This is a genomic window from Marinobacter sp. C1S70 (assembly GCF_000475355.1).
Lineage (GTDB): Bacteria > Pseudomonadota > Gammaproteobacteria > Pseudomonadales > Oleiphilaceae > Marinobacter > Marinobacter nauticus.
This window is the reverse complement of sequence record NZ_AXBW01000015.1, coordinates 57,427-115,097: the sequence shown is the minus strand read 5'-3', so window position 1 is coordinate 115,097 and position 57,671 is coordinate 57,427. Positions and strand designations below refer to the sequence as shown.

The 57,671-nt window shown below is 57.7% G+C and carries 49 protein-coding genes (2 of these 49 only partly in view); 25 read left to right on the top strand and 24 right to left on the bottom strand.

Annotated elements, in window-relative coordinates; all coding sequences use genetic code 11:
- Positions 1-355 carry the start of a di-heme oxidoredictase family protein gene (locus Q669_RS05045; RefSeq protein ID WP_022991450.1) on the bottom strand. Its footprint begins 1,055 nt before the window's first position, so only the first 355 of its 1,410 coding nucleotides appear in the window; it begins with the start codon at positions 353-355; its stop codon lies off the left edge, out of view.
- Between the two features lie 139 nt (positions 356-494).
- The gene (locus tag Q669_RS05040) at positions 495-1,790 is read right to left on the bottom strand and encodes an imelysin family protein (RefSeq protein ID WP_011786277.1); all 1,296 of its coding nucleotides are present in this window, start codon (positions 1,788-1,790) and stop codon (positions 495-497) included.
- Positions 1,791-1,959: 169 nt separating this feature from the next.
- Between Q669_RS05040 and Q669_RS05035 the strand changes: the two genes are divergently transcribed.
- From Q669_RS05035 to Q669_RS05025, 3 genes are read left to right on the top strand one after another with little or no spacing between them, the layout of a single operon-like run.
- Positions 1,960-2,802, top strand: a complete 843-nt coding sequence (locus Q669_RS05035) for a 23S rRNA (adenine(2030)-N(6))-methyltransferase RlmJ (RefSeq protein ID WP_011786276.1) — start codon at positions 1,960-1,962, stop codon at positions 2,800-2,802.
- Between the two features lie 16 nt (positions 2,803-2,818).
- Positions 2,819-4,030: a hypothetical protein gene (locus tag Q669_RS05030; protein ID WP_011786275.1), complete on the top strand. Its 1,212-nt coding sequence runs from the start codon at positions 2,819-2,821 to the stop codon at positions 4,028-4,030.
- 11 nt (positions 4,031-4,041) lie between these two features.
- A complete protein-coding gene (locus Q669_RS05025) occupies positions 4,042-4,851 on the top strand; it encodes a mechanosensitive ion channel family protein (RefSeq protein WP_022991448.1) in 810 nt (269 codons plus the stop codon).
- A gap of 14 nt (positions 4,852-4,865) precedes the next feature.
- Here the strand turns inward: Q669_RS05025 and dctP are convergent, their stop codons facing one another.
- Positions 4,866-5,927, bottom strand: a complete 1,062-nt coding sequence (gene dctP / locus Q669_RS05020; RefSeq protein WP_022991447.1) for a TRAP transporter substrate-binding protein DctP — start codon at positions 5,925-5,927, stop codon at positions 4,866-4,868.
- A gap of 155 nt (positions 5,928-6,082) precedes the next feature.
- On the bottom strand, positions 6,083-6,472 hold the full coding sequence (locus Q669_RS05015; RefSeq protein ID WP_022991446.1) for a DUF4168 domain-containing protein: 390 nt from the start codon (positions 6,470-6,472) through the stop codon (positions 6,083-6,085).
- Positions 6,473-6,693: 221 nt separating this feature from the next.
- Between Q669_RS05015 and Q669_RS05010 the strand changes: the two genes are divergently transcribed.
- The 4 genes from Q669_RS05010 to Q669_RS04995 are packed head-to-tail and all read left to right on the top strand — an operon-like array spanning position 6,694 to position 10,717.
- Entirely contained in the window at positions 6,694-8,166 is a 1,473-nt protein-coding gene (locus tag Q669_RS05010; RefSeq protein WP_022991445.1) for an ATP-binding protein, read from the top strand.
- Positions 8,163-9,548: a sigma-54-dependent transcriptional regulator gene (locus Q669_RS05005; protein ID WP_022991444.1), complete on the top strand. Its 1,386-nt coding sequence runs from the start codon at positions 8,163-8,165 to the stop codon at positions 9,546-9,548. The genes Q669_RS05010 and Q669_RS05005 overlap by 4 nt, the downstream gene beginning before the upstream one ends.
- Complete coding sequence (locus Q669_RS05000) at positions 9,541-10,446, top strand: DMT family transporter (RefSeq protein WP_011786269.1); 906 nt, start codon at positions 9,541-9,543, stop codon at positions 10,444-10,446. The genes Q669_RS05005 and Q669_RS05000 overlap by 8 nt, the downstream gene beginning before the upstream one ends.
- Positions 10,439-10,717 (top strand): GIY-YIG nuclease family protein, encoded by a 279-nt coding sequence (locus Q669_RS04995; protein WP_011786268.1) that lies wholly within the window; start codon positions 10,439-10,441, stop codon positions 10,715-10,717. Before Q669_RS05000 ends, Q669_RS04995 begins: the two co-directional genes overlap by 8 nt.
- On the opposite strand, the gene Q669_RS04990 is transcribed toward Q669_RS04995, so the two are convergent.
- Positions 10,695-11,588: an alpha/beta hydrolase gene (locus Q669_RS04990; protein WP_011786267.1), complete on the bottom strand. Its 894-nt coding sequence runs from the start codon at positions 11,586-11,588 to the stop codon at positions 10,695-10,697. The genes Q669_RS04995 and Q669_RS04990 overlap by 23 nt on opposite strands.
- Before the next feature lie 70 nt (positions 11,589-11,658).
- On the opposite strand from Q669_RS04990, the gene Q669_RS04985 reads away from it, so the two are divergent.
- Together Q669_RS04985 and Q669_RS04980 are read left to right on the top strand one after the other, a co-directional pair.
- On the top strand, positions 11,659-12,648 hold the full coding sequence (locus tag Q669_RS04985; protein ID WP_011786266.1) for an alpha/beta hydrolase: 990 nt from the start codon (positions 11,659-11,661) through the stop codon (positions 12,646-12,648).
- 57 nt (positions 12,649-12,705) lie between these two features.
- Complete coding sequence (locus Q669_RS04980) at positions 12,706-13,362, top strand: OmpA family protein (protein ID WP_014422186.1); 657 nt, start codon at positions 12,706-12,708, stop codon at positions 13,360-13,362.
- 69 nt (positions 13,363-13,431) lie between these two features.
- Here the strand turns inward: Q669_RS04980 and Q669_RS04975 are convergent, their stop codons facing one another.
- Positions 13,432-13,716, bottom strand: a complete 285-nt coding sequence (locus Q669_RS04975) for a hypothetical protein (protein ID WP_011786264.1) — start codon at positions 13,714-13,716, stop codon at positions 13,432-13,434.
- A 187-nt stretch (positions 13,717-13,903) separates the two neighbouring features.
- Positions 13,904-15,133: a phosphoglycerate dehydrogenase gene (gene serA, locus Q669_RS04970; protein WP_011786263.1), complete on the bottom strand. Its 1,230-nt coding sequence runs from the start codon at positions 15,131-15,133 to the stop codon at positions 13,904-13,906.
- Positions 15,134-15,322: 189 nt separating this feature from the next.
- On the opposite strand from serA, the gene Q669_RS04965 reads away from it, so the two are divergent.
- The gene (locus Q669_RS04965) at positions 15,323-16,726 is read left to right on the top strand and encodes an FAD-binding oxidoreductase (RefSeq protein WP_014422184.1); all 1,404 of its coding nucleotides are present in this window, start codon (positions 15,323-15,325) and stop codon (positions 16,724-16,726) included.
- Positions 16,726-17,403: an SIR2 family NAD-dependent protein deacylase gene (locus tag Q669_RS04960; RefSeq protein ID WP_022991439.1), complete on the top strand. Its 678-nt coding sequence runs from the start codon at positions 16,726-16,728 to the stop codon at positions 17,401-17,403. Before Q669_RS04965 ends, Q669_RS04960 begins: the two co-directional genes overlap by 1 nt.
- Before the next feature lie 8 nt (positions 17,404-17,411).
- On the opposite strand, the gene Q669_RS04955 is transcribed toward Q669_RS04960, so the two are convergent.
- The 5 genes from Q669_RS04955 to Q669_RS04935 all read right to left on the bottom strand — a co-directional run bounded on the left by Q669_RS04955 (position 17,412) and on the right by Q669_RS04935 (position 22,076).
- Positions 17,412-18,716 carry an ABC1 kinase family protein gene (locus Q669_RS04955; RefSeq protein WP_011786260.1) on the bottom strand — a complete coding sequence of 435 codons (1,305 nt, stop codon included), beginning with the start codon at positions 18,714-18,716 and terminating at the stop codon, positions 17,412-17,414.
- A 60-nt stretch (positions 18,717-18,776) separates the two neighbouring features.
- On the bottom strand, positions 18,777-19,439 hold the full coding sequence (locus tag Q669_RS04950) for a fumarylacetoacetate hydrolase family protein (RefSeq protein WP_022991437.1): 663 nt from the start codon (positions 19,437-19,439) through the stop codon (positions 18,777-18,779).
- 14 nt (positions 19,440-19,453) lie between these two features.
- Positions 19,454-19,996 (bottom strand): adenine phosphoribosyltransferase, encoded by a 543-nt coding sequence (locus tag Q669_RS04945; protein WP_011786258.1) that lies wholly within the window; start codon positions 19,994-19,996, stop codon positions 19,454-19,456.
- A 31-nt stretch (positions 19,997-20,027) separates the two neighbouring features.
- Entirely contained in the window at positions 20,028-21,326 is a 1,299-nt protein-coding gene (locus Q669_RS04940) for an NCS2 family permease (RefSeq protein ID WP_011786257.1), read from the bottom strand.
- Positions 21,327-21,458: 132 nt separating this feature from the next.
- Entirely contained in the window at positions 21,459-22,076 is a 618-nt protein-coding gene (locus tag Q669_RS04935) for a trimeric intracellular cation channel family protein (RefSeq protein ID WP_011786256.1), read from the bottom strand.
- Between the two features lie 183 nt (positions 22,077-22,259).
- On the opposite strand from Q669_RS04935, the gene Q669_RS04930 reads away from it, so the two are divergent.
- Both Q669_RS04930 and Q669_RS04925 read left to right on the top strand, forming a co-directional pair.
- Entirely contained in the window at positions 22,260-22,829 is a 570-nt protein-coding gene (locus Q669_RS04930; protein WP_011786255.1) for a BLUF domain-containing protein, read from the top strand.
- Between the two features lie 155 nt (positions 22,830-22,984).
- Positions 22,985-23,965: an NADPH:quinone oxidoreductase family protein gene (locus tag Q669_RS04925; protein ID WP_022991436.1), complete on the top strand. Its 981-nt coding sequence runs from the start codon at positions 22,985-22,987 to the stop codon at positions 23,963-23,965.
- 396 nt (positions 23,966-24,361) lie between these two features.
- Here Q669_RS04925 and Q669_RS04920 read toward each other — a convergent pair whose 3' ends face one another.
- From Q669_RS04920 to Q669_RS04885, 8 genes are all read right to left on the bottom strand, one after another.
- On the bottom strand, positions 24,362-26,191 hold the full coding sequence (locus Q669_RS04920; RefSeq protein WP_022991435.1) for a long-chain-acyl-CoA synthetase: 1,830 nt from the start codon (positions 26,189-26,191) through the stop codon (positions 24,362-24,364).
- 68 nt (positions 26,192-26,259) lie between these two features.
- On the bottom strand, positions 26,260-27,084 hold the full coding sequence (locus tag Q669_RS04915; protein WP_011786252.1) for an SDR family oxidoreductase: 825 nt from the start codon (positions 27,082-27,084) through the stop codon (positions 26,260-26,262).
- Positions 27,081-29,039, bottom strand: a complete 1,959-nt coding sequence (locus tag Q669_RS04910; RefSeq protein WP_022991434.1) for an acetyl/propionyl/methylcrotonyl-CoA carboxylase subunit alpha — start codon at positions 29,037-29,039, stop codon at positions 27,081-27,083. The genes Q669_RS04915 and Q669_RS04910 overlap by 4 nt, the downstream gene beginning before the upstream one ends.
- Before the next feature lie 228 nt (positions 29,040-29,267).
- Complete coding sequence (locus Q669_RS04905) at positions 29,268-30,083, bottom strand: enoyl-CoA hydratase/isomerase family protein (protein WP_022991433.1); 816 nt, start codon at positions 30,081-30,083, stop codon at positions 29,268-29,270.
- Between the two features lie 183 nt (positions 30,084-30,266).
- Positions 30,267-31,427, bottom strand: coding sequence for an acyl-CoA dehydrogenase family protein (locus Q669_RS04900; RefSeq protein WP_022991432.1), 1,161 nt, complete (start codon positions 31,425-31,427; stop codon positions 30,267-30,269).
- A gap of 30 nt (positions 31,428-31,457) precedes the next feature.
- Positions 31,458-33,074 (bottom strand): acyl-CoA carboxylase subunit beta, encoded by a 1,617-nt coding sequence (locus Q669_RS04895; RefSeq protein WP_022991431.1) that lies wholly within the window; start codon positions 33,072-33,074, stop codon positions 31,458-31,460.
- A 9-nt stretch (positions 33,075-33,083) separates the two neighbouring features.
- Positions 33,084-33,950: an SDR family oxidoreductase gene (locus Q669_RS04890; RefSeq protein WP_011786247.1), complete on the bottom strand. Its 867-nt coding sequence runs from the start codon at positions 33,948-33,950 to the stop codon at positions 33,084-33,086.
- 224 nt (positions 33,951-34,174) lie between these two features.
- Positions 34,175-35,971, bottom strand: a complete 1,797-nt coding sequence (locus Q669_RS04885; RefSeq protein WP_022991430.1) for an acyclic terpene utilization AtuA family protein — start codon at positions 35,969-35,971, stop codon at positions 34,175-34,177.
- Positions 35,972-36,103: 132 nt separating this feature from the next.
- Between Q669_RS04885 and Q669_RS04880 the strand changes: the two genes are divergently transcribed.
- The 8 genes from Q669_RS04880 to Q669_RS04845 all read left to right on the top strand — a co-directional run bounded on the left by Q669_RS04880 (position 36,104) and on the right by Q669_RS04845 (position 48,340).
- Positions 36,104-36,733 carry a TetR/AcrR family transcriptional regulator gene (locus Q669_RS04880; protein WP_011786245.1) on the top strand — a complete coding sequence of 210 codons (630 nt, stop codon included), beginning with the start codon at positions 36,104-36,106 and terminating at the stop codon, positions 36,731-36,733.
- A 294-nt stretch (positions 36,734-37,027) separates the two neighbouring features.
- Complete coding sequence (locus Q669_RS04875; RefSeq protein ID WP_036148869.1) at positions 37,028-38,092, top strand: hypothetical protein; 1,065 nt, start codon at positions 37,028-37,030, stop codon at positions 38,090-38,092.
- A 63-nt stretch (positions 38,093-38,155) separates the two neighbouring features.
- Positions 38,156-39,166 carry a putative solute-binding protein gene (locus Q669_RS04870; RefSeq protein WP_022991428.1) on the top strand — a complete coding sequence of 337 codons (1,011 nt, stop codon included), beginning with the start codon at positions 38,156-38,158 and terminating at the stop codon, positions 39,164-39,166.
- Between the two features lie 15 nt (positions 39,167-39,181).
- Positions 39,182-41,233 (top strand): TRAP transporter large permease subunit, encoded by a 2,052-nt coding sequence (locus tag Q669_RS04865; protein WP_031211319.1) that lies wholly within the window; start codon positions 39,182-39,184, stop codon positions 41,231-41,233.
- Between the two features lie 150 nt (positions 41,234-41,383).
- The gene (locus Q669_RS04860; RefSeq protein ID WP_036148866.1) at positions 41,384-43,993 is read left to right on the top strand and encodes a S8 family serine peptidase; all 2,610 of its coding nucleotides are present in this window, start codon (positions 41,384-41,386) and stop codon (positions 43,991-43,993) included.
- The gene (locus Q669_RS04855) at positions 43,990-44,487 is read left to right on the top strand and encodes a protease complex subunit PrcB family protein (protein WP_022991425.1); all 498 of its coding nucleotides are present in this window, start codon (positions 43,990-43,992) and stop codon (positions 44,485-44,487) included. The genes Q669_RS04860 and Q669_RS04855 overlap by 4 nt, the downstream gene beginning before the upstream one ends.
- A gap of 94 nt (positions 44,488-44,581) precedes the next feature.
- Complete coding sequence (gene parE / locus Q669_RS04850; protein ID WP_022991424.1) at positions 44,582-46,477, top strand: DNA topoisomerase IV subunit B; 1,896 nt, start codon at positions 44,582-44,584, stop codon at positions 46,475-46,477.
- Positions 46,478-46,573: 96 nt separating this feature from the next.
- Positions 46,574-48,340, top strand: coding sequence for an SLC13 family permease (locus tag Q669_RS04845; RefSeq protein ID WP_022991423.1), 1,767 nt, complete (start codon positions 46,574-46,576; stop codon positions 48,338-48,340).
- Here the strand turns inward: Q669_RS04845 and Q669_RS04840 are convergent.
- Positions 48,328-49,611 (bottom strand): EAL domain-containing protein, encoded by a 1,284-nt coding sequence (locus Q669_RS04840; protein ID WP_036148862.1) that lies wholly within the window; start codon positions 49,609-49,611, stop codon positions 48,328-48,330. The two genes, Q669_RS04845 and Q669_RS04840, sit on opposite strands and share 13 nt — an antisense overlap.
- Before the next feature lie 580 nt (positions 49,612-50,191).
- On the opposite strand from Q669_RS04840, the gene Q669_RS04835 reads away from it, so the two are divergent.
- Both Q669_RS04835 and Q669_RS04830 read left to right on the top strand, forming a co-directional pair.
- The gene (locus tag Q669_RS04835; RefSeq protein ID WP_011786236.1) at positions 50,192-50,740 is read left to right on the top strand and encodes a cytochrome b; all 549 of its coding nucleotides are present in this window, start codon (positions 50,192-50,194) and stop codon (positions 50,738-50,740) included.
- 60 nt (positions 50,741-50,800) lie between these two features.
- Complete coding sequence (locus Q669_RS04830; protein WP_011786235.1) at positions 50,801-51,382, top strand: YceI family protein; 582 nt, start codon at positions 50,801-50,803, stop codon at positions 51,380-51,382.
- Between the two features lie 33 nt (positions 51,383-51,415).
- On the opposite strand, the gene Q669_RS04825 is transcribed toward Q669_RS04830, so the two are convergent.
- Both Q669_RS04825 and Q669_RS04820 read right to left on the bottom strand, forming a co-directional pair.
- Positions 51,416-53,053, bottom strand: coding sequence for a methyl-accepting chemotaxis protein (locus tag Q669_RS04825; RefSeq protein WP_022991421.1), 1,638 nt, complete (start codon positions 53,051-53,053; stop codon positions 51,416-51,418).
- A gap of 93 nt (positions 53,054-53,146) precedes the next feature.
- Positions 53,147-53,401: a hypothetical protein gene (locus Q669_RS04820; RefSeq protein WP_011786233.1), complete on the bottom strand. Its 255-nt coding sequence runs from the start codon at positions 53,399-53,401 to the stop codon at positions 53,147-53,149.
- Positions 53,402-53,574: 173 nt separating this feature from the next.
- On the opposite strand from Q669_RS04820, the gene parC reads away from it, so the two are divergent.
- Positions 53,575-55,881 (top strand): DNA topoisomerase IV subunit A, encoded by a 2,307-nt coding sequence (parC, locus tag Q669_RS04815; RefSeq protein ID WP_011786232.1) that lies wholly within the window; start codon positions 53,575-53,577, stop codon positions 55,879-55,881.
- Positions 55,874-57,106, top strand: a complete 1,233-nt coding sequence (serB, locus tag Q669_RS04810; RefSeq protein WP_022991420.1) for a phosphoserine phosphatase SerB — start codon at positions 55,874-55,876, stop codon at positions 57,104-57,106. The genes parC and serB overlap by 8 nt, the downstream gene beginning before the upstream one ends.
- Before the next feature lie 53 nt (positions 57,107-57,159).
- On the opposite strand, the gene Q669_RS04805 is transcribed toward serB, so the two are convergent.
- On the bottom strand, positions 57,160-57,671 hold the 3' end of the coding sequence (locus tag Q669_RS04805; RefSeq protein ID WP_022991419.1) for an EAL domain-containing protein. It continues 1,573 nt past the right edge of the window; the window shows 512 of its 2,085 coding nt (coding positions 1,574-2,085); the start codon falls outside the window, past its right edge; it ends in the stop codon at positions 57,160-57,162.

Here is a 57,671-nt window from a genome sequence, read left to right as displayed (position 1 = left end):
GGGAGACAGGCGGTTCATCAACGCCGGGCGGGTGTCCACGGCCATCCTTGATGTGACAACCCTGGCAGGAGTTGGTATTGAACAGGGGGCCCAGGCCGTCCCGGGCATCGGTGCTGGCCGGTGCTTCCACCCAGGGATTGCGGAAGAAACTGTTGCCAACGCTGAAATCCAGGCGTTTGGTCATGGACAGGTTGCCCTGGGGCAGCGAGTAGGCGTTGGTGTCGGCCTGATTGACCGTGCCTTCACCGCCTGTGGCCGGTGTAGTTTGTATCGGGTAACCAGCGTGAGTCTCTGCAATCAGGGGTTGAGTGCTGAAGGCCAGCGGCAACAGACAGAAGATGAGTGCTCGTTTCATAACTACTCGCGTTTCAGAATGGAAGAAGCCATGGAAAATCGACCTTCGGGCATAAAGGAGGGTTTTCCATGGCTTGTTCTTGTTAGCAGGATACCGGGAGTTTCTATCTCCCGGTATCCGCTTACTGCAACCGGATCAATCAGAATGAATGGCCGGCGTCGTCCGGGGACAGGGCTTGAATGCCCAGTTGCCGTGCAGCCTGCTCGATAGAGCCGGTCTGCTCAACCAGGGCCATGATAGCACCGTTGATAATGCGGGTGCCTTCCGCGTTGCCCGGGGCGATCATGGTGTCAAAGGCCATCGGGTTCTGGCTGCTTTCGGCGCGGGCTTTCATGAGCGCCAAGGCTTCCATTGATGCGTCCAACTGACGGTTCAGGCGAGCATCCAGCTCCGGGTTGGTCTGCTCAACCAGATCAGACAGGGACGGGCCTGAAACCACAGAGCCATCTACGCGACGATAGGTGCCGGTATACACGTTCTGGATGCCCTGGCCGTTGTAGTAGTGCGAGTTGTGGGTGTTATCGCTGAAGCAGTCGTGTTCGTCCTCATAGGAGTTGGCTTCCAGGGCAACTTTCATGCGCTCACCGGCCAGCTCGCCGAGGGACAGGGAACCCATACCGAACAGCATTTTCTGGATGCCCTCGTCGGCGTTTGCGGACGTCAGCTGGGAACGGTAGTTGTCTGAGGTGCCCGGGGCCCACTGGGCAACCATCCACTCCAGATCATCGACCAGCAGATCAGTCACGGCATCCAGGTACTGGGCACGGCGCTCACAGTTGCCGTTGGTGCAGTCGTTGCCTTTGGCGTAGTCAGTAACCGGGCGCTCGCCTGCGCCACCTTCAAAACCGTGCAGATCCTGGCCCCACAGCAGGAATTCGACCGCATGGTATCCGGTGGCTACGTTGGCTTCGGAACCGCCCACTTCGTTCAGGTCAGCCAGCAGTTCGGGGGTGAGTGTTGCCACATCCAGAGTTTCCCCGCCGACGTTAATGCTGTTGCTGGCAACGATGTTGGCGGTTGCACCGGCATTACCGAGTTCGTGCTGGTAGTCGTCGGCTTTGACGTAGTCGATCAGGCCTTCGTCCAGTGGCCAGGCGTTCAATTGGCCTTCCCAGTCATCCACGATGGCATTGCCGAAGCGGAAAACCTCTGACTGCTGGTAAGGAACCCGTGAGGCCAGCCAGGCTTCTTTTGCCGCTTTGAGGTTGGCTTCGGTGGGGTTGGCAATCAGACGGTCAGTAGCCTCGTCCAGCGCACGCGCAGTAATCAGGGCATCCTCGTAGGTGGCATGGGCCAGATCGGCGTAATGGGTTACCACCGATGCTTTGGTGGCCTGCGCACTTTGCTCGGCGGACCAGGGCGCGTTTGCGCAGCCCGCGGTAAGGGCTGTGGCAATGGTCAGTGCCAATGGGGCTGGGCGAAACAGGTTTTTCATTTCAAACTCCATGTTGATGAGGTCTTTTTGTAAATAAGAAATATTAGCGTTCAGATTATGGGTTTGGAAACCCTACATAGCAAGGGGTTTTTGATATAGGTGATTGTTGGGCCGCTTGCGTGGTCAAGGTGACTGCGGCTTAATGGGCTCCTGATTCCGGGAGCCTTTTATGCTGAGTTATCTTCACGCCTTCCACGCCGGCAACTTTGCCGATGTTCAGAAGCATGCTGCACTGTCACTGGTGCTGGCCATGATGCAATCCAAGAAATCTGCCATAGCCTGTTTTGACACCCACGCGGGCAGCGCCCGTTACGATTTGGGCAGCGAGCGGGCAAGAAAAACCGGCGAAGCTGATGCTGGTGTTCAGGCCTTGTGGCGGATCCGGGAGCAACTGGCCACCGGCGACTGGCAGCCGGTTCTGGAGGTATTGGCGCGGTACAACCCAGGCAATGGGCCGCTACGGACGTATCCGGGCTCACCGGCATGGTTTGCGGAATTTTGCCGTCCGGGTGATTCCGTCACCGCTTTCGAGCTGCACCCTTCTGAAGAGCGTCAGCTGGCTCAGTGGGCGGATGAAGTGGGGGTGAAGGTGCGCCATGAGGATGGCCTGAAAGGGCTCCTGAAATGCTTGCCGCCGGCACAGCCGCGACTGTTGGCGCTGATTGATCCTTCTTACGAAATCAAAACCGATTATGAGGCCGTAGCCCGGACATTGATGGACGCGTGGAAAAAATGCCGCCATGGCGTCTATCTTATCTGGTATCCCCTGTTAACCAGTGGCCTGGAGCAACAGCTGATGGATTCGCTGAGGGCGTCCGGTTCGGTGCGCAAGATTCTTCAGTGCGAGGTTATGCTGGATCAGCCGCCCGAACGGGGCATGGTGGGTTCCGGGATGCTGATTGTGAACCCGCCCTGGGGGTTCGATGAACGTTTTGCGGCCATGATGTCGGATCTGACCGGCCCCGATCGGCTCGGTCTGTCGCCTTCCATGGATTGGCTGGTGCCTGAATAGGCCCGGAGTATCTCCTTTGACAGACAACAACCAAGCTGATCACCCATGCCTGCCTGGCGGGCTGATTCCTCTGGAGCAATGGCGGGTTCCGGAGACCTCCGTCCGCAGAACCATTCGCAGTGGTCTCCGGGATATTCTGGATCAGTTAAAAGCAGGCATTCATCCCGACGAACAGGCGTTCAGAAGTCTGGATGATTTGCCTACCCTGTCGGAACGCCAGATTCAGGACTATGCCCCGGTACCGGATCGTGAAGAACTTGCCCGGGCTTTATTGAACGCGCTGGAACAGTTGCGCCGGTCAGGCGGGCAGTCACGCAAGGCCAGTTTTCTGGTGGCACCACCATTCTCAGGTATTGCCGAAGCTTTGGGGGCCTCGGGTCGGCGGGTGATCGCCCCGCCGGACAATCTGTTAATGCCTGAAAGAGACATTACCGGCTGGTGGGATCACCAGCTTCAGGACGATGACTGGGTAATACCGGAACTGGCAGATTTCTGGCTGCGACACCGGTCCGGTCTTGGCTTGCTGCGTGAATTATTCGCGCGCCTGGCGCGGGATAAAGTGGGTGAGGGCATCATTGGCTGTTCCAGCTGGTGTTGGCAGTTCTGGACTCAGTACCTGCCAGAGCTCCACCTGGCGCCATTGACTCCCAGCCCTTTGTCGGGGGATCGTCTTACCAACTGGCTTGGACATCTGGCGGGGGAGCGCCCGCAAGGACCACTGACGGCGAGAATGACCCAGGATGGCCTGTATGTACTGCCGGCGCCAACCGGGGACGACGAGCGAAAATACAGCCTGTTTACCCGGGATCTGGCCACTTTGGCTCGGGGAAATCCGGGCGTTGCCCTGGCTATCTGGCGCCGAACTCTTCGGGCACGGCCCGAGGACGAGACGCAGCAGCAAGGGGAAGAGGATGCACATCAAGATGGCCGCCAGTGTTGGGTGGCGCCGCTGGATCAGCTGAGTTTGCCTGCCGTGCCCCAGAGTTCAGCCCGGCAGTCCGGCTACCTGCTGCATGCGTTGTTGATGCATGGCGGCCTGAGCCTGGGGCAGCTGGAGCTGACTTCGGGGTTGCCTGGCGAGGAACTGCGGATAGCGCTGTCCCGGCTGGAACGAGCCGACGTAGTGACCGGCGATGAGCAGGAAGGCATCTTTCGGGTGCAGGCATTGGCGTATCCGGCCGTCCGGCGGTATCTGCAATCCAAAGGGTATCCGGTGGACAGCTTCTAGGAGAAACGGTTATGGGCGATTTCGGTATCAAGGACGCGCTGTCTTCAATTACCTCCGAGGCTTTGCTGGAAGCCCTGGCGGTCATTGTTGCGGCTTCGTTGCTGATTCTGATGGTTCAGAAAGCAGTTCCGGTACTGGCTGCGAAACTATCGGGAAAACCGAGGCTGTACCTTCTCGCATCCGTTCCTCTTTTCCGGCTTCTGGTCATTGTTCTGGCCATCATCGTGGTGGTGCCCATTCTGGTGGAGCCCTCGGTCGAGAACATGATCGCCATCTTCGGTGCCCTGGGTCTTGCCCTGGGGTTTGCCTTCAAGGATTACGCCAACAGCCTCATTGCAGGTATCGTCACGCTGTATGAAATGCCGTACCGACCGGGTGACTGGATCGAAGTGAACGGTCGCTATGGTGAGGTGCGGAGTATCGGTACCCGGGCCGCAGAAATCGTGACGCTGGATGATACCGTGATTGTGATTCCCCACAGCCTGCTGTGGAATACACTGCTGGCCAATGGCAATGACGGCACGGATAACCTGATGTGCGTGGCCGAGGTTTTTCTGGACCCGAACCACGATGTCGGCCGGATGCTGGGCCTGTTCCGGGATGCGATCTTTGCCTGCCCGCTCACCAAAACCTACCAGCCGGTGCTGGTCACGGTTGCCGCACGGGAAGCCGGTATGTGCTATCGGTTGAAAGCCTACCCGCTGGAACCCAGAGAGCAGGCGCGCTTTATTTCAGACCTTACCGTAAGAGCTGCGGAGATCTGTGGTGATGAGGGGGTCCGAATGGTCTCCTACCCTTATCTGGAGGCGCAGAAATCCTGAGATGCCGAGGCTGATCAGTCGCGCGAAATTGACATCGCCTGCTGAATCAGCGCCTGGCCTTTGTCTCCGGTCAGTTCGATAAAGCGTTCCCTGGCAGGCAGGCTTGCCTCCCGGAAGGCCGCCCTTTCAGCTTCCGTCAGCCGTACGACCCGGATACCGCCCTGTTCCAGTATGGTCTCCAGCCGCTCCTTGTTCAGTTCCTCCTGGATGGTCCAGGCTTCCTCGGATAACTGTGCAATGGTCTCCTGCAGCCATTCCCGTTCCTGCGAGGGGAGACCGGCGAACCAGTCCTCATTGGCTACAACAGATGCGATAAACCGTGAGGCCCTGGCCATGGTCATAACGTTCTGGACCTCGTGGAACCCCATTTCCTCAATAGCAAACACCGGGTTGCTCTGGCCGTCGATGTTGCCGAGCTGGAGATCGCTGTATACCTGGGAGAAAGGCGTCTGTACCGGATCTGCACCATAGCTTCGGAAGGCTTCCGCCGCGGTTTCCGAGGTCATGGTGCGAAATCTTAAACCCTGGAAATCACTGGGGGTTCTCAGGGGGCTGTTGGCCGTCCAGGTCATCCAGCCTTCCGGCACAAACCCCAGCAGTTGCAGGCCAGCGTTGTGGTAGGCCGGTTCAAATGCGGAAATAAACGCGGGCGCCTCCAGAAGGCGACGGGCCGGTTCCTGTTCTTCCGGAAGCAGGAAGTGAAGATTAAAAAGGCCGGTTTCCGGAACGGTATCGGCCAGGTGGCCGGGCGAGGCAAAGGCCAGGTTGACTGAGCCGTTGCGAGTCAGTTCTGTCAGTTGGGCCGAGGTGCCCAAAGAGCCATAAGGAAAGACATCGACCTCAATCTTGCCACCGGACAGCGCTTCAATCTGTTCCCGGAACTGCTGCGCATAAAGATGCTGAACGCTGCCTTCAATCTCTTCCAGGGCAAAGCGCCAGGTGACCGGATACTCTGGTTTGCCATTCGCCGAACTCTGCGCGGCTGCCGGGTCGTCGTTGTCGGAGCAGCCGGTCAGCAGCATCACTGCCGCAGTGGCAACGAGGCTGAAGCGGAGAAGCGGGTGGCGTTTGGTCATTGTATTCAGGGCTCCAGAATCCGGCGCATTTGAGTCTAGAGGGAAAAGGTAACACAACATACTGGGGAGAAAAGGCCGATGTGTAAATGCCTGATGAACAGCCACAAAAAAGCCCCGCCGAAGCGGGGCCAGACGACGAACCGGATGCAGGAAAATTACATCAGAGCGTCAACGCGGTTGCGTACCTTTGGCTCACTGCTGTAAGCGGTGGCAATGGCGTTGTAGGTGGGGATGTCGATACCCACGTCTTCGATCACGGAGACCATCTCGTCGTTGGCTTCCATCTGCAGCTCCTGGGCCTCCTGCTGAGAGTCGGCCGATTCGATCTTCTCGATGTATTCCTCGCGGACTTCCATTACACCGGATTGCGCCTCGATGAACTGTTTCAGTTCAGCATCGCTGTAGTTGGTGCTTTGGGTACCTGCAGCGGCGGGATTGCTGTAGCCAGAGCCTTGTTCAGCCGACGCGGGGTCCTGCTGTGCCATAACCGGTGCGGTTGCCAGCAGGGCCAGAGATGCGGTGAGGGATACAAGCAGTTTGTTCATAGCTTAACTCCTGGTTTTGATGTGGGCGGACCTGTTGTCCAGCCACAAAGTTGTGAATGTCACTGTGACATTTGCGATTCCCGTGCCAGCTTTTAGTTTTCGTATAAAGTCATAAAAAACAGTGGGTTGTGTATTTTGTATGGTTAAAGCTCAGTAATCTGCCTTGTGGCAAAATGCCACATGTGGCAGAAAGGCTGTGACATTTTTGCAGAGTGGTGTTTATGGCGTTGTTGGGAAAACGGGTCGGGGCACTGTTCCGGTCGCTGCAATTAACGTTGGTGCTCAGTATTGTGGTGCCGCTGCTGCTGTTCAGTGGCATTGCTATCTACATTGGCATGGGGGCGGTAGAGCGTGCTTTGAACGATCGCCTTCGTGAAGACCTGGAACTGGTTGCCCGAGCGGTCAGCGGGCCGGTAAGCAAGGCGCTGGCCGAAAGCGATGAACTGGTACTGGGCGAATCCCTGAAATCCATCTTCCAGATCGGGCGCATTTCCGGGGCCTCGGTGTTTGACTCAGAGGGTGATCGGGTGGCCAGTCTCGGTGTTGCTGACTCCGATGTCACCAACAGTGCCAGCGCCGAAAAAGTAATCGCCAGTGGTGAACTCGGGGGTGCGTTTCGTAGGGTGGATGGCGAGTCGGTGTTTTCCCAGTTTACGCCTCTGGTGGCGGAAGACGGGCGGATTCAGGGTTTGTTGCAGGTAACGCGGCAACGCAGTGATTTCCATGACCTGGTGGCCACCAGCCGTTGGTGGGCAGTGGTGATCTGGTCGATGATTGCGGCCACCATCATCCTCGTTGTCGTTCTGGGGCATTACCGCACCGTGGGGCGACATGTGAACCGTTTGCTGGAGAGCATGGCTTCTCTGCAACCGGGCGCCTGGCGGTTGGAGACTCCGGAGGCAGGGCCACAGGAGCTGCGCCAGATCCAGCAGGGCATTCGTGCTCTGGGCGAACGAATGGCCGAGGCCGAGGCCGAAATCGAAGACAGGATTGCCCGGGAACGGGCCCTGGCAGAACAGCTGGAATACCAGGAGAAAGTGGCGATGATTGGCCGGGTCGCAGGCGGGGTAGCTCATGAACTGGGGGCGCCTCTGAACGTTATTCAGGGCCGGGCCCGCATTCTGGCCAGGGCCGGGCTGGAGCAGGAGCAGCAACGGCATCTGGATGATATCGAACATCAGGTGGACCGGATGACCATGATTATCCAGCAACTGCTGGACTGTTTCCGGCATGTGCCCGAGTCCCGGCGACCCGTAAACCTGGCAGACATTCTCGAGGACGTCGTTACCCGCGCCCGTGAAGACAGGCGCTGCCAGGCGGTTTCGCTGCAAGCCGACGCTTTTGACAGGCCGATGCCGACACGGGCGGAGCCGCTCCGGGTTGGCCTGGCGTGTCTGAATGTGGTGAGAAATGCGTGTCAGGCTGGCCGGGAACAGGTCGCGCTCTCAGTCGGCGAGACCGGGGAGTTTTGGGTGTTCCGGGTCGAGGACGATGGCCCTGGTATACCGGCGGAGCATCACGCCAGGGTTTTCGAGCCGTTCTTCAGCACCCGCCCGGCCGGCGAAGGCACGGGGTTAGGGCTGGCAGTGGTTCAGAGTGTCATGAAAGAACACGGGGGGGCCGTTGAGGTGATTGATAGCGAGTTGGGTGGTTGTGGTATGGCGCTGTATTTTCCGAAAGAGGTGGGGCAATGAGCAGCCGGCCTGTCACGATCCTGCTGGTCGAAGATGATGCCAGCCTTGGCCAGCTGCTGATGGAGGAGTTGGAAGTGGATGGATACCGCGTACGCAGGGTCAGTATGGTGGCCGAGGCGCGGACTGCTCTGGCAGACGAACGCCCGGGCCTGATCGTATCGGATCTGCGCTTGCCCGATGGTGACGGTCTGGAGATTCTGTCGCTTCAGCAGGCCGAGCATCCCGGTATTCCCTTTATCGTGATTACCGCGTTTGGGACGGTGGACCAGGCGGTCGATGCTTTGAAGGCCGGCGCTGATGATTTTCTGACCAAGCCGCTCTCAACGGATCATCTCCGGTTAAAGATCAAACGGTTGCTGGCCCAGGCGGATCTGAACCGGCAGTTGGCGGAGTATCAGTCCGGGCGCGGCGGCGATGAAAGCATGGGCTTGATCGGCGGCAGTGCGATGATGGATCGCCTCAGGTCAGACATTCGCCAGGTTGCCCGCAGTCAGGCCGCGGTTCTGATTAATGGCGAAAGTGGAACCGGGAAAGAGCTGGTTGCGAGGGCAATCCACCAGCAAAGTGAGCGCTCAGCACGGCCGTTCCTTGCGGTGAATTGTGCCGGTATACCGCGAGACTTGATGGAAAGTGAATTCTTCGGTCACGAGGCTGGTGCTTTTACCGGTGCACGGCAGGCCCGTCGGGGGCTGTTTGCAGAGGCGAACGGTGGCACCTTGCTGCTGGACGAGATTGGTGAAATGCCATTGGCTCTGCAAGCCAAACTGCTTCGGGTGTTGCAGGAGGGCTGCATCAAACCAGTGGGAGCTGACCATGAGGAAATGGTGGATGTTCGCATTCTGGCGGCAACTCATGTGGATTTGCTTCGGGCTGTTGAGCAGGGCCATTTCCGCGAAGACCTGTATTATCGTCTCGAAACCCTGTCGTTAACGGTGCCTCCCCTGAGGGAGCGGGATGAGGATGTTGAATTGCTGGCCATGCATTTTCTGGGTGAGGCAGCACGTCGTCACAGCCGGGGGTTCCTGAAGTTCAGTGACGTTACGTTAAGGATACTCCGCGATTATCCGTTTCCGGGCAATGTGCGTGAGCTGTCCAGTGCGATTGAGCGGGCGGTCACTTTTTGTGAAAGCGATACCCTACAGCCCGAGCATTTGCCCGAACGCATCCGGAAGCGCCAGGGCGGGATTGTTCAGGCTGCCGTTGCCGCTTCGCCCGGGAAACTTTCCGAATGGCCCACCTTGGAGATGCTCCAGCAGGATTACGTGCGCCGGGTCATGGCTGCCGTTGATGGTAATAAACGCCGGGCGGCCCAGATACTCGGCATTAATCGCAGAACACTGTATCGCTGGCTGGAGTCGGATTTGGAGCATGGGCATGACTGATCAGAAACAGGCCATGATGTACGGCCTTGCCACGGTGCTGCTGTGGTCGACCGTTGCTACCGCCTTCAAATTGTCACTGGCGGATCTTGCGCCGGTTCAGATGCTGCTGGTGGCCTGTACCGCATCCATCGTCGTGATGGCGGCTATCCTTATGCTACAGGGGCGCTGGGGACTGGTGTTCCGTTTGCGGCGGGGCCAATACCTGCAGTCCATGCTGATGGGGCTGATCAATCCCTGTCTGTATTACTTTCTGCTGTTTGGCGCGTTCGACCGTCTGCCCGCCCAGGAGGCCCAGCCTCTGAACTACACCTGGGCACTGGTGCTGGCCTATCTGTCGGTGCCGTTTCTGGGGCAGAAACTGCGCAGGATCGATATTCTGGCGGGGTTGGTGTGTTACGCCGGAGTGGTAGTGATCGCCACCCGCGGTGCCGTAACCTCGCTCTCATTCTCGGACCCCCTCGGTGTCTCGCTGGCGTTGGGCAGCACGCTGGTTTGGGCGTCTTACTGGATTATTGCCACCCGGGATACCCGGGACCCGGTGGTAGGCCTGTTTCTGAATTTTCTATTTGGACTGCCGGTCATTGTGCTGGTGTGCTGGCAGACGGCGGGGTTGGTCATGCCGGTCGGGAGTTCGATGGCCGCTGCGGTTTACGTCGGCGTTTTTGAAATGGGCATAGCCTTTGTGCTGTGGTCCCAGGCCATGAAAAAAGCAGAAAACACCTCGAAAGTGAGCAATCTGATTTTTATCTCGCCTTTTCTGTCCCTGGTGTTTATCTACTTCATTCTGGGCGAAGTTATTCTCACCTCGACCTACGTCGGGCTGGTGCTGATCATTGCGGGATTATGGCTGCAGCAGAAGAAGGTCCGTGACCGGGAGCAGGCGTTGAGCCATGGCTGAAAACTGGTATCTGTACCTTGTTCGCACCGCATCGGGTAGCCTCTACACCGGAATTGCCACAGATGTGGAGCGGCGGTTTGCCGAGCATCAGGCGGGGGCACCCAAAGGTGCCCGGAGCCTGAGAGGTAAAGGGCCGTTAACCCTGGAGTTCCATGTGCCTGCCGGCGACAGGAGCCGCGCCTCCCGCCTGGAATGGCAGGTCAAGCGCTGGCCCAAGGTTCGAAAGGAAGCTTTGATCCGGGGTGTCGTCAGGCTTGAAGATGATGTCTGATGTGACGCCCGGCAACGGCCAGAGCGTCTCTGGCCCGGTCAAGCTGCGCGGCGTGCACCTGGAATACGTGCCAGAGATTGTTGTAGATCTCCAGCGTGGTTTCCACGTGTTCCTGTTTGGCCGCCTCCGCCAATCGACGGGCGTCGTTGAGCAGAACTTCCTGGCTTCCGACCTGAATCAGCAGGGGAGGCAGGCCACTCAGGTCACCGTAGACAGGCGACACCAGCGGGTGTGTCAAAGGCACGCCGTTGGCATACATTTTCGCGGCTTTGAAGGTCCAGGCAGCGTGCAGGACCGGTTCACATTCCGGAGTGTAAAGATCCTTTTCTGACAGATCTGTCCAGGGCGAGAAGCAGGTGACGGATGAGGGCAGTGGATGACCGTGGTCGCGCAATCGCATGGCCAGTACCACCGACAGACCGCCGCCGGCGGAATCTCCGGCCACGGCAATGGAGCCGGGGCTTACCCCCTGGTTGATCAAGGCCAGATATACGGCTTCGGCATCGTCTGGCGCGGCGGGAAACGGATGCTCCGGCGCCAGCCGGTAATCCGGGATCAGTACGTCGCAGCCAGAGAATTTGGCCAGATGGCCGGCAATGCCCCGGTGGGTATCGGCAGAGCCCATAACATAGCCTCCGCCGTGAAAATACAGTACGGTGCCGCCAGAACGGTCTTCCGGGGAGGCGCGCAGCACCGGTACATCGCCCAGGTCTTCCCACGCGAAACTGACGTCTTTAGGCGGGTAGGATGTTCGATAAGCTTCCCGGGTGTATCGGCGCTGCACCGATAACGGAAACGCCCGGGACAGGACGGGCTTCACAAAACGGTGCATGGTCCCTCTCAACCCGGCCTCAAGAAGCGGCTGGAACATCTGTGTTCTCCCTTGTGAATGCGTTAGGATGACTGGCATTTATGGATTCATGACAGGCGTTTAACTCTACGTGTACTGGAAAACAGATACCATAGAAATACCGAATTGGGACAGACATTCCCTGCTGGACCGTCTGGAACCGTTTGATCCGTCCGCCAGCCGGGAACTGAGTTCCGAGATGGAGGCGTATTGCCGGTTCTATGGCCTTGATCTTTGGGTTGAGCATCCGGATGTGGTCTACCATCAGGGGTACATCTGTGCCGAGCGGCATGAAGTGATGGTGCATTACTTCCGGCTGCCGGAGAGCGCCAGCCCGAAAGGCACGGTGTTCATTCTGCATGGTTATTTTGATCATGTGGGTTTGTATACCCAATTGATTGACCGCTGTCTTGGTGCAGGCTTCGATGTTCTGGCCTACGATCAGCCCGGGCACGGATTGTCGAGTGGTACGCCGGCCGCCATTGGCAGTTTCCTGGAGTACCAGGCCGTACTGTCGGAAGTAATGGCGAAGGTCAGGGACAAGATTCGGGGGCCCTGGTACGCAGTGGGGCAGAGTACGGGTGGCGCAATATTGATTGACTACCTGCTGTCGAACCACCACAACCGGGAGTCCTCGGCGTTCCGCAAAGTGGTGTTGCTGGCGCCACTGGTAAGGCCTATGGGCTGGCTGGGGGCAAAGATTCTCCACAGTCTGGTCAAACCGTTCCTGACTCGCTGGAAACGGGTATTCGGCCCGAACAGTGGCGATACCCGCTTTCTTCGGTTCCTGCGGGAACACGACCCGTTGCAGGCAAGAGCGGTTCATGTCGATTGGGTGACTGCATTGCGACAATGGGTGCCGCACATTGAGTCGGCGAGGCCGGTGGATTTTCCGGTCACCGTGGTGCAGGGTGAGAAGGATCTGACGGTAGACTGGCAGCACAATCTGAGGATTATCCGGAATAAATTTTCCTCAGTGAAGGAACGAAGAATACCGGACGGTCGTCATCATCTTGTGAACGAAGCGCAGGATTTGCAGGCGACGGTATTCAATACCATTATCGATACATTCTCGGAGTAAGCAGTGGCTGTAGTGCCAAAAGCTCCGGACCAACGATTACAGAAGCGGGAGAAGACAGTGAAAAAGACAATTCTTGCCTTTGCGGTAGCAACTGTTGGCCTGAGTGGCTGTATGACCTATGACCCGTATACCGGGGAAGAGAAAACTTCGAATGCCACCAAGGGCAGTATTATTGGCGCGATCGGTGGTGCTGCTATTGGCGCAGCAACCTCCAGCAGCAGTGATCGTGGCAAAGGCGCACTGATTGGTGCCGCTGGCGGTGCGGCCGTGGGTGGCGGTATCGGCTACTACATGGATCGCCAGGAGGCCCAGCTGCGCCAGAAGCTGGAAGGTACCGGTGTTCGCGTCGTCCGTAATGGTGACCAGATCGACCTGATCATGCCGGGTAACATCACTTTTGATACCGACCAGTCCACCATCCGTTCCGGTTTTACCGGCACTCTTGAGTCTGTGGCTCTGGTTCTGAAAGAGTTCGACAAAACCATCATCCAGATTGAAGGCCATACTGACAGCACCGGTTCAGACAGCTACAACCAGCTGTTGAGCGAGCGTCGCGCGTCTTCTGTCCGTGACTTCCTGTTGAATCAGGGCATTGAGCCCCGTCGTACCCGGGCCACCGGTTATGGCGAGCGCTACCCGATTGCTTCCAACGATACGGCTGCGGGTCGTGAGCAGAACCGTCGCGTTGAGCTGACACTGGTGCCGATGCAGTAATAACCTGCTCAGCATTCAACAAAAAAGCCCCGGTTTATGCCGGGGCTTTTTGCTTTATGGCAGGAGCAATCAGTTGGTATTGCTCGGCAGCCATTCGTCGATTCGCTTCTTCAGATCCTCCAGCTGATCTTCGCCGGAGTCCTTGAGTTCGCCCAGTTTGCTTCGGGCAGTCTCGATGTGGTCTTCAACGGCCTGAATGCGCTCTGAAAACTCTCTCTGAATTTCGGCTTCCGCTTGGTCATCCTTTGCCTTGGCCATCTTTTCGTCGGCTTCGGCACGCAGGCTGTCGATCTGTTTGCTCCAGTACTCGGTCTGGGTTTCCAGTTTCTTCTGCAGAGATTCCTTCAAGGACATAATTACCTCCATGCTGGGCCTGTTCCGGCCCGGTTTGAATGACTGGTACTTTTAGCATGGCTACGTATGGCCGAATCTCAAGGGCGGCAGCATGAAGTTTTGTTGAAATGCGGCGTTGTGGCCCGAAATGGCATAAAAAAACCGGAGCTCCCAGGGGGATGCTCCGGTTCTTGAAGGCAGCTGTCTGTCAGAACAGTACGCGGCAGCGAATAGTGCCTTTTACCTGGCGGAGCTTTTCCAGCGCCAGCTCACCGTAGGCCTTGTCCACATCGACCACCACATAACCAATATCTTCCTTGGTTTGCAGGTACTGGCCACAGACGTTGATGCCGTTTTCGGAGAACACCTGGTTGATTTCCGACATTACGCCCGGCACGTTCTCGTGAATGTGCAGCAGGCGGTGCTGGTTCGGGTGCGACGGCAGCGCCACTTCCGGGAAGTTCACCGAAGAAACGGAGGTGCCGTTGTCGCTGTACATGGCCAGCTTCTCGGCCACTTCGCGCCCGATGTTTTCCTGGGCTTCAATGGTTGAGCCACCCACGTGCGGAGTCAGGATGCAGTTGTCGAACTCGCGCAGTGGAGAGACAAACTCTTCGTCGTTGGACTTGGGCTCCACCGGGAATACGTCGATGGCTGCGCCCAGCAGTTTACCGGAACTCAGCGCATCGGCCAGGGCGTCGATATCCACCACGGTACCGCGGGAAGCGTTCATCAGAATGCTGCCCGGCTTCATCTGGGCAAACTGCTCGGCCTTGAACATGTATTTGGTCGCCGGAGTCTCCGGTACGTGCAGGGAAACCACATCGGAAATGTTCAGCAGTTCCTGCAGCGTGCCCACTTGCGTGGCGTTACCAATCGGCAGTTTGGAAACCACGTCGTAGAAATAGACGTCCATTCCCAGGCTTTCGGCCAGCACGCTGAACTGGGTGCCGATGTTGCCGTAACCGATGATGCCAAGCTTCTTGCCACGAATCTCGTAGCTGTTCTTGGCGGATTTCAGCCACTCGCCACGGTGGGCTTTGGCGTTCTTTTCCGGCACGCCGCGCAGCAGCAGGATGGCCTGGGCCAGAACCAGTTCTGCCACGGAACGGGTGTTGGAGAAAGGCGCGTTGAACACGGCCACGCCACGGCGGGTCGCGGCCTGCAGGTCTACCTGGTTGGTGCCGATACAGAAGCAGCCCACAGCCACCAGCTTCCTGGCGGCTTCAAATACTTTCTCGGTCAACTGGGTGCGAGAGCGGATACCAACGAAGTGCGCATCGGCAATCTTCTCGATCAGCTCTTCCTCACCCAATGAATGGGTCAGATACTCGATATTGGTGTAACCCGCGGCATTCAGGGTATCAATGGCAGATTGATGCACGCCTTCCAGCAGCAGGATCCGGATTTTGCTCTTTTCGAGAGACGTATTTGACATGGGCTTGCTTCCGAACCTTTCGTCACGTGAAATGACCTGCAGCCAGGGATCGTCGGCCTGGCTCACAGAACAGGGGCGGTATGATACCATAAACGCAGATTTTCACAGCGCGCCGGTTTGCCTGAATCAATTCTTTGTGAGTGATCTCTGAACAGGCCCTGGCCCAACTTCGAAGAGACTGACACATCCATGAGTTCCGAACAGATCATCGCTTCCCTTAAAGAGCTGGTTGCCACCTCCGAAAACCCGGGCAAGGTTCTCACCGATCCTGCGGATCTGGACAATTACGGCAAGGACTGGACCAAAATCTACCCGCCCAAGCCGCTGGCCATTGTCCTGCCGAAAACCACGGAGCAGGTGCAGGCGCTGGTGAAGTTTGCCAATGACAATCAGGTGGCTCTGGTACCTTCGGGCGGACGTACCGGCCTGAGTGCAGGCGCCGTGGCCGCCAATGGCGAAGTGGTGGTAGCGTTCGACAACATGAACCAGATTCTGGATTTCAACGCCAGTGATCGCACCGTACGTTGCCAGGCCGGGGTGGTGACCGAGCAACTGCAGACCTTTGCCGAAGAAAACGGCCTGTACTATCCGGTGGATTTTGCCTCCGCCGGGTCGAGCCAGCTCGGTGGCAACCTGTCCACCAATGCCGGCGGCATCAAGGTCATTCGCTGGGGCATGAGCCGGGACTGGGTTGCCGGACTGAAAGTGGTGACCGGTAAAGGTGATGTGCTGGATCTGAACAAGGATCTGGCCAAGAACAACACCGGCTACGATCTGCGACATCTGTTCATCGGTGCCGAGGGCACCCTGGGTTTCATTACCGAAGCCACCATGAAGCTTACCCGCAAGCCGGACGACCTGACCGTGCTGGTGCTGGGCCTGAATGACCTCACCAACACCATGGATGTCTTGCAGGCTTTCCAGAAAAAACTGGATCTGACCGCCTACGAGTTTTTCTCTCACCAGGCCATGGGGCATGTACTGGCCCACGGCCAGGTTCAGGCACCGTTCGAGACCGAGGCGCCATATTATGCGTTGCTGGAGTTCGAGGCTGTTTCTGATCAGGTGATGGACGATGCCATGGCACTGTTTGAGCAGTGTGTGGAAGAAGGTTGGGTGCTGGATGGTGTCATCAGCCAGAGTGAAACCCAGGCACAGAACCTTTGGCAGCTGCGTGAGCGGATTTCCGAATCCATCGCGCCGCGAATTCCCTACAAGAACGATATTTCGGTGGTGGTTTCCAAGGTGCCGGGCTTCCTCCAGGAAATCGACAACGTGGTTACCGAACACTACCCGGACTTCGAGATCATCTGGTTCGGCCACATTGGTGACGGCAACCTGCACCTGAACATCCTCAAACCGGAGGACATGGCGAAGGAAGATTTCTTCGAAAAATGCCAGCAGGTGAACAAGTGGGTATTTGAAATTGTCGAGCGTTATCAGGGCAGTGTCTCTGCTGAGCACGGTGTGGGCATGACCAAGAAACCCTACCTGCAGTACACCCGCAGCGAGGCGGAAATTGCCTACCTGCGCGGTATCAAGCAGGTATTCGACCCCAATAACATCATGAATCCGGGTAAGATCTTCGACTGATGCAAGAGCACATTGTCGTACTCACTGGCGCTGGAATCAGCGCCGAAAGCGGCCTCTCCACCTTCCGGGACAACGGTGGGCTGTGGGAGCAGCACAGTGTGTACGACGTGGCCACGCCGGAGGCGTTCGAGCGCAACCGGGATCTGGTGCTGAGGTTCTATAACGAGCGCAGGCGGCAACTTCAAACCGTTGAGCCCAATCCTGCGCACCGCTTGCTGGCGGAGCTGGAAAGCCGTTTTCAGGTGACCGTGGTCACCCAGAATGTGGACGACCTGCATGAGCGCGGCGGTTCCAGCAATGTGCTGCACCTGCACGGTGAACTCACCAAGGCCCGCAGTTCCGCCTATCCGGACCTCATTTACGACATCGGCTACAACGACATCAATCCCGGGGATACCTGTGATCGCGGTGCCCAGCTTCGGCCCCATATCGTCTGGTTCGGCGAAGAAGTCCCGATGCTGGATGCGGCGGCAGAGGTGGTGCGCACCGCAGACCAGCTGCTGATTGTGGGTACGTCGCTGCAGGTATATCCTGCGGCGGGGCTGATCTACGAGGTGGACATTGATGTGCCCATCACGGTGATTGATCCTGGCGAACCTGCGTCCGTCTCCCGGGCACGGGTGATTCGCAAAGGGGCCTCGGAAGGGGTGCGGGAGTGGGTTTCGCGTTATTTGTGAACTTGGCGTTAGCCTCGGAGGTATTTCTCCAGTTCACTTCTGAATGCTGCCTGGACACCTAAGCGTTTTAGCATCCAGTAATGCCCCGCAATCATCCGGTCTATGAAAATACTCTCGACCGGTGGTTTGAAGTAATCCAGGTATTTGAACACCGTGCTGGTTTTGGCGGCCACGTGTTTATGGATATCGGCCTCGGCGAAGTCGTAGGGCTCATCGTTCAGGAACGGGATGATCAGGATATCCCTCCACATGGCGTAATAGGCTTCATCGACCGCCGGTTGGCTGTCCACGCGAGCGCCCAGGTCGATCAGGTACTGGTCCAGGGCCTGGTAGTCCTCATCCAGCGCTGCGATCAAGGCTTTGCGGTAGGCTTCGACAATCTCCGGTTTGAGTTTCTTCACGCAGCCGAAGTCATACATGATAATGGTGCCATCCGGCCGGTAGGCGAAATTGCCCGCGTGAGGGTCGCCGTGAATGCACTGGAACCGGAACAGCTGATCGGCCATGATCGTGAAAATCCGGTGGCCAATCAGGTTGAGGGTTTCCTGGGAGTAGTGTTCCGGCGTGACCTTGCTGACGTGGTCGCCCTCCACCAGCCCCAGGGTCAGGACCCGACGGGTTGAATGGCTGTCGACCACCTCCGGGATGATCACCCACGGCTGATCTTTGTGGAATTCGTGGAACAGCTTGAGGTTTCGCGCCTCGTTCTCGTAATCCAGCTCTTCCTTCAGTCGCACCCGGATTTCGCCGAACAGCTGGTCAACCGTCTCCTTGGGCATTTTCAGCAGGCCGCCGAGCTTCAGGGCCAGTCGTAGCTGTTTGAGGTCGGAGTCGCAGGATTCATCCACGCCGGGGTATTGCACTTTCACGATCACATCCGTGCCATCGTGCAGGCGGGCGCGGTGTACCTGGCCGATGGAGGCAGAGGCGTAGGGTGTTTCCTGCAGGTATTCAAACAGCTCGCCAACCGGCTTGCCCAGCTCACTTTCCACCTGTTCCAGAATCACCTCGAATGGCATCGGTGGTGCTTCTTTCTGGAGTTTTTCCAGCGCGTCCGAGAATTCTTTGGGCAGGAAGTCCTGGGTCTGGGAGGCTATCTGCCCCACCTTCATCACCGCCCCCTTGAGCTCGCCCAGGGTATCGGCAATTTGCCCGGCCATCCGGGTGTAGCTTTCGCTCTGGGCGCCTTCGTCATTTTCGGTGCGGAACATGCGCCGCGCTCTCTGGCCGGCGTACTGGCCCGCCACCGTGGCGGTCATGCCTGCGAGTTTGAAGAAGCGTCCTGTGCGTGAAGTAACGGGTTTCCTGGCCATGGTAGTGCCTGTTCTACGGGAAGTTTGCAGCTCGTCTGAATATCCGTATCCGTGTTGCGTTCAGACCACTGTGGTCTCCACAAATAACACATCTTCCAGCTCCAGGGACAGAGTCTGGCCGCTGACAAGCGGGCCAACGCCTTTGGGCGTGCCAGTCAGCACCACATCGCCGGGTAACAGGGTGAACTGGGTGCTCATATGAGCAATCAGGGGCACGATCGGGTTCAGCATGTCGCCGGTATTCCCGGTCTGCTGGCGCTGGCCGTCGATATCCAGTGTGAAGTTCAGGTTGCCCTTGGCAAGTTGGTCGGCGGCAACGAACGGTGAAAGCGGGCAGGCGCCGTCGAAGGCCTTTGCGCGCTCCCAGGGGTGTCCCTTTTCTTTCAGGCTGCTTTGCACGTCCCGCAAGGTGAGGTCCAGGGCCAGGCCATAACCGAGAATGGCACTTTCCACTTCGCTGGCGGAGGCATTGGTCAGGGGGCGGCCGATAAGTACGGCCAGTTCGGTTTCAAAGTGCACCGCACCCTGGCCTCTGGGGTAGACCAGCGGGCGGGTGATATGAACCGCTGCGGTGGAGGGTTTGATAAACAGTAGCGGTTCTTCCGGTACCGGGTTGTTCAGCTCCCGGGCGTGTTCGGCGTAGTTGCGCCCCACACAAACGATTTTGCCAAGGGGAAGATGAACCGGTGTTCCATCTTTCCAGTGATGCTGATAATCGCCCATGGTGGCGCCTCCGCTCAGTCTCCTTCGAATGAGCAGACAGTATAAACCTGCAGACCTTCTTCCTGCAGCTTGCGTGAGCCACCCAGATCCGGCAGATCAATCATGGCTGCGACCTCTACGATTTCAGCACCGATACGGCGGATCAGACGGGTTGCGGCCAGCATGGTGCCGCCAGTGGCAATCAGATCGTCCACCAGGATGACCTTGTCGCCGGGTTTGAAAGCGTCTTCGTGTAGCTCGACGGAAGCCGTGCCGTATTCCAGTTCGTAGTCTTCCACCAGGGTGTCGAAGGGCAGTTTGCCCTTCTTGCGCACGAGTACCAGAGAGGCATTCAGCTCGTAGGCCAGCGCCGAGCCAATAATGAAGCCTCGGGCATCGACGGCGGCAACCGCATCAATGTGCTGGCCATGGTAGCGATGGACAAAGGCATCGATCAGTTTACGAAATGCCGTTTTGTCCTGAAGGACCGTGGTGATGTCCCGGAAGGAGACGCCGGGTTTGGGCCAGTCCGGCACAGTGCGGATGGCTTTCTTGATGCTCTCGGAAAAATAGTCCATGGGCGGATCCGGTGATTACTCTGGGCGCCGCTCAGGCGGCGTCCAGGAACATGAATTTCAGAACAAATACAACGGCAATGGTAACGACACTGGCGTTAAGATCGGACCAGCGGCCAGACAACGCCTTGATCACGGCGTAGGTGATGAAACCCAGGGCAATGCCGTTTGCAATAGAGAAGGTCAGCGGCATGGTCAGTGCCGTGACGATCGCTGGTGCGGCGTCGGTGATGTCATCCCAATCGATCAGTTTGAGGCCGCTTGCCATCAGCACGGCGACGTAGAACAGGGCCGGTGCGGTCGCATAGGCAGGGATGATGCTCGCGATCGGTGACAGCAGCAAACAGGCGAGGAAAAGCAGGGCGACGACAACCGCCGTCAGTCCTGTGCGACCACCGGCGGAAATGCCAGCGGTTGATTCGATATAGCTGGTGGTGGTTGAGGTACCCAGGGCTGCGCCTGACATGGTTGCGACGGAATCCGACATCAGAGCTCGTCCGAGACGGGGCAGCTTGCCATCTTTATCCAGCAATCCACCACGCTGGGCTGCTCCGATCAGGGTGCCGGAGGTATCGAAAAGATCCACGAACAGAAAGGCAAAGATAATGCTGATCATGCCAACATTCAGTGCGCCGGCCAGATCAAGTTGCATAAAGGTGGGGGCAAGGCTGGGTGGGGCAGACACAAAACCTTTGTATTCCACCATGCCAAGCATCATGGCGGCCACGGTAACAGCAAGGATGCCGATCATCACGGCGCCAGTGATTCTGCGGAATGAAAGTGCACAGATCAGTACGAATCCTGCGAAGAACAGCAGGCTCTCAGCCACTTTGATGTCGCCCAGACCCACAAGGGTCGCAGGGTTATCTACCACGATGCCGGCGTTTTTCAGTGCGATCAGAGCAAGAAAGAATCCGATGCCGGCAGAAATGCCAAAGCGTAAGGACATCGGAATGCTGTTGATGATCCATTCCCGGATCTTGACCACACTCAGAATGAAGAAAATAAACCCGGAGAGAAAGACAGCGCCCAGCGCCACTTCCCAGCTGTATCCCATACTGCCGACGACCGTGAACGAGAAAAAAGCGTTCAGGCCCATGCCGGGGGCCAGGGCAATTGGATAGTTTGCCCAGAGGCCCATAATCAGCGTACCGATGGTTGCGGCCAGACAGGTAGCCACGAAAACGGCTCCGAAATCCATGCCGGTGGACGACAGGATGCTGGGGTTGACCACGATGATGTAGGCCATGGTCAGGAAGGTGGTAATGCCAGCTACCACTTCTTTACGGACAGTGGTGCCGTGGGCCTGGAGTTGGAACAGTCGTTCAAGCATGACTTGGGTCTGCCTCTAGAATGCCTGGATTAGGGAGTTTGAAAGTCAGTTTGCGTGCGGAAAACGTGAATTGGGTGAAAAAACGGCAATGTTACCGGCTCAGGCGCCTCACGCCAAGGGATGATTCAGAGTTCAGTTCAGCATCTGGTCTCGTTGCAGGCGGATATCAAAGCGCACCGCGAGCATGCGAACAATCACGATAAACAGCAGGCCAATAGTCAGCGCCATGGATTCGCTCTCCAGCAACCACTGGCACACAAAGTACAGCCAGCAACCGGCGAAGGCGATAGAGGCGTAGATCTGGTCCTTGCGGAAAATAAAGGGAACTTCGTTGCACAGGGTGTCACGCAGGGCGCCGCCGAAGCAGCCTGTCATTACACCCAGCATGGAAGCGATAAACCAGGAGTGGCCCAGATCGAGAGCCAGTTGCGCACCGAGAATGGAAAAAATGCCAAGGCCGATGGCGTCCGGGAAGACGATTCTCGATTCTTTCAGGGAATGGGCCCGGCTCCAGTAGCTGAACACGATTGCCATGGCCAGGATCATGATCGGCTGCTCCTGGTGCTTGATCCAGTACAGCGGGTGATTGTCCATGATCAGATCCCGCAATGTGCCGCCACCCAGAGCGGTAATAAAACCGATGGCAAACACACCCACCGGATCCATGTTTTTGGACCGGGCGACGATCATGCCGGAAATGGCAAACGCCACAACGCCAATCATTTCAAGAGTATAGATGATGTCAAACATGGGGCGGCTCTGATCTGACGAAATTCGGTCCGGGGCGAGGGTGAAAGGCTGGAAGAATAGCGGAATTCGTCACGGGATTCATCTTCAGGCGTTGATGGCCGATTCAGCCAATGTGATCTGTTGCGCGACAGTTACGCGTATCACTGCCTTGTTTCCCGTTTGATTGATCCGGAGTACTGCAATATGGCCCTGATGCGACTCGCCTACGCCAGCGAAGCAACGTTTGAAGCCCAGCCCCTGGAAAAGGGTGTCGAACCCCACGTGGCCAGAATTCTCATGGTGTCCCGAAGAAATAACGGTCGGGCAGGCCTGGTCGGTGGCTTGTATTATGGCGACAACCGGTTTTTCCAGTACCTTGAGGGCGAGGAAGAATTTGTCCGGGAAACCTTCGAACGAATCCGCCAGGACTCTCGTCACCGCAATATCCGCATGCTGATTGAAGAGCCGCTGGACGTCCCGACCTTCTCCAACTGGTCGATGAAGTATGTACCCCTGTCATCCGACGTGCAGGCCTTTCTGGACAAGCACCAGTTACCGGACTTCAACCCGGCGGCGTTCTCCAGCCACCAGTGTGAGGAAATGATTGACCTGATTCGGCGCTCCAGCGAAGACCAGAAACTGGTCAATCACGACGAAGACAGCCCAGCCCGGGTTCAACACTCACAAACCCTGTCTCCCGGTGTCAGGTATGGGCTTCTGGCCGCCGGTGTGATGGTCATCGTCGCTGTGGTAGCGGGCGCTGTACTGTTCTGAATCCGCCGGTTTATCAGCCGGGCTTATTGCCATGAATAAGCAGCCTTGATTTGCTTCACGGGCCCTGTGCGTTTAGGTTGATCCGGGTCAATTACAACATCAAATCAGACCCGCCCTGACGCCATCGGGGTAAGACAGACAGCCCAGGAGCAACCATGAAAGCCATTCTGTGCAAAGACTATGGCCCGGCAGAGAATCTGGTCATCGAAGACATTGCCAGCCCGGATGTAAAAGGCAGCGGCGTAAAAATCCGGGTCAAGGCTGCAGGCCTGAACTTCCCGGACACCCTGATCATTCAGGGCAAATACCAGTTCCAGCCGCCCATGCCGTTTTCCCCCGGTGGCGAACTGTCCGGTGAAGTGCTTGAAGTGGGCGAAAAAGTCAGCCGTTTCAAACCCGGAGACCGGGTAGCCGCTCTGACCGGCTGGGGTGCGTTTGCCGAAGAAGTGGTTGCTCCGGAATCCAACCTGTTGCCAATTCCGGACTCTATGTCCGATGAGAAAGCAGCGGCTTTCATGATGGTGTATGGCACCTCCTATTATGCGCTGAAACAGCGAGGCAACCTGCAGCCCGGCGAAACCCTGCTGGTACTCGGTGCCAGCGGTGGTGTTGGCCTGGCAGCGGTGGAGCTGGGCAAGGCTATGGGCGCGAAAGTGATCGCGGCGGCCAGCTCTGCTGAAAAACTCGCGGTGGCCAGGGAAGCCGGTGCTGATGAACTGGTGAATTACACCGAGGAATCGCTGAAAGATGCGGTGAAGAAACTGACCAAGGGCAAAGGTGTGGATGTGATCTACGACCCGGTCGGCGGAGATTTCACCGAACAGGCCCTGCGCACCATGGGCTGGAACGGCCGCCATCTGGTGATCGGCTTTGCCGCAGGGGATATCCCCAAGATTCCTGCGAACCTGACGCTGCTCAAGGGCTGTTCTGTGGTAGGTGTATTCTGGGGTAGCTTCACCCAGCGCGAGCCGCAGACCAGCGCCCAGAACATGATGGAGCTGTTGCAGATGTATGCCGACGGCAAGATCGATCCCAAGGTCAGCGAGGTTTTCCCGTTCGAGGAATATGCGGCGGCGCTTGGGGCACTCACGGGGCGTCGGGCCACTGGCAAGATCGTTTTGCGGGTTGAAGAATAGTTCTTGGAGCCTGAGGGATAGCCTCCCTCCTAGCCTTTAGGTTTCGGTGTGGGCCGCGCTGGGGAACGCTTCCAAAAAACCGCTACAAGCACATCCATGTGCGCTTATTTCGGGCCATCCATGGCCCTCAAAATTTTTTGGAAGCGTTCCCCATCACGGCCGGTCAGCTTCACAGTAATAGTCAGGGAGAAAAGCTAGGTTTTTCAGTAAACTGACTATCACTCCTTGGCTCGGAAGTGAGTGCGGGGTGCCCCTCCCAAAAATGTCGGAGGCCATGGATGGCCGGAGAGAAGCGCACATGGATGTGCTTGTAGCGGTTTTTGGGAGGGGCACCCCGTACTCACTGTCACCAAGCGTTGCAGGCTAGGTTATGAGGCCCCTCTCCAAAAGTCAGGATCAAAACCGAACATCCCCCGAATCAATATCCGAGACTAGCTCCGGAGTCAGCAAAGTATAACCGGACGAACCGGGCAGCCAGGCGTACACATCGTCTTCCGACCGCTCCAGAGAATAGCCGAGCTTCTGGATGTCCACCTTCCGGTACTTGAACGTTCCCGTCTTCTCGATGGCATTGGTCACCCGCACAAACACCGGCACCGCATAGGCCGGCAGATTCTCCTGCAGATAGTCAAACAGCTTGTTGATATCGAAGGACGAACCATTGGACTGAGGCACCAGCGTTACCATGCCCGCCTTGCCGTTGGTTTTGGGAATCTCGACACCGTACACAATGGCTTCCTCCACCATGGCGGAGCCATCAATGATATTTTCCACCTCCGTTGTCGACACGTTCTCTCCCTTCCAGCGGAAGGTGTCGCCCATGCGATCGACAAACTGCAGGTGACGGCAGCCGATTTCTTTTAATACATCACCGGTATTGAACCAGGCATCGCCTTTCTTGAAGCCATCGCGCAGGATGGATTTCTCGGTGGCTTCCTTCTGGGTGTATCCCTCGAATGCCCACTTCTTGTTGATCTCCCCGATCAACAGGCCGGGCTGGCCTTTTTCCACTTCCTCCAGACGGCCCTTGTCGTTGCGGATCGGGTCCCGGGTGCCTTCGTGGTACTTGACCAGTTTGTAGGGCGCGGTGGAGAAGCCCACGGTGTTGTCCATGTTGAAAAAGTTGCTGAAGCCGATATTGCCTTCTGATGAGGCATACAGTTCAGCCACCTTGTCGATGCCAAAACGTTCCTTGAATTCTTTCCAGATGGAGGGGCGCAGGCCGTTGCCGATCATTTTGGTCAGGCCGTGGTTGCGGTCCTGGCTGCTGGGAGGTTGATTCAGCAGGTAGCGGCACAGTTCGCCCACGTAGCCGAAGGTGGTGGCGTTGTAGCGTCGGACGTCGTCCCAGAAGGCGCTGGCGGAGAATTTTCGGCGCAGTGCGATGGCAGAGCCACCGGCGAGGACCGAGCCCCAACACACCAGCAGGGCGGTGCCATGATACAGCGGCAGCGTACAATACAGGACGTCTTCCGGTTCCATGGCCAGGGAGAGCATGCCAAAGCCGCCGTAGGCTTTGATAAATTTGCGATGTGAACCGGGCGCCGCCTTGGGCAGGCCGGTGGTGCCTGAGGTGTAAAGATACACGGCGGTATCGCCCATGGTTACCGGGTTGCTCAGGACCGGTCGGGTTGAGGGCCGGCGGCTGACTTCCAGGGCCAGATTGACGTAGCCCTCCGGCGCGTCACTAAAGGTGTTCAGAGTGTTGCCGTCGTGCAGGTAGAGCAGGGGATGCGTGTGCCGGAGCTGAACCTCTCCACGAACCGACTCGGCATTGTCGATCAGTTCGCTACCAACCACCAGCAGTCGTGGCTCGATCAGGTTGATACTGTGGGCCAGCACTTTGCCTTTCTGGGAGGTGTTCAGCATGGCGCAGGCCACGCCGACCTTGGCTGCGCCAACCACGGTCGCCAGTAGTTCCGGTCGGTTTTCCAGCAGTACCGCAATGGCATCGCCCTTTACCAGCCCCTGATCTTTCAGGTAATGGGCAATTCGATTGCTCCAGGCATCCAGTTCTGCCCAGGTAATGCTGCGATCATCGAAGAGAATGGCAGGGCGCGTGGGGTGTTTGTCAGCGTTGCGCTCTACCAGCTTGCCAAGGGTCAGCTCTTTTTTGTCGTCCTTTACCCGGTAGTAGTAAAGCCCTTTTGCCACGAAGGGAAATTTTTTCAGAACCGTGGGCAGGCTGCGCATGATGTCGCGTGCGGTTACGATGTCTTGGCTCATGGTGCGTCCGTTTCAGTCGTCATTGTCTTTGTAGGTTTTGAACCGCGGACCAACCCATTGCTCCGCGGCTAATCCAGGAACAGATCCGGCAGCAGCGGCTTGTCGCCTGCGGCATACCGGTAGTGTTCGAAGTCCTTCACGCCATCCTGACGAAGTACATCCTCGTCAATCAGCGCTTGCCCGGTCAGTTCGTCCGCACTGCGGGACAGTATGCTGACCGCAGCATCGGCCATGATTTCCGGCTTTCGTCCCTGCGCCATCAATTGAGGTCCGCCCACTTCGTGTTCTATGGCGGCAGTGGCAATCAGAGTCTTTGGCCACAGGCAGTTCACGGCAATGCCATAGCGTCGGAACTCCTCGGCCATGCCCATGCTGAGCATGGTCATTCCGTATTTTGTGGTGGTGTATGGCCCGTACTGGGAAAACCACCGGGTATTCAGGTTCAGCGGCGGCGACAGGCTGAGAATGTGGCCACCGGATTCCTTCAGCCAGGGCAGGGCCGCCTGACTGCAGGTGAATACGGCCCGGGCGTTGACCTGATGCATCAGGTCGTATCGGCTCACTTTCAGGTTTTCGACACCGGTCAGGCGTATCGCCCCGGCGTTGTTCACCAGGGCATCGATACCGCCAAAATAACCGGCGGCTTCGTCTATTCGCTGGCGGACCTGTCGTTCATCCCGCACGTCCAGTACCAGCGGTAGCGCCTGGCCTCCGGCGTTGCGAATTTCCTCAGCGACCGTGTGGATGGTGCCGGGTAGTTTCGGATGCGGGGTATCGGTTTTCGCTGCAATGACCACGTTGGCGCCTTCCCGGGCACAGGCCAGGGCAATGGCCCGGCCGATTCCCCGGCTGCCGCCGGTTATAAACACTGTGCGCTGCTGTAGCCGGCTCATGATGCTGCCTCCTCAGTGGACTGCACGTCTGCCAGAAGTTGGCCACGCTTGACCTGGTCTCCTTTGCGGGCGAGCAACTGGCCAACGGTGCCCCTGCGATCCGCCTTAACCGGATGCTCCATTTTCATGGCTTCCAGAATCACCAGGGTCTGGCCCTGTTCCACCTGATCTCCCTCTGCCACCAGTACATCAATAATGGCACCGTCCATAGTGGCCTGGACCTTGCCGCTGCCGGTGCCCAGGGCACCTTGGGCGGGTTGGTGCGTAATATCCCGAACGCACCAGGAACGGCCGAACGCCTGCAAATATAGGGAATCTCCGCTCCGGTAGTATTGGCACCGCTGACGAACCCCGTTGTCGATAATGCACAGCAGGCCTGGTTCCTGGCTTTGCAGTTGCAATTCATAGTGTTCTTCGCCGTGGGCCACCAGCAGTTTGTGGCCACTGTGCCGAACCAGCAGTTCCACGGATTCGTCCCGGGCCTCAAGCTTCATCGGCATGACGGTGGCGGGGGCGTTACTCCAGCCTTTCTGGGCGGATTGGCCGAGGCTCAATGCGCAGGCGCTCAGGGCCAGCTCGCGGATGGTGAGCGGCTGGGGCGCCAGTGACGGATCATTCTTGAAGGCCTGCTGCAGGAAGGCCGTGGTGGCTTCACCGGCACCAAAGGTGTCATCGGCGATGATGCGGCTGAGGAAATGGCGGTTGGTGGTCACACCAAAGACTGTGGTGTCTTCCAGCGCCCGGATCAGGCGGCGACGGGCTTCGTCCCGGTTCTGGCCCCAGGCGATGACTTTCGCCAGCATGGGATCGTAGTGGGGGCTGACCACGTCACCGGAGCGCACGCCGGTATCAAACCGCAGGCCTTCGCCTTCGGCCGGGGTGAACTGGTGCAGGGTACCGGTTTGCGGGGTGAAACCACTGGCCGGGTCTTCGGCGTAAAGTCGCACTTCGATGGCGTGGCCATTGAGTTGGATGTCATCCTGGGCCAGAGGCAGCGGGCGGCCTTCAGCGACCATCAACTGCCAGGCCACCAGATCCTGGCCGGTAATCAGTTCGGTGACCGGATGTTCTACCTGCAGGCGAGTGTTCATTTCCAGGAAGTAGAAATTGCGGTCTTTGTCGACCAGGAATTCCACGGTACCGGCGCCCTCGTAACCGCAGGCCAGGGCCGCTTTGACAGCAGCTTCGCCCATGGCCTTACGCAGTTCCGGGGTGACAAAAGGTGAGGGCGCTTCTTCAACCACTTTCTGGTGCCGGCGCTGTACGGAGCAGTCCCGCTCGCCCAGGTAAACGGCGTTGCCGTGGTGGTCTGCGAAAACCTGGATTTCCACGTGCCGGGGTTCGATGACCGCTTTTTCGATGATCAGTTCGTCGTCACCGAAGGCCTGTTTGGCTTCTGAGCGGGCCCTTTTAATGTTGTCGGCCAACTCGCTCTCGCTCTCGACCAGGCGCATGCCCCGGCCACCGCCACCTGCGGAGGCTTTGAGCATGAGGGGGTAGCCGATGTCCTGGGCTGCGGCGATGAGTTCATCATCACTAGCGTTGTTGCCTTCGTAGCCAGGGACTACGGGCACGCCGGCTTCCTGCATGGCGATTTTCGAGCGGCGTTTGCTGCCCATGAGTTCAATGGCGTTTTCGGGCGGGCCTACAAAGGTGAGGCCGGCCTGTTTGACGGCTTTGGCGAAGCCGGAGTTTTCAGAGAGGAAGCCGTAGCCCGGGTGGATGCAGTCGGCGCCTGCTTTCCTTGCGGCATCGAGGATGGCGTCGGCGTTGAGGTAGGAGGCGGCAACCTGTGCCGGGCCGATGCAGACGGCTTCGTCGGCTTGTTCAACGTGCAGGGCGTTGGCGTCGGCTTCGGAGTAGACGGCAACGGTTCGGTAGCCCAGCGCCTTGGCTGTACGGATGACCCTGACGGCGATTTCGCCTCGGTTAGCGATGAGTAGTTTTTTTAGCATACGCGTTATCTACCTTGTTACTGGACCGCCCCAGGTTGGTGTTCGTCCGCACCACTGGCGGGATAAGCCTCCGGAAAACCGCTACGAGCACATCCCTGTGCGCTTCTCTCAGGCCATCCTTGGCCTTCGAAATTTTCCGGAGGCTTATCCCGCCAGTGGCGCTCCCGCGACCTTGGGTGTTTGCCTGCCCAATGATTGTTGAGTGGCTTGTTTTAATATTTGTTTTCGTTAACTCTCGGCCCACTTTGGCTCACGCTTTTGCATGAACGCCATAGTGCCTTCCGTGCCCTCGGGCCCCCGGATGGCGGCCGCGAATTTTTCAGCGGCGTCATCGAGTAAACCGGCCATGGCTTCATGTCCCACCCGATGCAGTAAGGCCTTGGTTTCTGCCGTGGCATCGGGGGCGCACAGGCGTACCCGTTCCAGAGCCTGGTTCAGCATGTCGCTTAGCTGTTCTTCGGATTCCGCAACCTGGTGAACGATGCCGAGTTTGCAGGCTTCCGTTGCGTCGATTCTCAAACCTAGCAGCGCCAATCGACGGGCCTGGGTCAGGCCGATGCGTTCGACAACGAACGGGGCGATCTGGGCCGGGATGACGCCGAGGGTGGTTTCCGGCATACCGAATTTGGCAGTCGGGCCGGCGATGGCCAGGTCGGAGACGCAGGCCAGGCCGAAGCCGCCGCCCATGACGGCGCCTTCGGTGATGGCGATGACGACTTTGGAGGATTCGTTGACTTGCTGGATCATCTGGCCGAAGGCGCGGTTGAGTTTGTAGAACGGGTCATCGCGGCCTTCGCCAGCTTTCTGGCTCCGGGCGCCGGCCATGTCTTTGATATCGCCGCCGGCGCAGAAATGTCCACCTGCGCCGCGGATGACGGCGGCGCGGATGCTGATGTCGTTTTCGATCTCGCTGAAGATGGTGGACAACTCAGCGACCATCTGCAGACTCATGGCGTTGCGGACGTCGGGGCGGTTGATGGTGATGAACAGGGTGGGGCCCTGTTTTTCAAGAATCAGGGTTTCGCACTGGGGTAGCTGTTCCATAAAAAGGCTCCGTTTTCGGGCGGCAATCGGGTACCAGTCGCAACGTTCGGGGCCTTGGGGGCAGGTAGGGCTTTCCGGGACTGTCTGCAGCAGGGATGCTGCAGTCAAGCGTACATGGATGTATTCACAGCGTGTCCCGGAAAGCCCTACCTGACCGCGAGGCCTGACTCCAAACTCCAAACGTTAGTCGCGTTTCTTGCCAGGCAAGGTGCCCATCAGCTTGCAGATGATGCCCAGCATGATTTCGTCGGCACCGCCGCCGATGGAGACCAACCGCACATCGCGGTAAGCCCGTGACAGGGGGTTGTCCCACATGTAACCGTTGCCACCCCAGAACTGCAGGCAAGCATCGGTCACTTCTCGACCCAGACGCCCGGCCTTCAGTTTCGCCATCGACGCCAGCTTGGTGACATCTTTGCCCTCAATGTGCAGCTCACAGGCCTGATAGGTCAGCGCGCGCAGCGCTTCGATTTCGGTCTGTAACTCCGCCAGGCGGAAATGAATGTACTGGTTGTCGATCAGCGGCTGGCCAAAGGTCTTGCGCTCGCGGCAGTATTCAATGGTCTGCGTGACACAGTTTTCCAGGGCCTTGATTACGTTGGCGGCCCCCCACATGCGCTCCTCCTGGAACTGCAGCATCTGCATCATAAAGCCGGTGCCTTCTGCGCCGATGCGGTTGCGTTGGGGAATTCGCACGTCGTCCAGAAACACCTGGGCGGTTTCTGACGAACGCATACCCAGCTTGTTCAGGTGCGGGCTGAAAGTGATGCCCGGTGTGTTCATGGGCACGATCATCAGGGTTTTATTCTTGTGGGGTTTGTCGTCGCTGGTGTTGGCCAGCAGACACATGAAATCCGCTTTCGGGGAGTTGGTGATCCACATCTTGGAGCCGTTGATGACGTAGTCATCGCCGTCTTTCTTAGCCGTGGTTTTCAGGCCGGCCACATCGGAGCCTGCGCCCACTTCACTCACACCGATACAGCCCACCATATCGCCAGCAATAGCCGGGGCCAGGAAGTCCCGTTTCAGTTCATCGGAACCGAAGCGCGCAATCGCGGGAGTGCACATGTCAGTCTGTACGCCCACGGCCAGCGGAACACCGCCGCACTTGGCCATGCCCAGTTCTTCAGCAGCCACGAGGTTGTAGCTGTAATCCAGACCCATGCCGCCGCATTCCTCCGGCTTCTGAATGCCCAGCAGGCCCAGGTTGCCGAGTTTCTTGAACAGGTCGTGAATGGGAAACTCGCCGGCTTCCTCCCATTCATCGCAGTGCGGATTGATTTCCTTTTCGACGAAATCACGGACGGTCTTTCTGAGGGCTTCGTGTTCGGCTGTGAATTTCATTGTTGTTCTCCCGGTAAATCAGTGTGGAAATCAGAAACGGGCGACGCCGTAAACGTTGGGTCGCAGTGGTCGTTGTTCGGCTTCACGGCAAACGGAAAGCACCATGGCCAGGACACGGCGGGTATCCCGCGGATCGATCAGGCCGTCGTCCCAGAGTCTGGCAGTGCCGTAGAGGGCGGTGGAGCCGTCTTCCAGCTTTTTGGCGGTCGCCTGTTCCAGGAACGACAGGGTCTTTTCGTCCGGCTCGATACCGCTTTTGCGTTGTTTTTCTTCAGCCACGATGCGCATCACCTTGCCGGCCTGGGCGGGGCCCATGACGGCGGTGCGGCTGTTGGGCCAGGCGAAGATGAATCTCGGGTCCAGGCCCCGGCCGCACATGGCGTAGTTGCCGGCGCCGTAGGAACCGCCCACCACCACGGCGAGTTTTGGTACCCGGCAGTTGGCCACGGCCTGAATCATCTTCGACCCGTGTTTGATGATGCCGTTCTGTTCGGAGTGGGTGCCGACCATGAATCCGGTGGTGTTATGCAGAAACAGGATAGGCGTGCCTGCCTGATCGCAAAGCTGGATAAACTGGGCAGCCTTGGTGGAGCCGGCAGGGGTGATCGGGCCATTGTTGCCTATAATACCTACACTGTGGCCGTGAATCCGGATGGTGCCGCACACCGTCTGGCTGTCGTAATCGTTCTTGAAATCCAGGAACCGGGAGCCGTCGGCGATGCGGGCGAGGATCTCGCGCACGTCGTAGGGTTTCTTGGCGTCGGAAGGAATCACACCCAGTAGCTCTTCAGCCGGATACAGCGGCTCATCCCACTGTGGTTCCTGGTGTAGTGGCAGATTTTCGTTCCAGGGCAGGGCGCCCAGAATCTCCCGGGCCTGGCGGATGCCATCCGCATCGTCTTCGGCCAGGTATTCGGCGGTGCCGGCAACTGTGGCGTGCATTTCTGCTCCACCCAGTTCCTCATCGGTGGCGACCTCACCGGTCGCGGCTTTTAAAAGCGGCGGGCCTGCCAGGAACATCTTCGCCTGCTCGCGTACGGTAATTACGTAATCCGACAGGCCCGGCTGATAGGCCCCGCCGGCAGTGGCGTTGCCATGGACGACGGTTACCTGTGGAATACCGGCTGCAGACATCCGGGCCTGGTTCGCAAAGCCTCGGGCGCCCAGCACGAAGATATCGGTGGCATAGTTCAGGTTGGCACCGCCGGATTCTGACAGCGATACCACCGGCAATTTGTTCTCCATGGCGATCTGCTGCAGTCGCAGGGTTTTGTCCAGACCGGCGGGGGTGATGGTTCCGCCCTTGATGGCGCTGTTGCTTGCGACCACCAGGCAGCGTACTCCGGCTACTCTGCCGATGCCGGCAATAATCCCGCCTCCGGCCATGGAACCGTCTTTGTCATCATGCATCTTGTAACCGGCCAGGGAGCACAGCTCCAGAAACTCACTGCCACGATCCAGCAACCGATTGATGCGATCCCGCGGTAGCAGCTTGCCTCGCTTGGTAAACTTCTCCCGGGCCGATTCCGCCAGGTCCAGAACCTTTTGCTCCACATCCCGGAAAGTCGAGATATGCGCTTCCATGGCCTCGATATTGGCCCGGAACTCGTCGGACTGGGGGCTTATTGTTGTTTCCAGTACCTGCATGGGAAATCCTCAGTCGTCACTCAACACTTTCGGCGTTACCGCCCGATGGAAACCGTTGTAGGGCTCGTTATTCTTCGCCTTCGGCATCGGCCACACACGCCCACCCTGGGACGCCGCGCCGTCAATCCGCAGACAATCACCACTGATAAACGCCGCGCCCGGGCTAAGCAGGAAACAGATCGCCGAACTCACCTCTGATTCTGTACCCATCCGCTTGATCGGCACCGCATCCGCCAGGCTGCGAATCCACGACTTCATGTGGGCCGGGTAGTTGTCCATCCCGCTGGACGCAATCCACCCCGGCGCCACCGCATTCACCCGAACCCCGGACGGCGCCCATTCGACCGCGGCTGTCTGGGTGAAATTCACCATACCGGCCCGTGCGGCCCCTGAGTGGCCCATGCCAGGCATACCACCCCACATATCCGCCACAATGTTCACAATCGAACCGCCGGTTTTACTCAAGGCCTGGGTATAGGCCTCCCGGGAAATCAGAAAACCGCCGGTCAGATTCGTGCGCACCACGGTTTCCCAACCCTTCTGGTTAATGCCTGTTAACGGAGACGCAAACTGCCCGCCGGCATTGTTCACCACCCCGTTCAGACCGCCGTGGGTCTCAATAATGGCCTTCACCGTGGCCTTGACCGACTCCTCCTCGCGAATATCGCAGGCATGGGCGCTGGCAATACCACCGTCTTCCTCAATTTCGGCCTTAACCGCGTCTACCTTCTCCTGCTTACGACCGACCAGCGCAACCCGGGCACCGAGCGCCGCCAGTTCGTGAGCCGTGCAGCGGCCAATCCCCGAACCGCCACCGGTGACAATAAAAACCTGGCCTTCAAACAAGCCCGGGCGAAGAACAGACTGATAACTCATACAAAATTCCCTATTCCAATCCAAAGAATCCACGAAAAACGTTCGGGCGCTCCGCCGGGGTACAGCCTTCCGGGACTGTGCGCAGCAGGGAAGCTGCGCTCAAGCCTACACGGACGTATTTACGGCGTGTCCCGGAAGGCTGTACCCCGGTGGGGCGCTTGCACCCAAGCTCAGGGAAGTAATGCCCTGTCGGGGCTCTTGCCCCAGAACCGGGGTTAATAAATTCATTGAGGAACCAGATTCGAAGGCACAGGCACTGGAAGCTCCAGCAACTGCTGAGCAAACGCCTTACCCTGCGGATCAATTCGAAGCGACGCCACACCGCCGCCACCTAGACTGTGCTCCAGCAAGAAATTGAACGCATGCAACCCAGGCATAGACCAGCGAGTCACCTTGCCGGACTCAGGATTCAGCGTATGAGCCATCCACTCGGCCACCGCCTGTTCCGTTAACGCAGCCTCAATATAAGGAACATACTCTCGATCCCGCGCGATCACCCCGATATTGCTGTGATCGCCCTTATCCCCGGACCGCGCCCAAGCCAGCTTGAGCAGCGGCACTGTGGTATCCGTTGCCACCTCCATCCGGGACTCCGGCTCAGCCGCGAGATCGCCCGGATTGAAACCACCTTCGGTCGCTACCTCCACCTCAGACTTCTCACCAGCCAGATCCACCGAAACCGCTACCTCCGATTTCGGTACCAGACAGGAATACAAACGAATCTTCGGCCACACGGTTGGCCGACCGCCGACAATACCGGTGATGCCAGGCGCCATACCGGTAGCGGCCTGGGCAATTTCCCTGGAAAACAGCACCAGGGCTTCTTTCTTCGGATGGGCGGTGGCAATCTTCACCACCACTTCCCGGCATTGGTCGCCCTTGCCATGGGGGCCATAGGTAGTCTCGGTGCCCAGCAATTCGATACTGGTTTCGGAATAATCCGGCAGGCCGCGCTCGGCAAACATCGCTGACGTCCTGGCCAGAATAGCCTGCGCCACTCGTTGTGCTTTGGCGCGGGCATCAAGGCCGGCCAGCAGGAACGTCACTGTGCACTTGAATCCATCTGGCCAGGTGCCTGACACCTTGTAGCTGTCTGTCGGCGGGCGTCCCCTGGCACCGGACACCCGGACCTGGTCCTTGTCGATTTCCTCCAGTGTCACCTGAGTGAAATCGCAGGTTACATCTGGCAGCAGGTAAGCCCGTGGGTCGCCAATCTCATACACCAGCTGCTCGCCCACAGTGCCCCTGCTGACCATGCCGCCGGTGCCCTCGGGCTTGGTCATCACAAAATCGCCAGAGGCGCTGACCTCGGCGATGGGAAAGCCCATATTGGCGTAGCCATCAGCCACCTGTTCCCAGTCGGTGAAATTACCGCCGGTAGACTGTGCGCCGCATTCCAGCAAATGCCCGGCCAGGCTGCCCTGGGCCAGTTTGTCGTAGTCGTTCCAGCGCCAGCCGAATTCATGCACCAGCGGCGCCAGCACCAGCGCACTGTCTGCGACACGGCCGGTGATAATGATGTCGGCACCCTGTTCCAGGGCCGCCACCAGGCCGGGCGCACCCAGATAGGCGTTCAGGCTCACCATCATGGCGGGGAAGGGCTGACCGGTGGTCATTTCAGTAATGCCGGCATCGCCCAGCTTTTTCTTTTTCATCAACAGATCATCGCCGAGCACCAGCGCAATCTTCAGATCGACGCCGGCCTTTTCACACAGGGCCTGCAGAGCATCGCGGCAAGCCACCGGGTTTACTCCACCGGCATTGGCCAGAACCCGGATGCCTTTATCCTTTATCTCGCCGAGCAGAGGCGCCATCACCGTCTGCACAAAATCCCGGGCGTAGCCCTGAGTCGGGTCTTTCATCTTCTGGCCGGCCATGATCGACATGGTGATCTCGGCCAGGTAATCGGCGACCAGGTAATCAATATTGCCCTGGCGTACCAGTTGGGCAGCGGCGGTTTCGGTATCGCCCCAGAAAGCGGCGGAGCAACCGATACGGATGGTTTTGTTGGCGTCTGACATGTTCTTGGCCTTGTTCTGATACCCGCACTGGCGAGAGGTTATCCAACGATCGAAACGACAATACCAAGCAAGCGCTTGGTTTGTAAACAGGCAAATCTCGGGTAGAATAAAAAGTCCCAGCAAGACAACCGGATGGCCTTTGTGAACCAGAACCCAATCCTGCAATCCCTCATTGCCGAGCAACTTGTGTCTGATCCCTCCAGCGCCCGCGGGCGCCTGTTAAACGAAGCAGCAAGACTGTTCAGGGATAAAGGCTACGAGCGCACGACGGTGCGGGATCTGGCGGCGGCTGTGGGTATTCAGTCAGGGAGCTTGTTCCACCATTTCCGCACCAAGGAGGAAATTCTCAAGGCGGTGATGGTCGAGACCATTCGGCTGAATACCGCCTTGATGCAGGCCGCTGCCGACCAGGCGGATTCAGCGAGAGAAAAACTGCGGGCGCTGATCAGGGCAGAACTGGAGTCGATTAACGGCCAGACCGGAGAGGCCATGGCGGTGTTGGTGTATGAGTGGCGCAGTCTTTCGGAAAGCTCCCAGGCTGAAGTGCTGGAGTTGCGGGATATCTATGAAAACCTGTGGTTGTCTACGCTTCAACAGCTGTCGAAGGAACACCAGCTTGGAGCGGACCCTTTCATTACCCGAAGAATGCTGACCGGCGCCCTGAGCTGGACGGTCACCTGGTATCGCCCGGAACGGGGCGGTCTGACCCTCGATGGACTGACCGATCAGGTGATGGCAATGCTGGGTCTTGCTCAATGTTAATGTGCACAAGTCACAAAGTGGCACGCTTGTTCCGAAACGCACTACATATTTAACTCCTTGTTATAAATCAATAAATCAAAAAATTATTCGATTCATCCCGGGCCATTGGCCTGATCGGCATGCCGGTTTCGGCAATAAAGCCATTTCTGTCTGACAATATTCCTCGCATTCTTGCTCTCGTTCGAGCTCTGGCCAGAGGTAGCTGGAGCTGGTTCACGGATTGACGAGAATCAAATGTGATAAAAATTTCTCGCACTCCCTTACATACAAAAACAATGTCAGACAGGTCGAATTATGATCTCCTCAATGGTCTCTCAAGCGCGCCGGTTTTCGGCTCGTGTACGCCAGGCAATGCTGGGAAGTTCGGTACTGCTGCTGGCCGGATGTTCTGCCAACCCTATTTACACCACCACCGGCATCGTGTTGTCGAACTACTCGGAGTCCGAGGCAACTCCCTACGTTATGCAGATGTCCGATCCGGGCATGGCCTGTGCACTGGGTGAGGGCACGGATCCGCTGGTTTACTCGTTTTCGAGAGTCACTGATGCACCGGATTCAACCGGTTCCCTGCTCATGCTGCTGGCGGCGAATTGCATGGAATACCGGGCCTGGGAGGCTGAACTGGCTTATCTGCGGGCGGAATACCGTGGCGATTTTCCCGCCGCCAAGGATGCCCGGGAAGTCTCCAAAAGACTCTACGCGCGCACAGCTGAGCGCCGCTACGAAGCCTTCAAGCGTGCCATGGCCGCCTACGATTTTGACCCGGCAGCCGAACCTCTGGAATGCCCGTTCCTTTTCAGTGATCAGGACGAACTCACGTTCCTGCTCGGGCTGCTAACGGGGATGCAGGCCATTGTGAACGACTCCAACTCCGGCGCCCTGGCGGGTGTGCCCCGCAACATTGCGCCCCAGGCCGAGCGTGCCGCCCAGTGCGTGGATAATGAAAAATGGGGCGGTTTGCCCAACGCCGTTCGCGCCCTCGTCTGGTTACTGTTGCCTGACACCCGACCGGACCTGTCTCCAGACCCCTGGCAGGTGATGGAAAACAGCGCAGAGCTGAGTGTTGAGTCCGGTATCCGTGCCTCTTACGCCGTTCAGGTAGTCGCTGCGGAAACCTTTGGACGACCGCAGGTGCTGGCACAGGCCGTTTCGGAATTCGCAGAGGCTGAAGAGCGCATCGAGGTTTGGGAAGAATATCGGCTGGTGGACGAAGTGGCCCGCAGGATTGTCCAGTTCGCATCGGACAAACACTGGAGCGCCAACTACGGCCACCGCACACCACGGACCTTCTTCGGCAAGATGAGCCCGGAGCGCAATACCGAGAACGTTGAAACCATGGATCTGGAAGGCCTGCTCTGAGGCTGGCCTTTCAGTTATCTATGACTTAAAGATCAAAAACACAAGAATGACCCGGAGGTCGTCATGATTCGCAAATCCCTTGCAGCCTTGTCTCTTGCCATTGTCGCACCACTGGCATCTGCCCAGTCGGTTTCCATGTGTGTGTTTGATGTCATCGGCGCTAACGGCGACGTCTACAACATGGTCAAGGACTACGCTCTGGAAATGAAAGCCCATGGGGTCGATTTCCAACTCAAGCCCTACACTGATGAAGGCGTGGCCATTGGCGACTTCAACGCCGGCCAGTGCGATGCCGTCGCCGCGACCGACATCCGTATTCGCCCATTCAATCGTTTTACCGGAAGCATCAGTGCCGTCGGTGCCCTGCCAAGTTACGACGACCTGAAAACCCTGCTGGCCACCCTGGCACAGCCCAAGGCAGCGTCCCTCATGAAGGACGGGGGCTATGAGGTACTGGGCATTGTACCGGCGGGTGCCGGTTATCTGTTTGTGAATGATCGCAGCATTGATACAGCGGGCGAACTGGCCGGAAAGCGTATTGCCACCCTGGACTACCAGAAAGACGCCATTCACATGGTGAACTATGTAAAAGCGACGGTGGTTCCCTCTGATATCACCAACTTTGCTGGCAAGTTCAACAATGGGTCGGTCGATACTGCCTATGCGCCTGCGTTCGCCTACCAGGCTCTGGAGCTGTACAAAGGGATTGGCGATAAGGGTGGCATTGTCGACTACCCGCTTGCCCAGCTGACCATTCAGATCATTGCCCGTGATGGCGTGATCGAAGACGACACGGCCCAGAAGGCCCGGGAAGTTGCCTGGGGCATGTACCCACAGGCAATGAATCTGATTAAAAGCCAGGAAAACGGGATTCCTGACGAGCAGTGGATACGGATCCCGGAAAAGGACATCGTTGGTTACCAGGAGATGTTCCGCCAGAACCGTCTGGAAATGCGCGATGGGGTTGACGGAGCTCCCAACGTTTATCACCCGAAAATGCTGAGCCTGCTCAGCAAGATCCGATGTGCCAGCAATCCCGGCGCCTCCGAGTGTACAGCGGAAAACCGGGAATAAGCGGAGAGCCTGACCATGAACTGGCGCGCAATGACTGCAACCGGCGTAAGAACGTTGTATCCCATGCACAGACTGCATGGGATGATTCTGCTGCTGTTGCTTCTGGCCACCCTGCTGCTGGGGATGGGCAACTCGCTCCACTCCCGGTTGCTATGGGTCGGCGAGCAGGTATGGCCTAACTATTACCTGCTCAATCCGGATGCAACAGAGCCTACCTGCAACCTTTTCATGGACATTGATAAAGAGGTAGAGCGACGGGTCCAGGCCTATAAGCCAGACCCGGACGACCTGTTCAGTTCGCCGCCGGATCCCCAGGCTATCCGGCAGTCCCTGAAGAGTAACCTGGCGCTGTGCGAGCAACGCCACTTGCAGTTTGCTGAAAACCAGAAACACGCCACCTGGGCGCTCGGTGTCTACAAGGCTGTAGAGCAGGGTTTGGCCGACTTTCTGCTCGATAACATCGACCTGACCAAGTTCCTGTTTATCGGCATGTTTGCTCTGGCTGCAGCCATTGCCGCAATGGATGCCGACCACATTGCTTTGCGTCTGCCCCGCAATCGGGCGGAGTGGCGTTTAAGCCAGGGCGTGCAGTTCGTCATCAATGGCCTGATGGTGCTGTCATTGAACGCGTACATGGGCCGGCTGGCTCAGTCTCCGGGGTCTGAGGCGAACATTGTCCTGCAGTACGCCTGGGCAGGCGTGTTCGGGCTGTTCATGATCATCAATGCTTTTCGCTTCGTCTATGTGCCGGAGCGAATGAGGGCGGGCAGTCTGGCGCTGGCTTCCGGCCTTGTGGTGCCGCTGTATTGCACCATGGGCTTCATTGCCATGAGCTATTTTTTCTTTGTGGATGGCTACTCCTCCGGGCTGGCAATCTACTTCGGCATGATGTCGAACCTGTCGTCCATGTTCATCAACATCGGACTGTACGTGCTGGTGGGTATGATGCTCAAACAGACCCGGGTTCCGGAGCTGTTGCTGAATCTGGTGAAGCCCTTCAATCTGCCCGCACCCTTGCTGGCTTCGGTGATCATCTTTGCCACTGCCTTCCCGACAGCATTTACCGGAGCCTCCGGCATTTTCATTCTGGCCGTGGGCGGGGTTGTCTACGACGAGCTTCGGCGGGCCGGGGCAGGGCGTCAATTGTCACTGGCTACGACCGCCATGTCTGGCAGCCTTGGGGTGGTGCTCAATCCCTGCTTGCTGATCGTGGTGGTTGCCGCACTGAACAAGGAAGTGACCACCACCGAAATGTATGGATGGGGGTTCTGGGTGTTCATCATGTCGGCCACCCTGTTCTCCTTTGTGGTGTGCAAGACCGAAGGCAACTGGAGACCAAGGCCGGCCCCGGGTGCTTTCCGCGCGGCCGTCATGGAGCTGCGACCGTTGTTGCCCTACGCACTGACGGCAACGGCAGTGATCCTGGCCATCTGGGCGATCCTGGGGCTTCAATTCAACGAGTACAGCGCGCCTTTGATTCTGCCGCTGGTTATGCTGGCGCTGGTTGCCCTGGACGCCGGCCGGAATAGCCGTGACGAAGGCCAGAGCCGTACCAGTGCGTTTTTCTCCCGAAGCACAGCGGCTGCCAGCGATTCGGCTGTGCACATTGGCGCACTACTGGCGCTGATTGGTTTCTCTATCTGCCTGGGCGGTATTCTTGAGCGTTCTGATATTGTTCATGCCCTGTTCCCGGAGGATCTGACCAGCCCCTGGATTGCCATGCTGGTAATCGTGGTCATGCTGACGGTGATCGGGATGGTGATGGATCCGTTCGGTGCCGTCATACTGGTTTCCGCCACTATTGCCCAACCGGCCCTGCAGATTGGCATTGATCCACTGCATTTCTGGATCGTCTGCCTGGTGGCATTTGAACTTGGCTATCTCAGCCCGCCGGTTGCCCTGAATCACCTGCTGACCCGGCAGGTGGTGGGTGAAACCGAAGTGCTGGCAGCGGAACGTACCGGCACCTTCTGGCACCGCTATGAGAGATTGTTGCTGCCGCTGGTTGTGATGATTCCCACGCTTCTGCTGGTGGCCTTTGTGCCCATGCTTTTCTACGCTTTGTAAGGCCAGGAGAAGCGAAGTACTATGAAAGAACCCGCGATGCCAAGGCCCGCGGGTTTTTTCATGGGGCCCTTAAAGGTCTGACACAGGTCGATCAGGGATGTCTGGCCGTATACTCTGTGAACAGTTTCAACAAAGAATAAGAGAGACGCCGTGAGATTGTCGATTCTTGCTTTTGTTCTGGTGCCAGGGATGGCATTGCTCACCGGTTGTGGCGGTGGTTCGGGCGGCTCCGATGCCGTTTCACCGATAGCGCCGCCCAGTCCGCTTTCCGGGGTTATCAGTATCGAAGCCAACAGCCGGGTTGATCAGGACACGATGGACCAGTTGGGGCTGGATGGGGCGAGACCTGCGACTGTTTCACTGGGACTGCCGGACAACTTTGTGCTGGCCGGTTACCTGGCGGGCAGTGGTGGGAGCTATCCGACGCTCACGGATCAAGGCGTTATTTTTAGCTACGAGAGCGATGCTGAGGACCTCTACAACATACCTATGGCAAAAGGCCAGTCGATTGTACTCGAGGCTTTTGGTAGTCGGGCAGGTAATCCGGCACTAAGGATTGAACTGACGGATAACGGAAGAATAGTCGATAGCGCGGAGACTGGAAGTGCTGGGTCTCGTGTTGTTGTCGAGTTGGGGGATGAGGCGGAAGGGGAATACAGCCTGACAGTGCGTACTCTCGGTAGTGGGCCTGCCCGTTACGTTATATCCAAGAACTCCGTTGGAACCGCAACACAACTGAATTTTGATTGGCCTGATTATGACTTTGTTCCGGGTGAGGCGTTGGTCTCCATGGCGGAGGGAAGGACCAGTAGTTTCGCCGTAAATGCCGGAATCTCAGGGCGGTATTTGGGCGGTGCGGACTGGCTGGTATCAATGCCTGTAGCGGCGACTTCATCAGCGGCAAATAGTGGGATCGCTGGCCAACAGATCACGCTTGAATGGATCAGAGAGCTGAGAAAGCGGCTGGAATACAAGTCGGTGGTTCCTAATTATTTCTTTCGTACCCAGGCTACGCCGGTTGATGAGCCAGATTATTCCCTGAATTGGCATTACGACCTCGTTAATGCGCCGATCGCCTGGCAGATCGGTAACGCTGGCTTGACGCCCGTTCACGTTGCTGTGTTGGATAGCGGCCTTCTGCAAGACAGTGAAGGTCATTGGCATCCGGATCTTCAGCAGAATGTCGCCCCGGAAGGTCGAGATTTTATCGATGGTGGTGAGCCGGTTGATCCCGGAAGTAGCGTTGGCGGAGATGTTTATCATGGCACCCACGTAGCAGGCACTATCGGGGCCGCCCTCAACAATGAGGGGATTGGCGGAATTGCTTTTGAAAGCAAGATTGTTCCGGTGCGTGTGCTTGGTGAGGGTGGCGTTGGTACGTCGGATCAGCTCATAGCCGGAATTCGCTGGGTAACAGGTGAAACCAGCGGTGGATCGCCAAAAGCTCAGGTCGTTAATATGAGTCTGGGTGGGCTGCCCCAGATTGAAGCGCTGGAAAGCGCACTGCGATATGGAGTGGGCAAGCGCCTCCTGTTTGTGGCTGCTGCCGGAAACTCGGCAACATCTGTGCCCTCGTATCCGGCAGCATCCCGTCATGTACTTTCTGTCAGTGCCGTTGATGCCGGAGGGCGCCCCGCCTCCTATTCCAATTTCGGTAGCTGGATTGACATTGCGGCTCCAGGGGGCGATGCAAGCCGGGATGGCAATCTTGATGGCCTGGCTGATGTGGTCTGGTCAACGAGCGGAGAACGTCGTGGAGGTGTTTCCGTGCCAGGTTACCGCGGGCTGCAGGGCACCTCTATGGCGTCGCCGCACGTAGCAGGTGTTTTGGCCTTGATGAAAATGGAAATGCCGCTTCTGGACATGACAACCATTCGGGGCTGGTTAGAATCTGGACTGCTAACACAGCCTCAGGATGGCAGAACTGATCGCCTGGGGTGGGGGATTATCGATGCAGGCAAAGCTGTGGCCAAGGCTATCGACGGTGAACCTGTCACTGTCCTTTCTGCTTCGCCCGCCGTGGTTAGCCTTAGCAATGAAGGTATATCAACACAGTTGGTTGAGATTCAGAAATTCGGAGACGCCTCGGTTTCCGCCGAAAAGGTCGCCAGTCAGCCGGAATGGCTGGGGGTTGAACTATCCGGGAGTGCAGAAAATGGTGACCTGGAATTATTGCTGACACTCAAGCCAGATCTCCTGGACCCCGATGAGCCAGCCAGGGGAGTCGTTGAAATTGCGTACGAAGTCGATCTATCCCCGAACACATTGAGCATCCCTGTCATCGGGCAGTTGCTCAGCGATGAGCAGGCTCGAGATGCCGGGCGACATTTCGTCTTGCTAGTAGGCACAGAGCCGACTGATGGCGGCTTTTATCTTGCGCAGTCTCAGGTCGTTGCAGATGTCGAGAACGGTCAGTATCGCTTCAGGTTTGAGCCGGACGATGGAGAAGCACCGAGGCGGCTTTCTGAAGTTACACCGGGTGAGTACTTTCTGGTTGCCGGAACAGATTTAGACGGAGATGGATTAATATGCCAGGCGGGTGAAGCTTGTGCGGAGTACCCTGTTTCTGGCTTGCGAGAAGTGATTGCGATAGAAAAAGGTCAAAGTCTGTCTGATATCCGCATGACCACCAGTTTCTCGCGTCCAACAATATCTGAGTCCACCCCCGATATCCTCCCGAGGCCCGGCTTCAAAGGCTACAAATTGCTGGAGACCAGCCCGTCAGCCTCAACCAACGACGGAGCAAAAGCAGTTCAATGAAAAAGACCCTGGTTCGATCGCTCATCACCTCCACCGCGTTGCTGCTTTTAGCGGCGTGCAGCGCGACTGGCGGACCCAGTCCGGGTGAAGGCGTGATGGTGCGGCAGATTACCCAGTCTGCGTATTGCGGTCTGACAGGCCCGGGTGTGGCGTTTGTGCGTTCGGAGTCCGAACGTGAAGCACTCCTGGATGTCAGTGGCCAGAACATGGCCACGGATGTGGTGCGCAAGGTGGATCTGGGCCGGGAAGCACTGGTGATGGTCACGCTCGGCGAGAAACCGACCGCCGGTTACAGCGTCGGGCTTCAGTCTGCGCTGGCGCAGGGCAAGAGTCTGGTGCTCGATATGCGGGTGAGTGAACCGGCGCCGGACATGATGGTCGCTCAGGTGATTACCTCGCCCTGTGTGGTGCTGGCCGTTGAGCCCCGCAGCTGGCAGCAGATTCGTGTGCGGGGCCTGACAGAGCAGCCGCTGGTTCGGACGCTGGAAAACTGAAACCACTTGGCGCCGCCACAAAACAACCGTTGATCTTTCAGCCTGAATCCCTAAGCTATGGCGCAACGATCATTTGCGGAGCCGTGCCATTCCTATGAGCGAGCAACAGTACAACGCCGATGCCATTGAAGTCCTGAGCGGTCTTGATCCGGTGCGCAAGCGCCCGGGGATGTATACCGACACGTCGCGGCCCAACCACCTGGCCCAGGAAGTCATTGATAACAGCGTTGACGAGGCCCTCGCCGGCCACGCCCGGCGGATTGATGTGGTGCTGCACAGCGACAATTCCCTGAGTGTGGAGGACGACGGCCGGGGCATGCCGGTCGATCTGCACAAGGAAGAAGGACTGCCCGGGGTGGAGCTTATCCTTTCCCGGTTGCACGCCGGTGGTAAATTCTCCCAGGGCAACTACAACTTCTCCGGTGGTCTGCACGGTGTGGGTGTTTCCGTGGTCAATGCCCTGTCCACGCATCTGGAAGTGACCATCAAGCGGGATGGCCAGGTGCATCGGATGACGTTCGCCAACGGTGACAAAGCCTCCGAGCTGGAAGTGGTTGATACCGTAGGCAAGCGCAACACCGGTACCCGCCTGAAGTTCACGCCCGACCCCAAATATTTTGACAGTCCCAATTTTTCGGTCAGCCGCTTGCGCCACAACCTTCGTGCCAAGGCGGTTCTTTGCCCGGGACTGACGGTGACCTTTCTGCAGGAGAAGACCGGCGAGAAAGACGAGTGGTTCTACGAGGACGGTCTTCGGGATTACCTGAGAACGGCTCTGGCCGATATTGAAGCGGTGCCGCTTGAACCCTTCACCGGCAGTTTCTCCGGCAACAAGGAAGCCGTGGACTGGGCTATCCAGTGGCTGCCAGAGGGTGGTGATGCGGTACTGGAGAGTTATGTCAACCTTATTCCCACTGCCCAGGGTGGTACCCACGTCAATGGTTTGCGCACCGGCCTGCTGGAAGCCATGCGGGAGTTTTGTGAATTCAGAAACCTGCTGCCCCGGGGGGTAAAGTTGTCGCCCGAGGACATCTGGGAACGGGTAGCCTATGTACTGTCGTTCAAGATGCAGGAGCCCCAGTTTTCCGGCCAGACCAAGGAGAGGCTGTCTTCAAGGGAAGCCGCTGCCTTCGTCTCCGGGGTGGTGAAAGATGCTTTCAGTCTGTGGCTGAACCAGCACACCGACATTGCCGAAGCCCTGGCGGAACTGTTTATCAGTAATGCCCAGCGCCGGTTGAGGGCGAGCAAAAAAGTGGCCAGAAAGAAGGTGACCTCTGGCCCGGCGTTGCCCGGCAAGCTGGCGGACTGTTCCGGCGGTGATACCGCGAGATCGGAGTTGTTCCTGGTGGAAGGTGATTCCGCCGGAGGTTCCGCCAAGCAGGCCAGGGATCGGGAATTCCAGGCAGTCATGCCGTTGCGGGGTAAAATTCTGAACACCTGGGAAGTGGACTCGGGTGAAATTCTGGCGTCCCAGGAAGTACACGATATTGCCGTTGCTATTGGTGTGGATCCTGGCTCTGACGACCTTGCCGGCCTGCGCTATAACAAGATATGCATCCTGGCCGATGCGGATTCGGACGGCCTGCACATCGCCACGCTGCTGTGCGCTTTGTTTGTGAAACACTTCCGGCCGCTGGTGGCGGCCGGGCACGTGTTCGTGGCAATGCCCCCCCTGTACCGGGTGGACCTGGGCAAGGAAACCTTCTACGCCCTGGACGAGCACGAGAAGCAGGGCATCATCGACCGCCTGGCGGCGGAAAAGCGCAAAGGCAAGATTCAGGTGACGCGCTTCAAAGGCCTGGGTGAGATGAATCCGTTGCAGCTGAGAGAAACCACCATGGCACCGGACACCCGCCGCCTGGTCATGCTCACCCTGGAAGACGGGGATGACACCGACGAGCGGATGGATATGCTGCTGGGCAAGAAGCGCGCGTCGGATCGTCGGGCCTGGCTGGAAGCCTACGGGAACATGGCCGACGTGGCAGTTTGATATTCCATAAGCTGCTATAAAAATCGATAGTTATTCTTTCTCAGAATTGCTCTGTCTCGCTATCCTGCCAGTTTTCAAATCGGAAAAGACCGAGTTATGGACTGGCAAGGATGGTTTTCCCTGGGGTTGGCGCTCACCGCCCTGTTATTGATGAGTTCAGGCCGTTTTGCGCCGCATCTGGTGATGATGGCGGTGCTGGTGGTGCTCAGTGCCGGTGGCATTATCTCTGCCGAACAGGCTCTGGCCGGGTTCAGTAACAGCGGTCTGATCACCGTGGTGGCCATGTTTGTGGTGGCCGCCGGTATTCATCATTCCGGCGGTGTGGATCTGCTGGTCAACCACCTGCTTCGCAATCCGAAATCCGTCCGCTCCGCGCAGGCGCGCATTGCCCTGCCGGTTTCCCTGCTGAGTGGCTTCCTCAACAATACACCGGTGGTTGCCACCATGATTCCCGCCGTCCATGCCTGGTCCCGGAAGATCGGTATTTCACCCTCCAAGTTGATGATTCCGCTGAGTTACTCAGCGATTCTGGGCGGCACACTGACACTGATTGGCACCAGCACCAATCTGGTTGTTAATGGTCAGTATCAGCAACTGACCGGTGAGGCCGGGTTCTCGATCTTTTCCATTACGGCGGTTGGTTTACCGGTGGCCATTATCGGTCTGGCGGTCATGCTTCTGGTCATGCCGCGGGTGCTGCCAGACCGTAAGGATCAGCAGAAGTTTGGCTCCATGAGGGAGTTCACGCTGGAAGTGGCGGTGTCCTTTGAAGGTCCGCTGGTGGGCCGGACCGTGGGTGAAGCCGGCTTACGGGAACTGGAGCGATTGTATCTGGTGGAAATCGAGCGGGATGGCAGTGTGGTCACTGCCGTCCCCTCGGAAGAACGGCTGCGTGGCGGTGATCGGCTGGTGTTTGCGGGCGATACCCAGGCGATCTCAGACCTGTTGCGCATCAATGGCATCGTGCCGTCGGTGCACGACGATGAGCCCAGTCTCAGTCAGGATCGTGCCGAGCGGCGGTTGGTGGAAGCCGCTTTGTCTCCGCAATCGGATGTGCTGGGCCTGACCATCCGGGACGCAAGGTTCCGGGACCGTTACGGCGCCGTGGTGCTGGCGGTGGCCCGGGGCGGCGAGCGTGTGTCAGGCAACCTCGGCAACATTCGCCTGAAACCCGGCGATGTCCTGCTGCTGGAAGCGCGTCCGGCCTTCGTCAGCCGTCAGCGCTACAACAAGGATTTTCTGCTCATCAACGACCTGGAAACGGAAACGCCCCGACATGACCGGGCCTGGCTTTCCTGGGGTATCCTGCTTGTGTTGGTGAGCCTGGCGGCCTGCGGGGTGATGAGTATGCTCAACGCCGCCTTACTGGGAGCCGCTCTGATGATCCTGTCCGGCTGCTGCTCGGTGGGGCAGGCTCAGAAATCGGTGGATGTGCCGGTCATCCTCACCATCGCAGCGTCCTTTGCGCTGGGAGCGGCATTGGAGGAAACCGGAGCAGCGGCGTTTATGGCCGAGGGTATTCTGGCTTTCAGTGCAGGCCAGGTGCTGCTAACACTGTTTCTCGTATACTGCGCTGTGTCGTTTCTGACCGAGGTCATCACGAACAATGCCGCAGCTGTACTGGTGATTCCGGTTGTGCTGTCGATGACCGGGAGCATGGGGGTGCCTGCAGAACCCTTTGTTATTGCAGTGATGATGGCAGCCTCCGCCAGCTTCGCCACGCCATTGGGGTATCAGACCAATATGATGGTGTTTGGTCCTGGTGGCTACCGGTTTTCCGATTTCGTGAAAGTGGGGTTGCCCATGAATGTGCTGGTGGGGTTGGTAACGGTCGCGGTGATTGCGGTGGTTTACGGGTTGTGATCCGCGTTGGCAAGAATATCGCAGCAGATTACCCGGAGTTTGCCGTCCTGCCGGAAGGCCAGTGACAGGGTCACGCACATGTAGGCGCCAGTGACGCACAGATAGGGAGTGGTCACATGAATGTTCTCTGGCTGGGCCAGCGCCTGGCGGAGATACTGCTGGCGAAACCAGTCTGCACTGCTGGTGTTTTCCAGTGGTCGGAATCTTGGGTCCTGCTTTTTAACGGCGGACTCGGAAACCAGAGTGTCTTCCAGCTGAACGCCCTGATCGTCCACCAGATAGCAGCGGGAAACCGTGTGGTGGCTGAGCAGCTCAAAGCAGGCCTGATCCATGGACAGACCCTTCTGCAGGCGCTCGATCACCCGCCGGAAAGGCCCGCTGAAATGGTTGACGACCAGTTGGGTTGGATCGTGGCTAATCTGCTTGCTGCTTTTGTACTCTTCGAGCAAATCCTCGAAATTCATTGTGCTCTGGGGCAGTTCGTCCAGTTCCAGGCAGGGTCGGCGAAAGTAGAAGCCCTGTACAAAGTCGACACCGGCATCAATGGCAATCATGGCCTGATCCCGGGTTTCCACTCCTTCCAGCAACACCAGGCAGCCAGATTGATGCAGCAGGGATACCATGCCGTTCAGTATCTGCCTGGCGCGGCGATCTTCGGTTGCCCGGGTCAGCAGGGTACGGTCCAGCTTGACGATGTCCGGTGACAGATTCCAGATGCGCTCGAAATTGGAGTGCCCGGCACCAAAATCGTCAATGGCGGTCAGGCAGCCCAGTTTGCGGTAGTAGGCAACGGTATCCCGTAGTCGTTCAGCATCGTCGGTTGGCTGTTCAACGATTTCCATCACGATTCGATGTGGCGGCAGCCCGGTTTTCTCAAGCAATTGTCCAAAAAAGGAATCGGATTGAGAGCCAGAGGTGACCACCCTCGGGGAGACGTTCAGGAACAGCCAGTTGACCTGATCCTTGATCTCGCTGTAGTTGCGAATGTGCAGGTACCGGCAGAGTCTGTCCAGCAACAGATTTTCGGCTTCGGATGCGGGCAGCTCGAACAGGTGCAAAGGCAGAACAGCTGAATTGTCGTTATCGAAGGCCCGGATCAGGGCTTCATAACCGACGGTACGTTTGTGGGAAATGCTGTAAATCGGCTGAAGGGCGGTGCGCAGTTTGAGCCCGCGAAAATCCGCTGTCCACACCTGACCCTGCTGATTAAGCATGGGGGAAAGCAGGTCTACTTCCGGCGCGGGTAGCGAATCGGGAAGATTGTGGGACATAGGCAGGTCTGTACCCTTCAACGAATACATTGGCGCAGTACTGAAGTACACGCCAATCTGTTAGCCACTGTGCCTGTGTCCCTGGCACGGACGCCTGAAATTCAGGCGTTACCTCATCAATTCGTCGAAGGTTGCCAAAAAACAAGAACCATTACCACTACTTAATGCATAAAAGACGAAACAGTTTGTATCTTTCAGGCATTAAAACGGTGGTAAAGAAAACCCGGCAGTAGCCGGGTCTGTATCAAATCAGTTGTTGCTGGGTACTACCACAGACTCGTCAAATTCAAGTTCCATGTCGTTTCCTCTCGGTCACTGAGGCCCCGGACGGGGCGGATTAAAAGTATGGTTAAAGTTTATCGCTGTCATAATTTTCAACAATCCGTAAAACCGCATACGACCAAAGTGGTTGCTGTCAAGTGTTTGCGGATCGTGGATGCTATGGTCAGAAAATCTGATGCAGGCCAGCAAAACATTTTGATTTTGGTCAGCTCTCTGTCCTTCTAGACTATGCTGATCTTATCTGGAGGACGTGGAAAAGCCGTTTGGGTCCACATCAGCAACGGAGGCGATTGTTTTTATGCAGGCAAAGAATTCAGAAGACGCATATGGGTGGGTGGCAATCCTGCTGCATTGGCTGGTGGCCGTCACCATTATCGGCCTGTTTGCCCTGGGCTTCTGGATGGTCGATCTCTCTTATTATGATCCCTGGTACCGACAGGGGCCGGACATCCACCGCAGCGTGGGTATTCTCCTGTTCATGGCGATGGTGCTCAGACTGGTCTGGCGGCTGTTAAGCCCGCCGCCCAGGCCTTTGCCCAATCACCAGCGCTGGGAGGTGGTTTCTGCTCACCTGGCGCATGTGGCGCTGTATCTGTTGATCTTTGTCGCCATGATCAGTGGCTATCTGATTTCAACGGCTGACGGCTCTGCGATCCATGTGTTCGGCTGGTTTCAGGTGCCATCGGTGACAGGCCAGGTGAAAGGCCTCGAAGATACGGCGGGAGCCATCCATTACTGGAGCACCTGGGCGATTGTCGTCCTGGCCGGCGTTCATGCGCTGGGGGCGTTGAAGCATCACTTGATCGACCGGGACAGTACGCTTCGCAGAATGCTTGGGTTGGCCTGACAGTTCCGGGACAGCTAACTCTCTTAACTCAACGCAAAACAGACTCAAAAGGAGTGATTAATGAAGAAGATTCTTCTGGCTTCAGCCATTTCAGCCGCGATGGTTGCCTCTGTGCAGGCAAACGAGCACAGCGGTACTTACGCCTTCGATACCCAGGGCACGCACCAGTTCGTAACCTTCAAGATTTCCCATCTGGGCTACAGCTGGCTGTACGGTCGATTCAACGATTTTGATGGTGAGTTCACCTACGATGCGGACAATCCCGAAAACAGCTCTGTATCAGTAACGATCGATACCTCCAGCGTTGACAGCAACCATGCCGAGCGCGACAAGCATTTGCGCAGCGAAGACTTCCTGTACGTGAGTGAGTTCCCGGAAGCGACGTTCAAGAGCAAGCGCGTAGTGGTTGACGAGGCCGGTGAGGCGGACATCATTGGTGATCTGACTCTGCGTGGCGTTACCCGGGAAATCACCCTGGATGCTGAGCTGGTTGGCCACGGTGAAGACCCCTGGGGAGGCTATCGCATGGGTTTTGAGGCTGAAACCGAGTTGCGCCTGAAGGATTTCGGCATTCCCATGGATCTTGGCAAAGCCTCCGAAACCGTGGAAATCGAAATCTCGGTAGAAGGCATTCGCCAGTAATCGGATCCTTCCGGCGATGACGCGGCGGTCCGGTTAAACCCGGAACCGCCCTGTCTGTTGTTCCAGCTCCCTGACATAGCTCTCCAGCGATTTGGCAATGCCATCGATGGCTTTGGACCGATCGGCACTGGCCGCAGCCAGATCATTGATATCAGTAATGCTCCGGTTAATTTCATCTACCACCTGAGTCTGCTCTTCGGTGGCGGACGCCACACTGGTGTTGACGTCGGTGATACTGGAGATCGCTTCCAGAATGGCCTGGAGTTCCTGTTCCGCTTCCGTTGCCAGCCGTTCGGTTTCGGTGGCCTCCTTGCTGCCGGTCTCCATCACGCTCACGACGTCCGAAACACCGGTCTGCAGTGCGGTTATCATGGTCTGAATATCTTCTGTCGACTGGCCGGTGCGTTGCGCCAGAGTACGGACTTCATCCGCCACCACGGCGAACCCACGGCCTTGCTCACCGGCCCGGGCAGCCTCAATGGCGGCGTTCAGAGCCAGCAGGTTGGTCTGCTCGGCAATGCCGCGAATGACATCCAGCACCGAAGTAATGTTGTCGGAATCCGCAGAAAGTTTGCGGATAACCTCAACCGCTTTGGAAATCTGGGCGGCCAGGCGGTGCACCTGTTTCGACGAGTTGCGGATGATCTGGGCGCTGTTGTTCCCCTTGGTTTCCGCTTCGCGAGTGATCTCTGCGGCGCGGGAGGCGTTCCCGGCTACTTCTTCAATCGCACTCTGCATTTCGTTGATAGCGGTGGCCACCATGGAAATGGAGTCGGTCTGGCGGGTCACACCATCGTTGTTGTCCCGGGCGGCAGTGGCCAGCTCGGTGGCACCCGCACCGAGATCGCGACTCAGATTCTGAATGGACCCGATCATGCCCTGCAGGTTTTCCAGTACCTGGTTGAAACTTCTGGCCAATTTGCCGAGATCATCCTCGACCGTTACCGGAACCCGCTGAGTCAGGTCGCCTTCGCCCTGGGCAATGTTGTCGAGCTGATCCCGGAGGGCGCTGATCGAAGAGATGATCAGTTTCATGAATACAAAGAACAACGCAATGGCGATAATGATGGCAATCACGGTGATCGCAAGAACGGTGGCCGAACTGGAAGTGCCTTCGGCGGAGGCTTCAGCGGAACGTTGTTGAGCCTGCTCGTCAGCGTGAGCACCGGCGTTGTCGTAATAATCCCGGAGTTGGTCAAACAATGGGGCTGTTTCTGTGGCAGCGAGACTCCGGGCTTGTTCCGGATTGCCGTTTGAGGCCAGCTCCATCACCCTCCGAGCGGATTGTTCCCAGCGATCAAATGCCCCTTCGAATCCGTCGCTGACATCCGAAATGCCCGTTCCTGCAAGGCGTTGAGAGCTTTCCAGGAAGCGCTGCCTGGCTTGCTCGGTGTTTTCATTGGAATCCTCCAGAGCTCCGGAGGTGTCTTCATTGTTGAAGGCCTGGTCCAGCAGTGTCATTTGGGCCACCAGTGCCTGATAGAGATCGCGGTCACCATTGAGGATCTGGCTGACCGAAGGCAGGTAGGTGGCGGCTATGTCGTCGGTATCGGAAACCAGATTACGTGCCGTCAGAACGCTGAAGACACCGACGATGACCAAGGCAAGCGCCGTGATGGCAAAAGGAAGTGCGATTTTGGTGCGTAATCCGAGTTTCTTCAGAGCGGTCATCTAACCCCCCAGGCTTCGACGTTAATGTCTTATCCAAAGCGTAGCAGGGGGGGCAGATTTGTCACATTTGAGATGCCAGGCCCTTGATATGGGTCAGGATTTGCCGACGGTTTCGGCGGATGACGGTTCGTCAGTCTGTTCACAGGCACGGCAAAGATGCCGTTGACGGAGGAACTGGGCGGCGAAAATAACGGCCCATATCAGTACCCCCGCCCAGATATAGGGCTCGGGAACCTGGAAGGTACCACTGATGGCAAACTCCACCAGGAGCATCAGGGCAACGGCCAGAACCGCATTGACCATGGCCGTAACCATGGCTTGCCCGCAGGCTTTGAGATTGGGTTTCATAGGTTTCCGCTTGTTCAGAGAGTAAACGGCGTTCTAATCACTGTGGCGAGAATACGGCTCACCTTACAGAGTCTCCATGCGGGAATTCCGCTATTGGAAATTGGTGTATCGGGGCTGGCGTCCATATAATGTGCGCCACAACATTGATAGGCATCCAAGGCAAAGAGGCGTCCATGCCAGAGTTTCAGACAACGGATGAAGGTTTCGAGCGGGTATCACTCCGGGACTACACCGAGAAGGCGTACCTGGACTATTCCATGTATGTCATTCTGGACCGGGCTCTGCCCAACGTAGGGGACGGGCTCAAGCCCGTACAGCGGCGGATTGTATACGCCATGTCGGAGCTGGGGCTGAAGTCCACCTCCAAGTACAAGAAATCGGCTCGTACCGTGGGTGATGTGCTTGGTAAGTTCCACCCGCACGGCGACAGTGCCTGTTACGAGGCCATGGTGCTCATGGCCCAGCCGTTTTCTTACCGCTACCCGCTGGTAGACGGGCAGGGTAACTGGGGGTCTCCGGATGATCCCAAATCCTTTGCCGCCATGCGATATACCGAATCGCGGCTGGCACCCTTTGCGGAAGTGCTGCTCAGTGAGCTCGGGCAGGGAACCGTGGATTGGGTGCCAAACTTTGATGGCACCATGGAAGAACCCTCGGTGCTTCCGGCCCGGCTTCCGCACGTGCTGCTCAACGGTACCACGGGTATTGCCGTTGGTATGGCGACGGATATTCCACCCCATAATGTTCGGGAAGTCACAGCCGCCTGTATTCGTTTGCTGGATCAGCCCGATGCGTCCGTGGATGAGTTGTGCGAACACATCAAAGGACCGGACTTCCCGACCAGGGCTGAAATCATCACTCCCCGCAAAGACTTGCGCCAGATGTACGAGACCGGGCGGGGTTCGCTGCGGATGCGCGCACGCTGGATTCGCGAGAATGGCGAAGTGGTGATCACTGATTTGCCCCACCAGGTCTCCGGAAACCGGGTGCTGGAGCAGATTGCCCAGCAGATGCAGACCAAGAAGCTGCCCATGGTAGCAGACCTGCGCGATGAATCGGATCATGAAAATCCGACCCGTCTGGTGATTGTGCCCCGCTCCAATCGGGTTGATCTGGACGGGCTGATGGCTCACTTGTTTGCCAGTACCGATCTGGAGAAGACCTATCGGGTCAACATCAACGTGATTGGCAACGATGGCCGGCCAGGCGTAAAAGGCTTGTACACCATTCTGACCGAGTGGCTGGCATTCCGGAAAACAACGGTAACACGCCGTTTGCAGCATCGCCTGGACAAGGTGCTGGCCCGGCTGCATCTTCTGGAAGGCTTGTTGATTGCCTACCTCAATATTGATGAGGTAATCGAGATTATCCGCACCGAAGACAAGCCCAAGGCCGAACTGATGGCGCGCTTTGGTTTGTCGGCGGAGCAGGCCGAGGCCATTCTGGAGCTGAAATTGCGGCACCTGGCCAAGCTCGAAGAAATGAAAATTCGCGGCGAACAGGATGAGCTCTCCGCCGAGCGCGATGAGCTGCAGGCCATTCTGGGCTCAGAAGATCGGCTTCGCGAACTGATCAAGACCGAACTCGAGCAGGATGCCGAGACCTTTGGTGATGACCGCCGTTCGCCGATTGTCGAGCGGGAGGAAGCCCGCGCCTTCAGCGAAACCGATCTGGTATCCAACGATCCGGTGACGGTGGTGCTGTCCGATAAGGGTTGGGTTCGCGCGGCCAAGGGTCACGACATTGACCCCGCTGGTCTCAGCTACAAGTCTGGCGACCGTTTTGCCCTGGCGGCGAAGGGGCGCAACAACCAGCAGGCGATTTTCCTGGATTCCACCGGCCGGGCCTATTCATTAATGGCCCACAGTCTGCCGTCTGCCAGGGGGCAGGGCGAGCCCCTGACCGGGCGGATCAATCCCCCCTCCGGAGCTACTTTCTCCGGTTTGTTGATGGGTAATCCCGAGCGTAAGACACTGCTGGTCACCGACGGTGGCTATGGTTTCGTCACGTCGCTGAACGACATGATCAGCAAGAATCGCGCGGGCAAGGCCGTGGTCAGCGTACCCAAAGGCGCCAGAATCATGCCACCGGTAATGATTCCGGAAACGGCATCGACCCTGTACCTGGCGGCCATATCCAATGAGGGCCGCATGCTGGTGTTCCCGCTCAGCGAGCTGCCGGAGCTGGCCAAGGGTAAAGGTAACAAGATCATCAGTATTCCCTCCGCCCGGGTGCAGAATCGCGAAGAATACGTGGTTGCTGTCGCCGTGTTTGGTGAAGAGGATCAGCTGGAAGTGAAAGCGGGCAAGCGCAAGCTCGGCCTGCGGTTTGGCGATCTTGAGCACTACCTGGGTGAGCGGGGCCGTCGTGGTCACAAGCTGCCACGGGGCCTGCAGCGTGTGGATGGTATTGATGTGATTCCTTCGGCTGCGCGGGCCGAGGAAGAAGCCCAGAGCGGGGAGAATACAGACAGTGAGTGAGCTGGTGCTGGTAAACGTATCGGGCCGGGACAAACCCGGCCTGACCTCGGAAATCACTGGAATCATGGGGCGTTACGATGTCCGAATTCTGGATATAGGCCAGGCGGTCATTCATGACCATCTGACCTGGGGCATTCTGATCGAGATCCCGGATGAGTCAAAATCCTCTCCGGTAATCCGGGATTTGCTGTTCCGGCTGCACGCGCTGGATCTGCAGGTGCATTTTGCGCCGATTACCGAGCAGGAATATCAGGCCTGGGCTGAGGGCCGCAACCGGGCCTGTTACATCGTGACCCTGCTTTCCCGCGACATCAAGGCTGAGCAGATCGCCAGGGTGTCGGCGATTACGGCCCGCCATGGCCTGAACATTGACAATATTACCCGGCTGTCGGCAAGGCCGTCGCTGAACACCTCGGAAAACCGCATTGCCTGTGTCGAGTTCTCGGTACGGGGAACGCCCTCGGATCTTGAACAGCTTCGGGCCGATTTCCTGCACATTGCCGGCGAGATGAATGTGGATATCGCCTTCCAGGAAGATTCGATCTTCCGACGCAACCGCAGGCTGGTGGTGTTCGATATGGACTCCACGCTGATTGAAGCTGAGGTGATCGACGAGCTGGCCCATGAAGCGGGAGTCGGTGAGCAGGTCGCTGAGATCACCGAGCGTGCCATGCAGGGTGAGCTGGATTTCAGTCAGAGCTTTGCCGAGCGCCTGGCCCTGTTGAAGGGGCTGGACGAGTCGGTGCTTGAAGGGATCGCCAACCGACTGCGCATGACCGAAGGGGCCGAGCACCTGATTCGCAGTCTGAAGGCGCTGGGCTATCGGACCGCCATCCTGTCTGGCGGCTTCACCTATTTTGCTCGTCATCTTCAGAGTAAGCTGAGTATTGACTATATCTACGCCAACGAGCTGGAGATTATCGACGGCAAAGTAACCGGTGAGGTGAAAGGTCAGATTGTAGATGGTAAGCGAAAGGCGGAGTTGTTGCTGGAAATAGCTGAGAAAGAGCACATTTCCCGGGAACAGGTGATTGCCGTTGGGGACGGCGCCAATGATCTGCCAATGCTCAGTCAGGCGGGCCTGGGAGTTGCTTTCCGGGCCAAGCCACTGGTCAAGGAGTCGGCACGCCACTCCATCTCCACCTTAGGGCTGGATGCCATCCTGTACCTGATCGGGTTCCGGGAAAGCGAGACCAATCAAACGCTTCAGAATACCCACCTCTGAAACCAAAAAAGGGCGAGAATGATCTCGCCCTTTTTTGGTTAAGCGGCCGTTGATCAGTTGTCGCCGAAGTCGTAGTTCATCTCCGGTACCGGCGCCTGCAGGTAGTAGCCCTGAATGTAGTTCACGCCTGCCTGCCAGAGCGTCGCAAGAACGCCGGCGTTTTCCACCAGCGGGATGATGGTCAGCTTGCCGGCATTCTGCAGGCTCTTGACCATTTCCTTGACCTGCTCTTTGGCCTCGTCACTCTTCTGGATTTCTTCCGTGAACGAACCATCAATCTTCACGTAATCCGCCTCAATGTGCTTGAGGGTGTTGAACGGATTGAGTGCGCAGCCGAACTGGGAAATGGATACCTTGCTGTGCAGTTCGTGCACCGCCTTGGTGAAGTCCTTGGCCTGCTTCATGTAGTTGTTGGCATCGCCTTCGCGGATCTGGAAGATCAGCGAATCTCCCGGCAAGCGGGCAGCTTTGAGGGCAACGCTGAGCCAGGGCGTGAAGGTCTTGTCCTGCAGCGTCTCGGCTGTGATGTTCAGGAACAGGCGAGTGTCGTGGCCCCTTGAGCGGT

What these genes read in the sequence shown, in the direction of transcription:
- Q669_RS04950 (WP_022991437.1), bottom strand. Translation starts at nt 19,439, where the DNA reads ATGGGCGATTATCAGCATCACTGGAAAGATGGAACACCGGTTCATCTT.
- Q669_RS04930 (WP_011786255.1), top strand. Translation starts at nt 22,260, where the DNA reads ATGGCCCTGATGCGACTCGCCTACGCCAGCGAAGCAACGTTTGAAGCC.
- dctP (WP_022991447.1), bottom strand. Translation starts at nt 5,927, where the DNA reads ATGACCAAACGCCACCCGCTTCTCCGCTTCAGCCTCGTTGCCACTGCG.
- Q669_RS04995 (WP_011786268.1), top strand. Translation starts at nt 10,439, where the DNA reads ATGGCTGAAAACTGGTATCTGTACCTTGTTCGCACCGCATCGGGTAGC.
- Q669_RS04845 (WP_022991423.1), top strand. Translation starts at nt 46,574, where the DNA reads ATGGACTGGCAAGGATGGTTTTCCCTGGGGTTGGCGCTCACCGCCCTG.
- parE (WP_022991424.1), top strand. Translation starts at nt 44,582, where the DNA reads ATGAGCGAGCAACAGTACAACGCCGATGCCATTGAAGTCCTGAGCGGT.
- Q669_RS04885 (WP_022991430.1), bottom strand. Translation starts at nt 35,971, where the DNA reads ATGTCAGACGCCAACAAAACCATCCGTATCGGTTGCTCCGCCGCTTTC.
- Q669_RS04840 (WP_036148862.1), bottom strand. Translation starts at nt 49,611, where the DNA reads ATGTCCCACAATCTTCCCGATTCGCTACCCGCGCCGGAAGTAGACCTG.
- Q669_RS05000 (WP_011786269.1), top strand. Translation starts at nt 9,541, where the DNA reads ATGACTGATCAGAAACAGGCCATGATGTACGGCCTTGCCACGGTGCTG.
- Q669_RS05015 (WP_022991446.1), bottom strand. Translation starts at nt 6,472, where the DNA reads ATGAACAAACTGCTTGTATCCCTCACCGCATCTCTGGCCCTGCTGGCA.
- Q669_RS04940 (WP_011786257.1), bottom strand. Translation starts at nt 21,326, where the DNA reads ATGCTTGAACGACTGTTCCAACTCCAGGCCCACGGCACCACTGTCCGT.
- parC (WP_011786232.1), top strand. Translation starts at nt 53,575, where the DNA reads ATGCCAGAGTTTCAGACAACGGATGAAGGTTTCGAGCGGGTATCACTC.
- Q669_RS04875 (WP_036148869.1), top strand. Translation starts at nt 37,028, where the DNA reads ATGATCTCCTCAATGGTCTCTCAAGCGCGCCGGTTTTCGGCTCGTGTA.
- Q669_RS04935 (WP_011786256.1), bottom strand. Translation starts at nt 22,076, where the DNA reads ATGTTTGACATCATCTATACTCTTGAAATGATTGGCGTTGTGGCGTTT.
- Q669_RS05025 (WP_022991448.1), top strand. Translation starts at nt 4,042, where the DNA reads ATGGGCGATTTCGGTATCAAGGACGCGCTGTCTTCAATTACCTCCGAG.
- Q669_RS04865 (WP_031211319.1), top strand. Translation starts at nt 39,182, where the DNA reads ATGAACTGGCGCGCAATGACTGCAACCGGCGTAAGAACGTTGTATCCC.
- Q669_RS04925 (WP_022991436.1), top strand. Translation starts at nt 22,985, where the DNA reads ATGAAAGCCATTCTGTGCAAAGACTATGGCCCGGCAGAGAATCTGGTC.
- Q669_RS04945 (WP_011786258.1), bottom strand. Translation starts at nt 19,996, where the DNA reads ATGGACTATTTTTCCGAGAGCATCAAGAAAGCCATCCGCACTGTGCCG.
- Q669_RS04820 (WP_011786233.1), bottom strand. Translation starts at nt 53,401, where the DNA reads ATGAAACCCAATCTCAAAGCCTGCGGGCAAGCCATGGTTACGGCCATG.
- Q669_RS04965 (WP_014422184.1), top strand. Translation starts at nt 15,323, where the DNA reads ATGAGTTCCGAACAGATCATCGCTTCCCTTAAAGAGCTGGTTGCCACC.
- Q669_RS04975 (WP_011786264.1), bottom strand. Translation starts at nt 13,716, where the DNA reads ATGTCCTTGAAGGAATCTCTGCAGAAGAAACTGGAAACCCAGACCGAG.
- Q669_RS04835 (WP_011786236.1), top strand. Translation starts at nt 50,192, where the DNA reads ATGCAGGCAAAGAATTCAGAAGACGCATATGGGTGGGTGGCAATCCTG.
- Q669_RS04915 (WP_011786252.1), bottom strand. Translation starts at nt 27,084, where the DNA reads ATGAGCCGGCTACAGCAGCGCACAGTGTTTATAACCGGCGGCAGCCGG.
- Q669_RS04830 (WP_011786235.1), top strand. Translation starts at nt 50,801, where the DNA reads ATGAAGAAGATTCTTCTGGCTTCAGCCATTTCAGCCGCGATGGTTGCC.
- Q669_RS04880 (WP_011786245.1), top strand. Translation starts at nt 36,104, where the DNA reads ATGGCCTTTGTGAACCAGAACCCAATCCTGCAATCCCTCATTGCCGAG.
- Q669_RS05040 (WP_011786277.1), bottom strand. Translation starts at nt 1,790, where the DNA reads ATGAAAAACCTGTTTCGCCCAGCCCCATTGGCACTGACCATTGCCACA.
- serA (WP_011786263.1), bottom strand. Translation starts at nt 15,133, where the DNA reads ATGTCAAATACGTCTCTCGAAAAGAGCAAAATCCGGATCCTGCTGCTG.
- Q669_RS04870 (WP_022991428.1), top strand. Translation starts at nt 38,156, where the DNA reads ATGATTCGCAAATCCCTTGCAGCCTTGTCTCTTGCCATTGTCGCACCA.
- Q669_RS04900 (WP_022991432.1), bottom strand. Translation starts at nt 31,427, where the DNA reads ATGAAATTCACAGCCGAACACGAAGCCCTCAGAAAGACCGTCCGTGAT.
- Q669_RS04990 (WP_011786267.1), bottom strand. Translation starts at nt 11,588, where the DNA reads ATGTTCCAGCCGCTTCTTGAGGCCGGGTTGAGAGGGACCATGCACCGT.
- Q669_RS05010 (WP_022991445.1), top strand. Translation starts at nt 6,694, where the DNA reads ATGGCGTTGTTGGGAAAACGGGTCGGGGCACTGTTCCGGTCGCTGCAA.
- Q669_RS04825 (WP_022991421.1), bottom strand. Translation starts at nt 53,053, where the DNA reads ATGACCGCTCTGAAGAAACTCGGATTACGCACCAAAATCGCACTTCCT.
- Q669_RS05005 (WP_022991444.1), top strand. Translation starts at nt 8,163, where the DNA reads ATGAGCAGCCGGCCTGTCACGATCCTGCTGGTCGAAGATGATGCCAGC.
- Q669_RS04855 (WP_022991425.1), top strand. Translation starts at nt 43,990, where the DNA reads ATGAAAAAGACCCTGGTTCGATCGCTCATCACCTCCACCGCGTTGCTG.
- Q669_RS04955 (WP_011786260.1), bottom strand. Translation starts at nt 18,716, where the DNA reads ATGGCCAGGAAACCCGTTACTTCACGCACAGGACGCTTCTTCAAACTC.
- Q669_RS04895 (WP_022991431.1), bottom strand. Translation starts at nt 33,074, where the DNA reads ATGCAGGTACTGGAAACAACAATAAGCCCCCAGTCCGACGAGTTCCGG.
- Q669_RS04905 (WP_022991433.1), bottom strand. Translation starts at nt 30,083, where the DNA reads ATGGAACAGCTACCCCAGTGCGAAACCCTGATTCTTGAAAAACAGGGC.
- Q669_RS04960 (WP_022991439.1), top strand. Translation starts at nt 16,726, where the DNA reads ATGCAAGAGCACATTGTCGTACTCACTGGCGCTGGAATCAGCGCCGAA.
- Q669_RS04890 (WP_011786247.1), bottom strand. Translation starts at nt 33,950, where the DNA reads ATGAGTTATCAGTCTGTTCTTCGCCCGGGCTTGTTTGAAGGCCAGGTT.
- Q669_RS04910 (WP_022991434.1), bottom strand. Translation starts at nt 29,039, where the DNA reads ATGCTAAAAAAACTACTCATCGCTAACCGAGGCGAAATCGCCGTCAGG.
- Q669_RS04920 (WP_022991435.1), bottom strand. Translation starts at nt 26,191, where the DNA reads ATGAGCCAAGACATCGTAACCGCACGCGACATCATGCGCAGCCTGCCC.
- Q669_RS05035 (WP_011786276.1), top strand. Translation starts at nt 1,960, where the DNA reads ATGCTGAGTTATCTTCACGCCTTCCACGCCGGCAACTTTGCCGATGTT.